Genomic DNA, 55,447 nt, shown 5'->3' with positions numbered 1-55,447 from the left:
TTGACCGCGGCCCTTGTCGGGCTGGCCTCGACGGCCACCTGGTACATCGAGCGGCGGTCCGATTCGCTGGAGCAGCAGCAGCGCCAGGAGGAGCGGGCCCGGTTCGAACGGGCGTGCAACGACCCGATCTCCGCCGCGGCCATGGTGATCAACATGCCGTCCTTCGCGAGCCGTTGCCCGGTGGGGCTGCGGCACCTGCTGTCGATACCGGCCGACGAGGTCCGCCCGGGCCCGGCGTTGGTCGACGCCTACCTGGACCGGCTGTTCGTCCTGCTCGGCGCCCAGGTCCCCGGCGGAGATGTCGGGCCGTACCTCAGCGCGCTGCACCGCGACGACGACCACGCCGCCGCCCTGCGTGTGGCGAACCGGGCCGTCCGGTCCTGCCGGGCGGTGCTGCCGACCGACCCGCCCACCCCCACGCCCACGCCGGAGGCTTCCGGGCCACCGGCGGGCCTCTGGGACGACTCGCAGCACATCGAGGTGCGCCCGCAGCGCTCGACGGTACGGGTGAGCGGCGCGCCGGGCGGCGTCACGGTGATCGACGTCCGGGTGGTCGAGACGACCCCGTCCTGCCTGACCCGGCCACCGGAGGAGGTGCCGGTGCCGCGGTACATCGGCACCACCGCCCTGAGCCTGGCCTTCAGCACCGGCACCGGTCCGAGCGGGCAGCGGGTGTGGCTGCTCGACCGTATCGACGCCTGCCCGGTGCACCCGGACCCGCTGGCCTCGGCCCCGATCGTCGACACCGACTCGATGCTTCGCCACAGATCGATCCGGGCGAGCGCGACCGACTCCCTCTTCGCCTACGCCGGGAGCACCTGCCCATCGCCGCCCAGCCCGGGGTGAGCCGCCTCCGGGTTTGTGAAGGCGCCGGACGCCGCCACGAGTGCGGGTTTCGGACCCGCGCGCTACTGCCAGGTGGCGGGGTCGGGGTCGGCGTCCCCTGCCCCGTGCGCCCGTTCGGCCGGGTGCCGAGGGTCGACGGCGGGCACCTCCTGGACGCGGCGGCCGGCATGGCGGCGCTGATCACTCCGGATCGAAGCTCGACGGCCTCCGCCCGTGTGCACACTTCCTGCCTGTGGCGGGCACGTCGGGCGATGACCGAAGCAGGGCGACGACTGCTGCCTCGACGGGTTCGATGACTGGATTGCCATGATCTGAGGTGTCCACCTCGACGACGGCGTCGACTCCATCTGGCGGCTCGAAGATCGACCGCTTCAGCGCGCCTCGTTGGAACTGAAATTCGAGCTGTCTGTCGACAGCCGCGCCTTCGGCCGCTCTGGCACGGAGTCGTCTCCGGATGACTGCGTCGTCGGCGACGACGTGAACAGCGAGCACTCGGGCACCGCACGCGAGGAGCGCATCCAGCAGCTCGGGGGACAGCACCGAGGACTCCACGACGAAGCTCACGCCTAGGGTCGCGAGCAGCCGGGCTGCGTCGGCCATCACGGCCTCAGCGCGCAGACTCAAGGGACCACCGGCGATGTGGAAATCGGGATCGAGCTGAACGACGTCGTCCTCGGTGGCGGAGGCGGACGACAGCCCGAGACCGGTCTTGATCTCGTCCCGGGACAGGAGCGGCAGTCCGAGGCGGCGCGCCGCCGCAGCGGCAACCGTGGTCTTCCCGGCTCCAGGGGACCCACATACGGCGACCGCCAGCGGCCTTTCCCTCCCGAACATCCGCGGATGGTCTCATAGGCCGCCCTTCAGGGTGTCGAGGATGTGGCGCTGGCCCCGTCCCAGGGACACCAGCGCCCAGGACGGGCCGCGCGACGAAGAACCAGTCCGAGTGCATCGTCCTCGAGCGGTACCGGGACTCCGAGGCGCACATCGAGCACACGGCGCATGTCGCTGACCTGATGCAGGCGATCCTGGCGACGGGCTCCGTCTCCGGCGAACTCCTCGGTGAGCCGAGCGCGCAGCTCAGAGCGAAGCTGGACGGCAGCGGCGTCCGTCTCTTCACGTCCTTCCAGTCCGTGTAGCTCGCCGGCTCGGGCCGTTGACGACCTCCCTCAGGCCGCGCTCGGGACGGACGCGGGGGAGGGTGGCGCGGTCGCGGCGGAGCCACGACGGACGCCGAGGGCGGTGACGAGCACGGCGACGACCGTGAACACCACCGGGACGACGAGCCCGTGACGGATCGCCGTCAGATCGAGCCCGTCGCCCGGTGCGCCGTCGGCCGCCGCGGCGCTGACCGCGGTCACCGCCGAGATGCCGAGCGCCGTGCCGAACTGCATCGACGTGTACAGCAGGCCGCCGGCCAGCCCGTGCTCGCGCTCGTCGACGCCGTCGGTGGCGGCCATGGTCAGGGGCCCGTAGGCGAGCGAGAACGCCAGGCCGATCAGGAGCATGCCGGGCAGCATGGCCGCGTACGTCCAGTCGGCCGAAATCGGCAGGAACAGCGCGTACGCGAGGACGGCCGACAGCACGCCGCCGAGCAGGACCCGCACGTTGCCGAACCGGTTGACCAGCCGGGGGGTCAGCGTGGGTGACAGGATCATGTCCATCGCGACGACGAGCATCGCCAGACCGGTCTGGAGCGGACTCCATCCCCGCAGCTCCTGCAGGTAGATCGTGATCATGAACTGGAAGCCGGCGAAGGCGCCCAGGAACAGCAGCGCGCCGACGTTGGTGCGCACGAGTGGCCCGGAGCGGAGGATGCCCAGCCGCACCAGCGGGTTGGCGGACCGCCGCTCGATCACGACGAAGGCCGCCACGAGGACCAGGCCGGCGGCGAACACCCCGGCGGTGGTGCCCAGACCCTCGCCGGCGTGCTCCAGGCGCACCACGCCGTAGGCGAGCAGCAGCATCGCGCCCGTGATGCTCAGCGCGCCGGCGATGTCGAACCCGCCAGCCGGACCGGCATCCTCCGCCGTGCCCCTGAGCAGGACGAGCGCGGCCAGGAGGATGACCGTGGCGAGGAGGACCGGCGCGAAGAACACCCAGCGCCAACCGATGGAGGCCAGCAGGCCGCCGGCGACCAAGCCCAGCGAGAAGCCGCCCGAGCCGATGCCGGCGTACACGCCCAGGGCCCTGGTGCGTTGCGGCCCCTCGGGAAAGGCCCCGGTGGCCAGGGCCAGCCCGGCGGGCGTCATGAACGCGGCGGCGACGCCGGTGACGAAGCGCGCCACCAGCAGCATCCAGCCCTCGGTGGCGAGACCGCCGAGGCCCGAGAAGGCGAGGAGGACGACGAGCCCCAGCAGGAACATCCGGCGGCGGCCGAGCAGGTCCGCCGCCCGCCCGCCCAGCAGCATGAAGCCGCCGTAGCCGAGGACGTAGGCGCTCACCACGCCGCTGAGCGTCCCGGTCGACAGCCCGAGGTCCGCCCGGATCGCCGGCAGCGCCACGTTCAGCATCGCGACGTCGATTCCCTCCAGGAAGATCGCCCCGCAGAGCACGAGCAACACACGCCACGCCCGGGTGTCCGTGCGGCCGCTTGACGTAGCCATGATCCATCGACCCTTCTCGCCGACCGGCTGCCCTTGGTTCTCCTTGTGCACGCCGGTTCCTTCTTGTAACCAGGTGCAGCGTCGGGCACCATCGGTGGCCATGGAAGACGGAACTTTGCGGTCCTCTGGTAACTGCGGGGATACCGACGCCAACTACGACGTGTTCCAGTGGGACACCAGGGAGGACTGCGAGGTCCGCCAGATCCTGGACCGCGTGGCGGACAAGTGGTCCCTGCTGGTGATCGCGCTCCTCGACCGGCAGAGCCTCCGCTTCACCGAGCTGCGCCGGCAGATCGACGGGATCAGTCAGCGGATGCTCGCGCGTACGCTGCGGCACCTCGAACGCGACGGCCTGGTGAGCCGCACGGTGTTCCCGACGGTGCCGCCCCGGGTCGACTACGCGCTCACCCCCCTCGGGGCGACCCTGCACGAGACGATCCGGACCCTGGTGACCTGGACGGAGACGCACCAGAACGAGATCGCCGCCGCCCGCGCCGCCTACGACGTACGGGCGGCCGCGGAGCGGGACGAGGCGCACCGGGAGGCGGCGGAACGGGAGAGGATCGCCCGGCAGGCGACGGCGGGATCACGAGGGCGGACGGCCTGACCGTCGGCGTGCCGGACCCAGCCGCCACCGCACCGGCCCCTTGACGGGGACTTGGGAACGAGAGTTCCGCAGCGCTCTGGACGAACGCGGGATCGGCCACATCATGCAGGTCAAAGGCGATGCCCTCGCCCACAAGCCAGACGTGCGGCCAGCCGAGCGGGTGTGGTCCCCTCGCGGATGCGGGCGTTGACGCTCTCTATCGCGTCGGCGAGCAGATGACCTTGCGGGTCTACGGGCATCGCGACATCCTCGGCATCTGGGCCCGTGACGGCGGCGAAGGCGCGAAGCACCGGCTGCACGTGCTCACCGAACTGAAGAACCGTGGCGTCGTTGTTGCTTTCATGCTCGTCTTCGACGGATCCTAAAGGCTTGCCGGAGGCGGTCGAGGCGGTCTGGCCGCGTACCATCGTGCAGACGCATGTGGTGCATCTGCTGCGGATCGCGATCATCCGCTCATCTAGGCGACCGCCCCCGCCGGCCCCACGACCGGCAGCTGCGCAGAAATGTTCTCGGTCGTCACCTGGCGTCTCTCCCTTGACTGGTCGATCAGCCCATACTTGTGCAGTGTCGGTCCAGGCGCATCGGCTTTCGCCACCTTCGCGCACACCACTGGCGAGGGAAGTCAAGCCGCTACCCGTTGTGCCGCGTATCGTTAATTGTGCATTGACCCGGAAGACGCACTGATCATCGCCGCCGGTAACCGGCTGGCGACAATCGCCCGTGAACTAATCACCGGCGCGATCATCGGACAGCGCAGTGACATGTGGTCGATGGTCTATGGCCATCCCAGAGCAGTGGCCACCAAAGCACTGCTTCGATCATGTTCGTCAAGGTCCGCGACTGTGATCAGCTGGTCGCCGCGTTCACCGAGCAGTAAAACGCCCTCAACCTGGGTGCCGCAGCCGTCATAACCTCGCTGGCGCAGTTGTATGCCGACGCCGCTGGCATCAGCGAAGTCGAGGCTCTCGATCGGGCGCAGGCGCTGATGCACGTCGGGTTCGGCGAAGTCTGACCGTCCCGGCGCCGACAGGCGGTCAGGTAGCCGTCGCAGCAGCGTGCGCCGCCTCCTCCGGGCTGGCGAAGCTGCGCGCCGGGTCGAACTGGCCGCCTTCCGCGACGGCCTGTACGTCGCCGCTGGTCGCGTCGATGAAGCTGACCCAGGCTCCGCTGTTGACGACGAGGATGAGGGTGTCACTGCCTGGCATGGTTCCGGCAGCGATCGTGGCCCCACGCGAGGCCGGATCGACTATGGGCGGTGCCACAGCGGCGCGCCGCCGTCGGTGGCGGGCGGCGGAGGTGTGAGTGGGACCGAGGCGAGTGCCGCCCCGGTCGCTGCGGCCAGCGCACTATGTACGGCGGTGACGGAGGGTTGGATGCCGTTCTGCTTGGTCGCCTCGAGCAGGTCGATGGCCGCCGCGATGACCGGCAGGCAGCGCCAAGGGTGCTCGGCGCTATGCGCTCGCGCCATCGAGGGTCAGCGGGACGTCGCCGACACGGACGCACTTGGTTGTTGCGCTTTCGGCAGGGCGGCGAAACGTCGGGTCGACGTGGCGACGAGAAGTCCGAGTGCGGCGTAGGCCGCGCCGAGCAGGCTGGCGGCCGACCATCCCCTGGCGCTGTAGGCCCAGGTGGTGGTGATCGCACCGAGCGCGGAGCCGAGGGAGTAGAAGGCCATGTAGGCGCCGATGACGCTGCTGCCCTGGTCGGGACGGGCGGTGGTGAGCAGGTGCTGGCTACTGACGTGAACGGCTTGCACTGCGAAGTCCAGGACGATGACGCCGACGATCAACAGCCACAGCGATGACCCCGCTTGAGCGATCAGCAGCCACGAGGCTGTGAGCAGGGCCAACGACCAGCTGGTGACCGAGGGCGTCAGGCCTTGGTCGGCCCATCGGCCGGCCCGGGCCGCGCCCAGCGCCCCGGTGAGACCGGCCAGTCCGAACAATCCGATCTCGGTAGTGCCGAAATGCCACGGCGCGTCACCGAGCGGGAGGGCCAGTCCGCTCCACAGCGTGCCGAAGGAGGCGAACAGGAAGAATGCGACCAGTCCGCGACTGAGGAGGAGCCGGTCGTCGACGACGAGACGACCCAGCGATGACAGCAACTGCCCGTACCGGGCTCGGGGGCGGTGGATGTCGACCTCGAGTGTGAGTCGGGTGGCGAGGGCCAGCATCGCGCACAGCCCGGCGAGTACGAGGTAGACCATGCGCCAGTCAGTCAGCTCGCCCAGCGTGCCCGCGACCACCCGCACCCCGAGGATCCCGATGACCACGCCCGAGGTGACCGCTCCGATGTTGCGGCCGCGTTCGCCGGGCGGTGAGACGACAGCGACGTAGGCCACCGTGATCTGGACAACCACGGCGAACAGTCCAGCCAGAGCCAGGCCCGCGATCGCGATGCCTCCGCTGGGTGCAGCGGCGGCCACCCCCGCACCTACCGCTGTGAGCAGCAGGAGCACCGTGATGAGTTTGCGGCGATCGAGCAGGTCACCCAGCGGGACCAGCATCACCAGCCCCGCGAGATAGCCGATCTGACCGGCGGCGACCAGCCACCCCAGGACTCCTTCCCCCAGGCCGAGATCCTCGCCCGCGGCCCCGAGGACCGGCTGGATGCCGTAGATGGTCGACACCGTCACCGCGCACACCAGCGCGAGCACGGCCCGCTGCCTCTCGGTCAATCCTGACGACATGTCGCCTCCATCAGTTGCAGAATGCAACTCATGAGGCTAGGGCATACTGGTTTCAGATCGCAACTCATCACGAGGGGGGCCAGTGGGCGTGAAACTCGCTGCGGGAACGGCTTGGACTGACCCGGCCTGCCCCGTCGCACGGACCGTCGACCTGATAGGTGACCGGTGGAGCCTGCTGATCATCCGCGACGCGATAGACGGGGTGACGACCTTCACTGAGTTCCATCAGCGGCTGGGGATCGCCCGCAACATCCTCACCGACCGGCTCCGCAAACTCGTCGAGCACGGCATCCTTGACAAGAGCGCCACCGACGGCAGACGGCACACGTACCGGCTCACCGAAGCCGGGCAGGACCTCTTCACGGCCGTCGTCGCCCTCCGCCAGTGGGGCGAGCGCCACGCCTTCGTTTCAGGCGAGCCGCACTCCCATCTCGTCGACGGCCAAGGGCGGGAGCTTCCCGAACTCCACCCGCTCGACCGGGACGGCGCGCCACTCTCCGCCGAGGCGTCGCACGTTCGGAAAATCGGCTGAGCTCAGCCGCGCAAGAACCCGTCCCATCGGGCCCCGCAATCGATGCCCCTCCACCAACCTCGAGTCTGCGGCCGACTCGCCCCCGGAAACTGCAATCTGCACCGTCTCGCCCCCGGAGGCTGTCCTCAGCGTGCGCACGGACGGACGAGCCTGAAGGATGTCTCGTAATGCGGTGCAGGTGTTGCTGGTGAAGGGTTGCCGGTCAGTCGGCCAGGGCGATGTTGTGCAGGTGGGCGATGCCGGCTGCGGTGGTGGCTAGGGAATCAACTCCGGGCGGGAAGCCAAGAACACCTGCATCCATCGAGGATCACCCACAGCCGGAATCGGACTGTCACCGGTTACGAGAGATCGCTCAGCCTCGGCTCGTGGATGACGGGCTTCTTCGCGGCTCCGGGCCGAACAGGCCCGAGCGCTGCTCTACGACGCCGATCCGCACCACGCGGTGATGCTGGCCTGCGACCTGCTGGTGGCCGGCGTCAACCGCGACGCCGTGGTGGCGCTCGCGGCGGAGTCGGCGCCGACACTGCCGGCGCATGACGCGAATCGGCGCCTGGCGGCGGTCACTGCCGAACTCGGGCTTCCGGTGCCGGACCTGCCAACCGCAGTGGCGCTGATCGCGGCCGACACCTGCGAGCGGATCCTCGACGGGAGCATCCCCGCCGAGGTGGGAACCCACCGTCTCTATGTGGTGGGACACGAGGGCAGCCGCTGGACGACCTGCTCCCGGCGGTCGCCGCCTTGGCCGAGCGTCTCGAAGACGACCTGGGCGGGCGGGCCGACGACGACCTGCGAATTCGGCTTGCCGCGCTGGCTCGGACCATCCTGAACCGCCAGGTGGCCGGAGATCCGGCTTGAGGCCGCGCTGCCTGGAGGCTTGGGCGACCGCCGACACGCGTGCGCCTGGTTGCCCGCTGCGCGACCAACACCTGCACCCATTGATGATCATCGCGGTCCGCGCTGGACTGTTACCGCGTTACGAGACGTCGCTCAGACCGGGACGATGGTGGCGGCCAACACCCGCCAGTTGCCGTCCTCACGCACCCAAAGTCGGGTGTAGCGCAACCGCGCGGACATAGCGGCACCGCCCTGAACGGCATCCACCGCAGCGACCATGCGAGTCACCCCGGTCTGACCGTCTTCCTGGACGTCGAGCGACTCCTCCACCAGGCTGGTGATTCGCAGTGCACCGGAGCGGTAGTTCTCCAAGTCGTCTTCCTTCGTAAAGACCGTGCCGTCCGGTCCGGCACCCACCACCTGCGGGTGCAGTAGCGCGTCGAGGGACTCGACGTCGGCGGCGCGCTGGGCGGCTTGGAGTTGCCGTTCCGCGGTGAGGAGATCCATCCACCGATCCTCCGCAGCGCACCGCAACAGGACAAGCGGGTTCGCTCGCGGCAGAACGGCGACGTCAGCCCGGCAGGGCGTTCACGGCACAACCGAACCTCGGCCCGACCCTGGTCGGCCCAACTGAGAGGGTCTTCTGCCTTGCTCCGCGGCGCGGAATCATCGGTCCTGTCGAACCTGGACATATGTCGGTGCCACGGGCGGCGGCTCCAGCGCGAGCCTGCGCGTTGTCCGCGGCAGTTGAAACCGCCAAGGTCCTACCGGAGCCACCCCTCATGTCGACCCCCTGTCCTGCCTCGCTCGTATGTCTCTCCTGACCGGCACCACCAGGATGGAAAGGGCTCACTGATGTGCCGCTGAGGGGCGTCTCTGAACCCCAGCGTCCGTCTGGTGAGGATGACCGCCGAGGATCCTCCAGTGCAGGTGATTACCCACGGGCGGGTTTGTCCGCGCACCGCCGGCCCATGCCCGTCTGCCCTTTGCGCCGCAGCGGCCCGTGAGGCGTAAGCCGGTCGCTCCGGAGAGCGGGCAGTTCGTCGCGCCAACCCCGTCCCACGTCCGTTACCGGCACCCTGGGAACCGCCCCTGCTGCGGTGTGATCAACGGCGCCCGCCGTGGCGGACCGTCACTCCGCGAGCCTCCAGGCGGGTCGGGACGTCGGGGTCGTCGAGGTGGGCCAGGGTGACGTCCAGGTTGCGCAGCGCCAGCAGCGACTCCAGTGCCTCCGCCCCTGTGCAATCGCCGGTCAGGAAAAGCTCCGACAGTGTCGGGTGGCCGGTCAGCGGGGTCAGGTCCAACGGCGCCGGGTGATAGCCGTGGCCGTCCAGGTCCAACGACTGCAGGCCCGACAGCGCGTGGATGCCCTCCAGCGACGTCACGTTGTAGTCGTCGGACTCGCCGCCCGTATCGATGTTCAGGGTCTGCTCGATGAGCATGTAGATCTCGTTACCGCCGTCGAAGTGCAAGTGTTCGATCGCCGCAGCCTCGGCGGACGGCACCGCGACGGCGTGCAGGAGGTCCAGCGACGCCGCGAGGCGCGGGCCCGGGCCTGGATAGCCGTCGTCCGGGCCGTCCGGGCCGGTCGACTCGATGATCGCCGTAAGGTCGGCAGCGGCGATCACACCGTTGGTCAGTAGGGCATTCAGGACGCCAAGGTGCAGGCCGCGGTCAGCGAAGACGATGGTCACGATCTCAACCGTATCGCGTTACGAAAGTGGCTCACGACGTGGAGCGGGCCATCGGCCAGGGACGCATTGGGCCGCACCCGCACCCGCGCACGTGTCGGTAAAAGGTCCGGTTGTGCTCCGCTTCCGGATCTTCGATGCCATCCACGTGCACGTCGAACAGGTGCAGAGTGTCTTCGTCCTCGATAGGCACCTCGGTGGCCATTTCCCAGTCGTAGTCGTCGGCGTGGTTCGGCAGCCGCGCCAGCAGGTCGCCCGACGGTCCCCACTCGTCGACGAGCGCCGCCTGAGCGGTCTGCACAATCAGGTGGGAGGCCATCTCCTCGCCCGCGCAGGTAGGCCGAGGCTCCCTGCCGGCCTCGAGGTCCTCGGTCAGGTCATCGAATGCGCCTGCCTGTGCCATACCGCGTCCTGCCGCCACGTGATCCGCGGGTGCTCCCCGAAGCGGAGCAGGTAGTAGGCGGCGGTAGCTGTCCGCGCGGCGGCGCCTGGCGCCGTGTGCTGTTACGCCGAATCGAGGAAGGTGCGCGTTGGAGCACGTGCGGCGAACACGCCGGATCGTCGTCGGACTCGGCAGCCGGAAGTGACCCGCCGGCGTCCGTATCGATCGGCGAGTGGGAAGGGATGAAGTCGGCGGGGTCCAACGCCAGTAATCCGGGCACGGCCGGACGGGGGAAGAACTGCCAGCTCGGGGTGTCCCTGGCCTACGCCAGCCCACACGGACGCACGCTGATCAACCGGGAGTTGTATTTGCCGCGCGGCCGACGCGACAACCCCACCCGCCGCGAGGAAACCGGCATCGCGGCGAGCGTCGGGTTCTGCACGAAGCCCGCGCTGGGCCTGCGGATGCTCGAACGCGCCATCACCACCGGCCTGCCGGCGAGGTGGGTCACCGCGGACGAGGATGCGGGCAGGACTCGAAGTTCCGGACCTGGTTGCAGCAGCACAAGATGGCTACGTCCTCGCCGCGTCCCGTAACGCGGAGCGCCGGTAACCGGGTGCCAGTCGCGGCTGAACCCGCCGGGGACCGTCGCCGGATGGGCATCGGGTGCGCGGTGACCTGGTGATCATGGCCATGCGATGCCTTCCTCGAACGGCACGTCGCAAAGAAACACGGGCCGCAGGCCACGGACATCGCAAAAACGAACCTGAACAAATGATGATGGATAGAAACGCCGAACGGCGGCCCGCTGAACCAGTCGGGCCGCCGTGGCGAAGCGTGGATCAGAGTGAGCGGATATCCGACGCCTGCGGGCCCTTCGGGCCCTGGGTGATGTCGAACTCCACCCGCTGGTTTTCCTCGAGGCTGCGGAAGCCGCTCGCCGAGATCGCCGAGAAATGGGCGAAAACGTCGGCGCCGCCGCCGTCCTGGCTGATGAAGCCGAAGCCCTTGTCGCCGTTGAACCACTTCACGGTACCAGTAGCCATGTCTGCTCCTTCGCAGGCTGTTGGAGACCGCACTGTGCGGACTCGCGCGCCACCGCGTTGATCACCCGCGTCGGGAACGACACGAAAACGAAAAAGCGCCTGGATGGGTTTTAGATAACCCATCAGGCGCCGAAACGTCCACGGAAATCAAAACTGCAACAGGGCAACGTTAGCACAGAATCCGTCGGCCGTCGCCAGCCCCGTGCCTGCGGCCCTCCGTCACAGCACTGCACCGCGAGGCGCAACTTCGATCGCTGCGACGCCTCGGCCGTAGAGTACGACGAGCCGATCACCGTGTTTGGTGCGCAGCACTCCTGAATCCTGCGCCAGTGTCGAGATCACGTGGTCCACAAGATCGTCCTCGTCGGCGACGTCCGGTTTGTCGTACGTGATGTCCATGCGGTCGCCGCCGATGAGCCGGACGCGTAGCACCGTAGTTGCCATGTCGTAGAGGTTAGTCGAGTGGGGACGCCAGGTGCAGTGGTGCTGTCGCGGGCTCCTCGGTCGACTCGCGCAGCCACATGTGCCGGCGTGCAACCGCTGGCGCCGGCCGCAGGTCGTCGACACAGGCGAAGCTCGGACGATGGACCACACGGGCGAGCGTGACAACGGACGCCGAGACGAGGTGGTGTCGATCCTCGCCGAGAGGGGGCCACATTCATCGCTGGAGTCAGCTCCCTGAGCTGGCAGCGACACCGCTGCGTGTAGTGGGCGTAGAGTAGTTGGTGGATCAGTTCGTCAACATCGTTGGCGGGCCAGCACTTACCGGGCGCGCTACCCAGCTCTCGGCAGTGTCCAGAAGACAACCTCCAGATGTAAGGGCCGAGCGCTGGCAGACCATCCGATCGCCATTGACATTTCAGTGTGCTGACGGACAACGCCGCGTCCGATGCAGGAGACGACCAACGACGCCGTGAGGCGAACCGTCATGATCGGAGGCGTGGTTGGCGTCCAGTGGCTGTTCATCCCCTTCAGGCGGCCCTTCAGGAAACGTCTGCCGCAGGCACAACGACTCGCATCCCGACAGAGATCTTGCCGGGTCACGAGCCGCTACCTCGCTGGCAGCAACCAGCGAAGCGCCTCCAGCGCGGTGGTACGACGAGGCCGGTGCGGCACGGCTGCGGCAGGTGGGCGTCAATCAGACTGGTCGAGCGAGCAACACCGACACCACAGGAGAAGGACATGACTTTCGTGTTAGCCCCGCCCACGGTCTCTCCGTCACCGTTGCGCGAGCCCGCCAAGACCCTCCGGGAAAGAGGGGCAAACAGTTTTCACGCCGCGCTCGCCGCGGTCTTGGCCGCCGGGTTGGAGGATGCTCTCGAAGCGGGTGATCACCCGAGAGCGATCAGCTTCGTCAACCGCGGCTTCGCAGAAGGAAGCCCACAGTTGGGCTGCGACCTCCTCTGCCGGGCGATTGCGGTCGTCGGGACAGCCCGGACCTGGACCGTGCAGCTCGCGCCCCTGCGATCACCGTAACTCCTTGGATTGACGCAGCCGGCCGCGCTGCGATTCGCTGCTGCACGGGTACCACCCGTCATTCCGTGACGCCTTCACCGGTCGTACAGACTTCCTGACCAGCGCGGATGCCCGCACGGCGCGGGCGATTGGCGTACCAACAACCAGTGCAGCGGTTCGACAGCGTCGACGTGACCTGCTAGTGGACATTGCCGTCCGCTCGGCAGTCGTCAGCCATGAGTGTTGGGGGTCATGGCCCAGGTTATCGGGCATGAAACGGTGGGCGCGTCGGTCCACGCCGCGTCATCGACAGTCCGTCAGGCCCACCTCGGGCACTGCCTGCGAAGTACCCGCCAGTCGGCGGGCAGGTCGACGCGGTCGTCCAGGAGATCTGGCCGGCCGCCTCGACCCGGCCTTCGACGGCGACCGGGCATGCGTCAAAACCGTGGGAACCACTAACCACCAACTCCAGCGATCCGACATCAACCGCCGTGATAGCAGCACCAACCGCCGGATGAACCTTTCAAGACGCGCGGGATCGATTACACGCCCATGCCGCGATCAGGGTGAGGGAGCGTGGAGTCAGTGTGCCGTCGGTGCCGGCCTGCGGCGAACCCGCCACCACACCTCGACGAGGATCGGTGGCAGCGCGATCGCGGCGCCGGCGAACGCAAGTGCCCGGGTGCGCCGTTGCTGGATTTCATCCCGTAGCTCTTCGTAGGTGGCCTGGTGTTCGATGCCGTCGCCGCGGGACCGGACGCATTCGTCGCCGGGCCCGATCAGGACATCGTGGTTGGCCGGGTTGGCCTCGAAGCAGGCGATCGTGGTCGGCTTCAGTTCCCAGTTGACGCGGTCCCAGTCGACATCGACCCATGACTGCGACGTGCACATGTCGCCTGAGCAGGAGGTTTGCACCGGCAGGTCCCAGCCGGAGCGCAATATGAGAGCGCCGACGAACAGGCCAAGCAGAACAGAGCTGAGGGAGACAACGGCGCGCATGTCAGGTTGGACCGCCGGCAGTCGTGCCTGGTTCCACCAGAGGCCCTCCGAATGATCCTTACCGCGCTCGCCTCGGTGGAGCACGCCGAGACGAGCGCGGGATTGCGTTGTCTACGTCGAGTCGCATGTGGCTTTCAAGCGAAGTGACCCCTGTCAGCCGGACACCTCGATGTCTGTCAGGGCCTCCCGGTGGATCTTCTCGTAGGTGTCGGGGCTGACGTTACCCAGGCGGCTGTGCCGGCGGCGTGGGTTGTAGAAGCCTTCGATGTAGGAGAACACCTCCATCGCCAACTCGTGGCGACTGGGCCAGGCGCGGGTGTAGACCAGTTCGGCGATGAGAGGCAGCAGGGACCGGCGCCGGTGAGCCCCGATGCCGCCATCCGTCTTGCTGCCGGTATGACCGGCTCGTCAAGGATCTCGGCCGCCCGCCCTACGGGTCTGAGCTCGCTCAGGCCAGCGGGCGAAGCCGGGCTACGGCGAACCGGAAGAGCTGGCGCGCCGCCGCGGCGTAGACACAGCGAAGCGTCCCCGCTGCCTTGCGGCAGCGGGGACGCTGGGTTGGCGGATCGCAGAATGAAATGCCACCCCACCGTCCGCATAAGGACGCCCACGAGCCCGCCGCTGGACGTAACGGTTGGTCCAGTCCGCAGGTAGCGGGTGGCGTTGGTTGTCACCCGATCTAGCTACAACAGGGACAGCACGAAACGTCTACCAGGAGCCGGGCGAGGGCTACCCGGAGGCCTCTGAGTCGGGTTAGTCAGCGGGTGCAGATGATCTGCGCCGTCACCGAGTAGAGGCCCGGCCACGGCTGCGTCGTGTAGCTTCCGCCAGGGCTGCACTGCGTGCTCGGCTCGAACCCGTCCGCGCTGGCGAGGGATCGCGCGTTGTCCTGGGCCTTGAACAACGCCGTGAAGTAGTTGTTGTTCATTCCGTTGCCGTAAAAGGTCTTGGTTTCGGCGGCGACTGCCGGCCCGGAGAGCAGGACGGACGCGGACACCGCCCCGGCCAACGCTGTGGCGACGATCCGACGAAGTGCAGGCATGCGAGCTCCAGTCTGTTTGATCCCTGGCCCGATCTTGACAGGTTGATCGACGAACATCAACTACTGCACGAAGCGGCCCCCACCCGCCGGGAGGGCCGCCGTGCAGCGGCCCCCGCCCTGCCCGGGATCGACAGATGATATTGGTGTGCCTCTGACCGATCGCTCACCGAACCCTCTCGTCCCGCAGTCGGCAACGGTAGCTGCGTAGCCCCTCGCCGTCTCGGGTGTGCTGGCGGGGGCCGACCCTCCCAGCCCAGTCGCTCGCAAAATCCGACCGCCCCGGCAGGCCCGATCGGGGTGACCAGTTCGGCTGTCGTCGCCCCGGCAGTCCGGGCGTGCGCGACGAATCGGTGCACAATCCGCTCTCTAATCAAGGGTGTCGCCATGTGTGCCGGTGGACCGGGAGTTGGTCGGCCAACAGGCCGGCCAGGGGTTGCCGGTCACGCAGGTCCGCGAAGGCGCCCTCGGCGACGACGCGACCCGCGTCGAGCATCACGACGCGGTCGGCGCGCATGATGGTGGACAGGCGGTGGGCGATCACCAGGGTCGTCCGCCCGGCGCGGGCGGCGTCGAGGGCCTCAGCCAGGTCACGCTCGGTGCGAGCGTCAAGGTTCGCCACGGCCTCGTCGAGGACGAGGATCGGCGCCTCGGTGAGCAGTGCACGGGCGACGGCGACCCGGGCCCGCTGGCCACCGGAGAGGGCGCCTCCCCGTTCCCCGACGGGGGTCTCCAGCCCGCGCGGCAGTTCGTCGGCGAACGCGCTGACCTGTGCGGTGCCGGCGGCCCGCCGCAGGTCGGTGTCGGGGGCGTCGGGCCGGCCCAGGCGGATGTTGTCGGCGATCGACCCGGGGAAGAGATGCACGTCCTGGGGCACGACGGTGACTGTGCGCCGGAGATCGGTGTCGGCGAGGTCCCGCAGGTCGACGCCGCCGACGGTGATCCGGCCAGCGGTGGGGTCGGCGTAGCGCAACAGCAGGTGGACGCAGGTGGACTTGCCGACGCCGGAGGCGCCGACCAGGGCGACGGTCTCGCCGGGACGGATCGTGAACGAGACGCCCGACAGCACCGGGCGGCCGGGCAGGTAGCCGAAGTGCACGTCGTCGAAGGCCACCTCACCACCGGCAGGCGCCGGCAGTGGGGCGGTCGGGGCGGTGACCGGTGCCGGGGCGCGCAGCAACGTGTCGATGCGGTCAGCTGCGGCGCGGAGGACGCCGGCCTGCTTGAGTAGCAGCGCGACCTGGGCTGCCGGGCCGAGCACGGTTCCGGCGAGGACCACCGCGATCGGTGCGAATGCGGGGTCCAGACGGCCCGTACCGACACCGTCGGCCACGACCAGCAGCCCGCCGACGCCGGCCACGGCCAGCAGCGCGTCGATGAGCGCCGTCTCCAGGCCCGCCCGGGCGGCGTTGGCCCGCTGCGCCCGGCCGAGCTGCCGGGTCCGCGCGGCCAGGTGGGCGCGCTGCCGGTCCATCGCCCCGAAGACGGTCAACTCCCGCAGGCCCTGCACGGTGTCGACGATGTCGGCCGTCATGCTGGCGGTCGCCGCCCGGACGCGCGTGCCGTGCCGGTCGGCGTGGCGACGCAGCAGCCACGGCACCACCGTGATCAGGCCGGCCAGCGGCAGCACCACGGCGGGCAACCACGGGTCGATCGACGCGGCGAGCAGCGTGCCGGCGGTCAGGACGACGGTGGCGGTCAGCAGCTGCGCGATCGTGTGCGCGAAGAGCCATTCCAGGGTCTCCACATCGGACAGCGCGACGGTGGTGAGGTCACCGGAGCGCCTGCCGGCCAGTCCGCCGGGCGCGATCCGGGTGATCGCGTCGTAGACCCGCAGTCGCAGGTCGGCCAGGACCCGGTAGGCCAGGTCGTGCGAGACGAGCATCTCCCACCAGGTGGCCGCGGCGATGACCGCCACCAGCCCGCCGAGCACCGCGGCGACCACGTCGACCGGTGTGGGATCCCCGGTCACCGCCCGTCCGAGCAGCCATGCGCCGAGGACCGCCGCGCCGGCGGTGGCGAGCTGGCCGACGAGGTTCGCCGCCAGGGTCGCCCAGAAGGCCCCGGAGTGCCCCGCGATCGCGGGCAGCAGCCGCCGCAGCGCGCCGGGCTGCCGGCCGTCGGGTCCGGGCTGCGCGGCACGGCCGGTCGACAGGGCGGCCGGGTCGGGTGCCAGGTCCGTCGTGACCATCAGGGCACCTCCTGCGCGGTGACGAGCTCTGCGTAGGCGCGGGTGGTGCGCAGCAGGTCGTCGTGGCTGCCGGTAGCGGTGATCCGGCCGTCGCGCATCAGCGCGATCCGGTCGGCGTGCCGGACGCTGGCGAGCCGATGGGCGATGACCAGGCAGGTGCGCCCGCGCGTGGCGTCGGCAAGCGCCGTCACGATCTCGGCTTCCTGTCGTCTGTCCAGGTGGGAGGTGGCCTCGTCGAGGACGAGCACCGGGGTGTCGGCGAGCAGCGCGCGGGCGATGGCCAGTCGCTGCCGCTGCCCGCCGGAGAGGGTCGTGCCGCGCTCACCCACGGCTGTCGCGTACCCGTCCGGCAGGGCCGTGATGAAGTCGTGTGCGCCGGCGGCGCGGGCCGCGGCCCGCAGGTCGGCGTCGGTGGCGTCCGGGCGGGCCAGGCGCAGGTTCTCCGCCACCGTGCCATGGAACAGGTACGTCTCCTGCGCGACCACGGTCACCGTCCGGCGCAGCGTGTCCCGTGTGAGGTCGCGCAGGTCGACGCCGTCCACGGTGATCCGGCCGGTGTCCGGGTCGAGGTGTCGTAGCAGCAGGCTGGCCAGGGTCGACTTGCCCGCGCCGGACCGGCCGACCACCGCGACGGTCTCGCCGGAGGTCAGCCGCAGCGTCACGTCCCGCACCGCCGGCGACTCCCGGTCGGGGTAGCGGTAGCTGACCGCCTCGACGGCGACCGCCGGGCCCTCGGTGAAACGGGGGGCGAGGCGGCCGGTGTGTGTCACCGGGGCCGGCGCGGTGAGCAGGTCGGTGAGGCCGTCGACGGCGGTGATGCCGAGGTAGCCGGCGTGCCAGTGCGCGCCCAGGTCGCGTACCGGCCGGAAGCACTCCACCGAGACCAGCAGCACCAGGAACGCGGTGCTCGCGTCGGCCCGGCCGCCGCTCGCGGCCACGGCCGCGGCGACGGTCGCCGCGGCGATTCCGGCCTGGATGAGCAGGGCGCTGATCCCGCTCTCGATCAACGACAGCCGCAGCTGCGTCATGGTGGTGGCGTGCAGGTCGTGGTTGCGCGCCTCGATGCGGTCGCGCATTCGGCCGACCGCGCCGAATGCCCGCAGGGTCGCGGCGCCCTGGAGGGTGTCGAGGAAGTCGGCGGCGAGCGCGGTGAAGGCCGCCCAACGTCCCCGGCCCCGGCGCAGGAGGGTGGCGTCCCACACCCGTGGGACGGTCAGCACCAGCAGCACGGCGGTGCCGAGCAGCGTCACGGCGACGGGCGCGACGGTGGCCAGCCACCCCACCAGCGCCGTCGGGACGGCCACCGTGACGAGCACCTGAGGGACGTAGCGGCTGTAGTAGGCGTCGAGCCCTTCCACGCCGTCGACCAGCGTGGCCTGGGTGCGCCCGGTGCGCGCCCCGGTCAGCCAGGCCGGGCCCAGCTCGGCCAGCCGTGCCACCAACCGGTCGCGCAGCCGGGCCCGGATCCGGGCGCCCGCCGTGGCGGTCGCGACCTCCCGCCAGTACAGCAGCAGGGCCCGGGTCACGATCACGGCGAGCACTCCGGCCAGCAGCGGGGGAGTGGCGTCGAGGTCGCGGCGCGACACCGCCGCCAGCGCCGCGGCGAGCAGCAGGGCCTGACCGACGTACGCGGCCGAGACCGCCACGCCGAGCGCCGCGCACCCGGCCACCGGTCCGGCGACGGCGCCGCCGAGCCGCACCAACTCCCGATGGACGATCACGCCGCCTCCAGCGGGGTGTCCGCCAGCGCCCGGACGGTGCCGGTGTGCGCGTCGGTGACCACCCGGCCGCGTACGCCGAACACCGTGGCGAGCAGCTCCGGGGTGACCACCTCGGTGGGCGGCCCGTCGGCGGCGACCCTGCCCTCGGCCAGCGCCACGACCCGGTCGGTGAACCGGGCAGCGTGATCCAGTTCGTGCAGCACCGCCACCACGGTCAGGCCCCGCTCGACATGCAGGCGGCGCACCAGCGACAGCACCTCCAACTGGTGCCGTACGTCGAGGAAGGTGGTCGGCTCGTCCAGCAGCAGCACCGGGGTCTGCTGCGCGAGCGCGAGCGCGAGGCGGACCCGCTGGCGTTCCCCGCCGCTGAGCGTGTCCACCTCCCGCGCGGCGAGCCCCGCCACGTCCGCCGCGTCGAGTGCGGCGACCGCTTCGGCGTCCTCCGGGCGCCACAGCATCCCCAACGGCCCCCGGTGCGGGTAGCGGCCCTGCGCGACGAGTTGCCGCACGGTCATCCCCGGCATCGGCGGTAGCTGTTGGTGCAGCACGGCCACCTGCCGCGCCACGTCCCGCCGACGCATCGCGTGTGCCGGGCGGCCGCGCAGCAGGACCCGGCCGCTCTGCGGCGAGTCGATGCCGGCGAGCAGCCGCAGCAGGGTCGACTTGCCGCAGCCGTTGCGGCCCACGAGCGCCACGCACTCACCGGGACGGACGACCAGGGACACCCCGTCGAGCACCGGCCGGTCCCGGTACCGGTACCGGACCTCCTCCGCCGCGAACACCGGTTGCGTCATGACACCTCCACGTGAGACGACCTGCGCGCCACGACGACCAGGGCCACCGCCCCGAGCAGCGCGGTCACCGCGCCCGCCGGCACGCCCAGCCGCTGCGCGGCCGATCCGGACTGCACCATCACCGTCAACACCTGCGCGAGCGCGTCCGCACCCGCGACCGCACTCGCCCCGACCAGCGCGCCGGCCGGCAACGCCCGGCGCAGGTCCGCCCCGCACATCGCCCGGGCCACGTGGGGCACGACCAGCCCGACGAAGGCCAGCGCGCCGGCCAGCGCGACCGCCCCGGCAGCCAACGCCACGGCCAACGCGAGGCCGACCGCGCGGGCCGTGCGGGGCGGCACACCGAGCGCGACGGCGTGCCCGTCACCGGCGGCCAGCACGCCCAGCGGGGCCGAGCACAGCCAGGCCAGCACCAGCGACGCGACCAGCCACGGCCACGCGGTCTGCACGTGCGCCCAGACCCGCCCGTCGGTCGAGCCGACGAGCCAGCGCATCGCGTTGCCGAACCGACCCGGCTGGTACGCCAGCAACAGCGTGGTGACGCCGGCCAGCGCCGCCGACCCGAGCAACCCGTACGCCGCCACCTCCGTCGTCGAGCCGTGCCGCGCCAGCAGCCACATCAGCGCGCCACCGAGGGCGCCGCCGGCCAGCGCCGCGAAGAGCGCGCCGGCGGCCGAGTCCGCGGGCACCAGCCCGATCTGGATGCCGGTGAGCACGCCGAGCACCGCGCCCGGACTCACCCCCGTCAGCTCCGGCGCGGCCAGCGGGTTGCGCAGCACGGCCTGCAACAGCAGCCCGGCCGCACCCAGCCCGGCACCGGCGAGCAGTGCGGTGACCAGCCGAGGCAGCCGCAGCTCGACGAGTATCCGCTGCTCCAGGGGGTCCAGCTGCGGCCAGTCCACGCCGTTGCCCACGGCCAGTTCCGCGACGGCCGCCGCGAGCAGCGCCCCGACCGCCCACCACCACCTCACGACGCCCTCCGTCGCGCCAGCATGAGCAACCCGGCGAGGATGCCGACGGCCGCCGTCCACGCGCCGAGCGGAGTCTCCGCCGGAGCGAAGACGTGTCGAGCGGCGAGGTCGGCGACCGTGGTGAACAGCGCGCCGATCGTCGCCGCCCAGGGCAGCAGGAGGCGCGCGTCAGCGGCCGGGCGCAGCCGGCGGGCAGCATGGGGCGCGACGAATCCGATCCACGCGATCGGTCCGCACGGTCCCACCACCACGGCGACCAGGACGGCGGCGAGCCCCAGCACGGCGATCCGAGCCCGGCCCACGTGCAGCCCGACGGCCGCCGCCGCCTCGTCACCGAGGCGCAGCACCCCGAGCGCGGGCAACGCCAGCACGGCCAGCGGCACGCACGCCAGCAACCACGGCAGCGTCAGCCGGGCGTGGTCCCAGGTGATGCCCGTGAGGCTGCCGACCAGGTACCGGAACAGCGTGTCGTACTGCAGCCGGTCGGCAGCCGCCAGCACGGCCAGCAGTACCGCCTGCAACGCGGTGGAGACCGCCGCGCCGATCAGCAGCACCGCGCCCGGGCCGCGACCCGTGCCGGCAGCAGCCAGACACAGCGCACCCCCACACACCGCCCCGACCAGCGCCACCACCGGCTGCAGCGCCACCGGGACCGGCAACGCCCAGACCACCGTCACCGCCGCCGCCAGGGCACCGCCGGTGGACACCCCCAACAGTTCCGGCACGGCCAGCGGATTGCGCAGTGCCGCCTGCATCAGCAGTCCCGCCGCCCCGACCGCCGCGCCACCCAGGAGGGCGAGCAGCAGCCGCGGCATCCGCAGCTCCCACAGCACCACCCGCGCGACGTCCGCCTCTGCGGGCAGGCTCACGCCCAGGGTCGACCCGACCGCGACGGCGAGGGCGGCCATCAGCGCCAACGCCGCCGACCAGCCCGGCACCGGCCGGGGCACGGCGACGCCGAGCGCCGTCATGCGGTCGCCTTGGCGACCGCCTCGTCGAGAATCAACCCCAACGCGCGGGTGCCCCGGCCCGAGGCCCACAGCTCCGCCGGCACCTCGTGCGCCCGGCCCTCCCGCACTGCCGTGATCCGCTTCCACACGGGGTTGGCGGCGTACTGGGCCGACACCGTCCTGGCGTCCGGGCCGAAGGTGAACGACTGGATGAACACGATGTCCGGGTCGCGCGTGAGGATCTCCTCCACGTTGTACGCCTGCGCGGTGTCGAAGCCGCCGCCCTTGCTCGGCCACGGGTAGTCGAACACCTGCGACAGCAGGTGGCCGAGCAGGTCGTCGGAGGTGTTGACCCCGATCGACGTGCCGCCGTACATCGCCAGCGCGGTCGTCTTGTTCAGTCCACGCTCGATCGAGGTGGCTCGGGCGGCGGCGAGCCGGTCGCGGAACGCGCGCTCGGCCAGCACCTGCTGGGCGCCGCGGTCGGTGAGCGTCGCCACGTCGCGCAGGTAGCGCACCGAGTCCTCGTACGTCTTCACCTCGACCAGCCACAGCGGCGCGAACTTCTCGATCGCCGGGCGAAGCTGGTCGTGCGCTCCAGCGAGACCCATGACGAGGTCCGGCTTCGTGGCGGCGATCGCCGCCACGTCCTCGTTGCCGAACATGCCCGGCACGGTGGGGACGGCCCGGCCGGCCTCCCCGAGGTAGTCGGGACGGGCGACGAGCTTCGGCGTCGTGGTCGCCGCCGGCGTCAGACCCAGTTCCACCAGCGCGTCGTCGCACAACCCGGTCAGGCAGACGATCCGGTCCGGCTTCGACTTCAGGCTGACCGTCTGCCCTCGCGCGTCGGTCAGGCTCAGCTTGTGGGTCACCGCCTCCACCGGCGGCGCGGAGGGCGCGACGGCGGCAGCGGGCTGTGACGGTGCGGAGGGACCGGCGCAACCGGTCAGGGTGACACCGGCGGCGAGCAGGGAGGCCAGAGCAAGACGTAGTCGTGTCACAACCGGGAACTTTCGTCGGGGGGCAGGGCAACGCGGTAACGATAACGGTTGTCATTAGCGATCACATTCCGGGGTCGGGGCGGCCTGCGGGCCGGGCGGCGGCGACCACTTTCGGCAGCCGGTGGTCGCCGGGGCGGCGCGCTCCTGCCGGGGCAGCGGCGTGACCGTGGCGTGACAGCGCGACGGAAACCGGACGTCAGCGCACGCGCCAACCCTGGCGACGACCACCGAGGAGGGATCGTCGCCCCATGACAACCGCGTCGAGGACGCTCGCGCTGTCCGCCCAACAGGAACTCGTCTGGCTGCGCCAGAGGCTGTCGCCGGACAGCACCGCGTACCACTTCACGGCGGTCTCCGACCACGACGGCGTGCTGGACCGGGACACGCTGCGCCGCGGCCTCGAACGGGTCGTCGGAGGGCACGACGCGTTCCGGCTGGCCGTCCCGGCCGACGAACCACCCAGCGGATCGCCGACGGCGACATCCCCGAACCGTCCGGCCCTCGCCCGACGTGGTTCCAGCGCGTCTACGCCGACGACTACCGGCTCGACGGCGAGGAACCGGCCGGAGTGCGCGGGACCACGCGCTGGGCTACGACCGGATGTTCCCCGACCGGGTCCGCCTGACGACCAGCCAGCCGAGGCCGGGGCGCTGGCAGGGCAGGAGAGCGCGCCTGGGACGGCAACACGGGGTGGTTAACATCTGCCCATGACGTTCTGGGTTCACTACGTGGTCCCACCCGGGGCGGCCGGCGAGGGCATGCCCTCGCCCCCGGGCGACGACGCCCTCGTCTTCGCGCAGACGGTCGAGGTGGGACCAGGAGACCGGACCGTCGAGTTCTGCGTCCTCGCCGTCGGCGGCGGGATCCAGATCGCCACGGACATCGACTGCACCGCGTTGCTCCGGGGACGGGCCGAGGAGGTGGCTGTCGTCCGGGCCGTGGACGCCTGGGTGCTCGAGTACGCCACACAGGCTGTCCGGATACACGAGCTGCTGCTCCACAGGTGGTACGAGGTCAGCTCGGCCTCGCACCGGTCGTCGATCGAGGCGCTCCGGCGGTGGCTCACGGCTCACGACCGCCCGGGCGACTACTGGCAACTGCTCGTACGGCGACCGGGTGACCGAGCGGCGGGTGATCGCGCCCGAGGGGGACGCTGAGGCGGGCGGCGACCGCCCGACCGACGACGGCGATCAGCGGGAGCCGCGCCCGGCCTGGTCATGCCCCTGCTGCACCTGGCGGCGGGACCGGATCCGTGGCCGGCGACGCGCTCGGCTCGTCGCCGGGCGGGGCCGGCCGGCAGTCGAGGTAGGCGTCCAGTGCGGCGGCGCCGGTCAGCATGGCGCGGCTCCTGGCGGAGAGGCGGGCGCGCCAGTCGCGCAGCATCGACTCCAGCGGCGCGACGCCCCCGGCGGATCGGACCTGGGCGATCAGCGGGGCGATCTGCGCCAGCAGGTAGCCGCCCCGTCTGAGCTGGTGGACCAGCCGGGCGTCGCGTACGTCGGCGGCGGCATAGACCCGGTAGCCCGTCTGCGGGTCGCGGCGCGGTTGGACCAGGCCGGCGCGTTCCCACTTGCGGAGGGTGGCCGGGCGGATGCCGAGCCTTCTCGACAGGGGGCCGACGAACGTGGTGCTCCGTTCCTGCGGCACCGGATCGAGGTCACCGACAGCGGCTTCGGCGGCCTGGAGGGTGCGACGGTCGTCAAGAAGCTGGGCGTGGCTCTCGTCGATGAGCCGGAGCGCGTCCTCGGTCGCGTCCCGGTTGACCGCCTGCATGATCGACGTGGCCTTCGCATGCCCGTGCCCGGGTACGAGGGCGAGGAACGCGTGCAGTGCCTGTGCGTGCAGCGGCGTGTAGGTGCGGTAGCCGTGCGGGGTGCGTTCGGCGGCCGGAAGGATGCCGGCCGCCTCGTAGTTCCTGACCGCCTGTGTCGACAGGCCGTGCGCGCGCGCCAGGTCGACCGGCCTGAGTCTGCCGCTGCTTTGAAGGTTTGACTCCATCATCCTGCTGAGTTCGACGAGAAGTTTGCACCGTTGGTTCAACGATACCGTTTAGGGTATGACTGCTGGTATCGCAGAGGCCGCCCATGTCGTCGACGCCGCTGCCGTCATGGGGTTGCTCCCGAACAGGCCGCGGCTGCTCGCCCTGGGCGAGCCCACCCACGGCGAGGACGTCCTGCTGGACCTGCGCAACGATCTCTTCCGGCAACTCGTCGAGCAGGAGCGTTACCGGACGATCGCCATCGAGAGCGACTGCCTGATGGGCCTGGTCGTGGACGACCACGTCACCTCGGGCGCCGGCCTCCTCGACGACGTCATGGAGCGCGGGTTCAGCCACGGGTGGGGCGCCTTCTCGGCCAACCGTGAGCTGGTGCGGTGGATGCGCGCGTACAACGACGGCCGGCCCCCGTCGGAGCAACTCCGGTTCGCCGGATTCGACGGCCCACTGGAGATCACCGGCGCCGCGAGCCCCCGGCAGGCCCTCACCGCGCTCCACGCCTACCTCGCCGCCCGGGTCGACGCCGACCTGCTTCCCTGCGCCGCGGAGACGCTCGACCGCCTGCTCGGCGCCGACGACCGGTGGACCGATCCCGCCGCGATGACGGACCCGTCCCGCTCCGTGGGGCGGACGCCCGACGCCGGACGACTGCGGCTGCTCGCCGACGAGCTGGTGGCCCTGCTCGACGCGCAGACGCCACACCTGCTCGCCGTGGCGACACGGGAGGACTGGCACCGGGCACGCCTGTACGGGCGTACCGCCATCGGCCTGCTGCGCTACCACCACGCGATGGCCGACGCGTCACCGAGCCGCATGGCGCGGCTGCTCGGCGTGCGGGACTCGATGATGGCCGCCAACCTGCTCGCGATCGCCGGACGGGGACCGGCACTGGTGAACGCCCACAACGGCCACCTCCAGCGGAACAGGAGCAGGATGCGGATGGGCGGCGTGCCGGTGGAGTGGTGGAGCGCCGGCGCGATCGTCGACGCGCACCTGGGCGAGGAGTACGCCTTCCTCGCCACCGCCGTCGGCACGATCCGCCACCAGGGGGTCGACACCCCGCCGCCGGACACCCTCGAAGGGCTGCTGTACGCGCTGCCCGGGGAGCGTCACCTCGTCGACGCCCGCCGCCTGGCCGCCGCCCTCGCCGACCGGACGCCCGCCGCCCGGGTGTCGCCCTGGTTCGGATACTCGCCGCTCGACCCGGCCCACGTGGCCGGCGCCGACGGGATCCTGTTCGTCAGGGACGCCCGGCGGGGCCAGGCTCCTCGCAACGGTGCCCCGGACGGGTGACGACGGCTGTCGGCCTCACCCGGACATCGCGAGCATGTCGAGAGCGGCGAAGAAGGCCATCGGCCGGCCGGGGCGGATGACCTGTTCGAGGAGCGCGACCCCGATGCGGTCCGCGACGTCGCACTCCGCTTCGAGCGTGGTGCGAACGGGGCCGTACCGGCGGGAGGAGGAACGCGCCGAGGCGAGGACGACCCCGTCGCGGCGGAGCTGTGCCCGACGTGAACTCGTGTGAACCACCTCGTACCTGCGTCCCCGCAGCGTCCATGTGGTGCCGGCGTTGCGTCGGCGGCAGGGCGCGCTCCTGCCGTTCACGAACTCGAACCGTTCACCGGTGGTCAGCGTGACCGCGACGGTGTCGGCCTGGAAGGCCAGCGGCCGTGACCGGGGCGGCCACGTCACTTTCTCCCCGCCCCGGCGGGGCTCCACGATCGTCAGCTCGGCACCGCGCTCATCGAGCAACCGCAGCCGGCGCGCGTCCGTCACGTCGAACGAGTATCCAAAGCTCAGGGGCTGCACCATGTGCGAGTCGGTCACGCACTCATTCAAGCAGCCGGGTGGGAGGTCACGTCCGCGCTGGTGCGCGCACGGCCGAGCCCTTTCGCGCTGGGGCCGCCCGGAGCCGGCACTTGTCAGCGGTACAGGAGGCCGCAGGCCAGCAGCGCGCAGCCGAGCGTGCCGGTGAACGCCGCCAGGGTGCCCGTGGCCGTCGCCGACCTGATCCGGCCGGCGAGGAACCGGTGCGCCAGCAGCGAGATCGCCAGGCTGCCGATGAGGGGCAGCGCGCCGAGCCGCAGCAGGTCCCACACGCCGGGACCGGGACCGTAGCAGGCCAGCGTCTTCTCCGCGCACAGCTTCACCGGGCCGGGCCTCTCCGGACCCAGACCCACGAACTCCGGGCCGAGAACCCAGGTCGCCGCCGCCACCGGCGCGAGCACGGCGAACGCGTACCAGCCGGCCAGCACGGCAAGGCTTCGTCGGGCCATGGTCCACCGCTTCGCGGGAGGATAACAACGAGGACCCCACATTCGCCGTACGTCACGCGCCGGCTCCTGCGGTCCGGGGCGGCGCCGGCGCCGCCCCGGCCGGTTCAGGCGATCGTGCAGGTGGCGCCGTTGAGGGTGAACGAGGAGGGCCGCCCCGCGTCGCCGGTGTGGGTGGCCTGGAAGCCGACGCTGACCGACGCTCCGGGCGCGATGGTGGCGTTGTAGGAGACGTTGCGGGCGGTCACCGCGCCGCTGGTCGGGGCGTACGTCGCGTTCCATCCGCCGGTGATGCTCTGGCCGGCGGGCAGCGTGAAGGCCAGCGACCAGCCGTTCACCGTCGCGGTGCCGGTGTTGGTGACGGTGACCGAGGCGGTCAGGCCGGCGTTCCAGGCGTTGACGGTGTAGCCCACGCGGCAGGCGCCCGGCGAGGGCGGGGGAGTGGACGGCGGCGGAGTCGTCGGCGGCGCCGTCGTGGGAGGCGGGGTGGTCGGAGGCGCGGTGGTGGGAGGCGCGGTGGTGGGAGGCGCGGTGGTGTCGAGCCCGAAGAAGCGGATCGCCTGCGCGGCGTCGACCGGCAGGTTGTGCGACACCCCCTGCATGCTGATCGCCTCGACCGGCGCCCGGTCGCCGCTGCCGCCGTAGCGGGTGCGGGTGTAGCCAGCCTGCGGGCTGTCGGTGTACGTCGGCGTCTGGCTCAGCCCGTGCACGTTCGTCCACTGCTTGATCTGCTCGCCGAAGTTCGGGTAGCGCAGCACCTCGTCGTTGGTTCCGTGCCACGTCTGCATCCGGGGCCGGCGCCCGGTGTAGCCCGGATAGGCGTTGCGGACCAGATCCCCCCACTCCTGCGCGGTCCTGGTGACCTCGCCGTTGGCGCACTCGCTGTTCCACTCGGAGCCGTTCGTGGTGGCGAAGCAGCCGAAGGGGACCCCGGAGAACGCCGCCCCGGCGCTGAACACGTCGGGGTAGAGCCCGAGCAGGACGTTGGTCATCATCGCGCCGGACGAGATGCCGGTGGCGAAGATCCGGTCGGGGTCGACGGCGTACCGCTGCCGGACGTGGTCGACCATCGACTTGATGCCCACCGGGTCGCTGCCGCCGTCGCGGCGCAGCGCCTGCGGCGAGGAGACGTCGAAGCACTGGCTGCTGCGGGTCACCGACGGGTAGACGACGATGTAGCCGTACCGGTCGGCGAGCGCCGCGTACTGGGTGTTGGAGTACATCGCGGGGCCGGTGCCGGTGCAGTAGTGCACCGCGACCAGCAACCCCGGCCGGGGCGCGACGGAGTCCGGCACGTACAGGTACATGCGCAGGTTGCTCGGGTTGGGGCCGAAGTTCGTCACCTCGGTCAGGGTCGCGGCGGACGCCGGCGGGGCGACCGCCACCGCCGCCAGCGTGGTCAGCGCGGCGGCGGCCAGGGCGGCGCCCAGCAGTCGGAGTCTGGCTCTCATGGATGGTTCCTCTCCTCGGACGGTGGACAGGGCGGGGTTCCGATCGAGGGCTGCCCGGCTGCCCGATCACGTCCGGCTCAGGAACATCGACAAGTATCTATAAATATGGGGGGTCCCGCAAGGGTCGGCCGCACGACCTGCCGCCCGCCGCTCGCGCCGTCACGGCGTCAGGCGCTTCTCGAACCAGTGGTGGGCGTACGGCTCGGAGTTGTACGCCTCGACCTCGCGGTAGCCGGCCGCGTGGTACATCGCGATCGCCTCGGTGAGGTTGCGGTTGGTGTCCAGCCGGACGGCGGTCCAGCCCCGCCCGGCGGCGTGGCGTTCCAGCTCGCTCAGCATCCGCCGCCCGATCCCGAGCCCGCGTACGGAGTCCGCCACCCAGACCCGCTTGATCTCGGCGGGCGCGTCGCGGTGGAGTTTCACCGCGCCGCAGCCGACCGGCTCGGCGTTGAGGGTGGCGAGCAGGAACACGCCGGCCGGGGGGACGAGTTCCTCGTCGTGGACCGGGTTGCTCCGGGCCGGGTCGAACCCGCCGTCGAAGCGCCGCGCCACCTCCCGGGCGTAGCCCCGGACGCAGGCACGCGCCCGCGGGTCGCCCGGCGGGCAGGGCTCGATCAGCACCATCGACGCGACGAGCAGCCGCTCCACCTCGGCCATCGCCGCGACGAGCCGCTCGCGGCGTCGCCCGGTCAGCGGCGCGAGGATCGACCGGGCGAACTCGTCGGAGCGCTCGTCGAGCTCGGTCCACTCGGCGCGGCCGGCGTCGGTGAGCGTGGCGACCCGGACCCGCCCGTCCCCGCCCACCTGGTCGGACGGCCCGACGGTGACGAGCCCGTCGGCCTCCAGGGCGCGCAGGAGGCGGCTGAGGTGCCCCGAGTCCAGCCCGAGCCGGGACCGCAGCGCCGCGACCTCGGCGCCGCCGGGGCCGATCTCCCACAGCAGGCGGGCCTGGGCGAGGGGGCGGGCGCGCGCCATGTACTCGTCGTCGAGCGCCCCCACCCGTTGGGTCACCGTCCGGTTGAACCGCCGCACGGCGGCGACGAACTCCGCTTCCATGAAGCCTGACTTTAGTCAGAGATCCATGGTCCGCGCCAGCGCCGCCCGGCGGCGGGTGCGGTGGTGTCCGCGTACCGGCGGCGTCTCTGCCCGGGCCGGCGACCCGGCGGCCCCGGGGCGGCGCGGTGGGCGCCGCCCCGGGGCCGTCCGTCACCCGACGCTCAGGAGGCGGTGCAGGAGCGCACCAGCGGGCGCGTCCAGGTGCCGTTGGCCATCGTGGTGAACCCGAAGACGTTGCCGCTGCCGTTGGACCGCATGGTCATGACGTTTCCGCTGCCGTCCCAGCTCGGGGTGCCGTTCCAGGTGGCGGAGACCTTCTGCGGGGGTGTCACCTCGACGACCACGGTCCAGTTGGTGGCGCCGCTGACCGTGACGTCGCTGTTGAACCGGTCGCCCCACCGGGTGCCGTCGCGAAGGGTGGCGGTGCAGCTTCCGCCCGGCGGCGGGGTGGTCGGGCCGGTCGTCGGAGGCGGCGTGGTCGGCGGGGGAGTGCCGTTGTTGAGGGCGGCGAGGACCGCGTCGTACGCGGGCTTGCGGTTGCCGCTGTTGTCGAACAGCAGCGGTGTGTCCGAGGCCCGCCAGGAGTCGCTGTCCCGGATGCCCCAGACGGTGATGCCGGTGCACCGGGAGACTGCGAGGCAGTCGTTGACCACGTTGCGGTACGTGGTGGGCGAGGCCCCGGCGATGTCCAGCTCGGTGATCTGCACGTCGACGCCGAGCGCCGCGAAGCTGGACAGCGTGGTGCGGTAGTTGCCCGGGTAGGGCGAGCCGCTGTTGAAGTGCGACTGGAGGCCAACGCAGTCGATCGGCACGCCGCGCTGCTTGAAGTCGCGGACCATCGCGTAGACGGCCTGGGTCTTGGCGTGGCTCCAGTCGTCGGTGTTGTAGTCGTTGTAGCAGAGCTTCGCGCCGGGATCGGCGGCCCGGGCGGCCCGGAACGCCGCCTCGATCCAGTCGTTGCCGGTGCGCTGGAGGTTCGAGTCACGCCGGGCGCCGCTGCCGCCGTCGGCGAACGCCTCGTTCACCACGTCCCAGGCCACCACCTGACCACGGAAGTGGGTGGCCACCTGCGTGACGTGGTTGAGCATCGCCTGGCGCAGGGCGCTGCCGCTCATGTTCTGCATCCAGCCGGGCTGCTGCGAGTGCCAGGCCAGGGTGTGGCCCCGCACGCTCATGCCCCGGCTGCGGGCGTGGCTGACGATCCGGTCGGCGTTGGCGAAGGTGAACTGCCCCTGCTGCGGCTCGGTGGCGTCGATCTTCATCTCGTTCTCGGGCGTCACCGAGTTGAACTCGCGGTTGAGGATCGTGACGTAGGTGTTGTCGCTGAGCTTGTTGGCGGCGACGGCGGCGCCGAAGTAGCGGCCGCGCTCCGCCGCCGACGCGCCCAGGGTGGTCCCGGCGTTCGCCGCGCCGGGCAGGACCGTGGCGCCGGTCGCCGCGAGCAGTCCCACGGCGGCGACGGCGAGGGCCGCGCGTGTGCGCGAGCGCGATCTCGGCCGGGTGTCCCGGTGGCACCTCTCGATCATTCCTGCTCCTTCCGGGGGCCGTTCCGCACCGCCAGGGGGCGGACCGGTGTGGTGGGGGTGTGTCGGACCGGGGCCGCTCGGCGGGCTGCGCGGCAGGGGCCGCGAACCCACTGTCATCGACCCTGGTGGATGTGGAGTATGGCAGCGCGACGCATCGGCGAGCAAGAATTTCCGGAAAACTAACGATAGCTAAGGGCGGCCTTCCTTCGACTCTTCTGCACCCTGGCCCAGGTCAGCGGAACAGGTGGAAGCGCGACAGACGATTTCACTGATCTCTTTTTGATCAGCGCGGGCATCCGTCGACCGGATTTTTCGGCGAGGTTCCGTAACGGGTCAGAAGGCTGTCGGGCGTCGCAGGTCAGGCGTCGCGCCTGGCCAGGCCGCTCACCTTCGCCGCGGTGAGCACCGCCGCGGCCTGCGCGACGTCGAAGAGCAGCATCCGACCCATGGCGTACGACCCGCGCACGCCGCACACCCGGCCTGTCAGGCGTCGACGAGCCGGAAGGTGGAGTTGGCGATCGCGGTGCCGCCCATGCCCCATGCCGGACACGCCGGTCGCGAAGCCGCGCCGCCCGGAGCGGGCACCCGCTCCGGGCACCCGGCGACGGCGTGGTCGATCGGCCGGGTGCCCGGCTATGGTGTCGGCATGCAGGATCGGCACGGCCTCCGTCGCGCCGGCAAGCGGGTGTCGCTGCCGGCGCTGCTGATGCTGACCGTGCTGCTCATGGTGCTCGCCGCAGCCCGGTCCGTCGGGCTGTGCATCGTGTTCCGGTGCGCGCGGCGGGCCGTCCCCGGCTGCGTGCCCGCCTGGTCGGCCGACCGCGCTCCGCCCGGGCTGACGTTCGCCGTCTGAAGCCCGTCCGCCTCCCGCGTCGTACCACGCGGGCCCGTGGCTTGGAGCACCATGCCGACCCTGCATCATGATCGATCAATCCTGCCCCGGTCCGTCGGCGACGGACCGCGACCCGTGGCGTACGCCGCGCCGTGGGGGCGGTGACCATGCTGAGCCCCGGCGCGTACGCCCGCCTCGGCCTGCGTCATCCCGTCGCCCTGGACCTGGGCACCTCCACGGTGCGGCTGTGGACGCCGGGCTCCGGCGCGGTCGTCGCCGAGCCCACCGTCGTCGCGTGCACGTCGGCCGGCGCCCGGGCCGTCGGGCGTGCCGCCATCGCCCTGCGCGACACCGGTGACGCGAAGCTGCTCTGGCCGGTGCGGCACGGCGTGGTGGCCGACTTCTTCGCCTGCGTACACCTGCTGCGGGTGGTGGCCGCGGCGAGCGGGCGGCCGGGCGACGACGTCTCCCCGGTCGTGGTCGGTGTGCCGGCCACGGCCACGCTGCGGCAGAAGGACCTCCTCGTCACGGCGGTACGCCACGCGTTCGGCGGGCGGGTCGCCACGGTGGAGGAGCCGCTGGCCGCCGCCCTGGCCTGCCGGGCCGATTTCGACGGCGACGACGTGGTCGCCGTCGACATCGGACAGGGCCGCACCGAGATCGCCCACATCGCCGACCGCGCGGTCGAGGCGGCCGAGCGTGTCGACGTGCCCAACGTCCTCGACCAGGTGCCGCTGATCGCCGCCGCGGTCCGACGCCTGGGCGCCCGGCCGGTGTGGCCGGGGCGACGTCGGCTGCTGATCACCGGCGGCGGGGCGACGCACCCCGAACTCGGGGCCCGGCTGGCCGCCCTGACCGGCCGGGTCGTCACGATGCCCGCCGATCCGCACCTGGCCACGCTCGCCGGCCTGCGCCTGCTGCTGACCGGCTGACACCGGGGTGCCGCACGGCGTCGTGACGACGGTGCCGTGCGGCCGTCCGCCGCCGCCCACCGGCCGCCCGCCGGGCCGGGACCGACCACCTGGAGTTTTCGATGGACGTCGAGCTGACCCCCCTGCCCGGTATCGGGCTGCGCCGCATGTTCACCACCGACGCGGGACTGCGCATCGGGGTGGTGACCCACCACGTCGGCGGCCGGCGTGAGCTGATCTACCCCGACGGCGACGACCCCGACGCCACCCGCAGCATCACCCTCACCCACGACGAGGCCGTCGTGCTCGCCGGACTGCTGGGCCTGCTCGACGTCCTCGACGTCACCGGGCCCGGCGTCCTCGCGACCACCCCACCCACGGGCGGGTAAGCCGCCGTCCGGCGGGAGAAGGAGGGGACGGTGGGACGAGAGTTCGTGAACTGGTCCGGCAGCCTGTCGTTCACCCCTGCCGAGTACGCCGAGCGAAGCGTGCCGGAGGGGGCGCCGGGCCGCCGCCGGACACCGGTGACGGCCGCGGGATCACGCCGAGCCGACGAACTGGCTGACGTGGTAGGCGGTGCTGCGGTTGTCGGGCGTCCTGGTCCACTTCGACACCATCAGGTGCAGGTCGTTGGCACGCCGGCTGGACCACGGGTGGATGAAGCCGCCGTAGAGGCCCGGCTCCTGCCAGGAGGTGACCTGGATCCGCTCGGCCGTCCAGACCCGGTCCGGCCCGTCCGCCGTGCGCGTGACGATGCACCCGGTGGCGCAGTTGAGGTACGACATCACCCACGTGCCGTCGGCCAGCCGTCGCACCGAGGGCTCACCGAAGCGGCCGGTCAGGATCGGCGTGCACGGGCGGCCCCAGCCCCAGTCGCTGCCGTTCCAACCCCAGCCCTCGTACGACTCCGGGAAGAACAGCCGGTCCCAGCGGACCCGCCGCAGCATCATCGGCCCGTGCTGGCGGCCGGCGCGCACCGAGAAGACGTACACCCAGTCCCCGTCGCGCTGCATCGTCCACATCTGGAACGGGTCGGTGTTGGTGCCGTCGTTCCACCACTTCAGCGGCGTACGGACGAAGTCGTTGCCGTTGTCGCTGTAGGCGAGCCCGGCGTAGCGCGACCGCCAGTGCGGCCCGGCCGGGCCGGCGGAGTTCCAGTTCTCGATGCTCATGTACGACACGAGCTGGCGGCCGGTCTCGGGAAAGGCGATGCCGTCGTTGGGGATGACGGTCACCTCCCAGAGGCCGTCGATGCCGACGCCGTGGTGGCCGTTGTGCATCAGCTCCGGGGCCCGGCCGTTGCCCGCGACGCGGGCGGCGCTGTCGAAGACGATCCCGCCGGCGGCGCCGGGGTGCACGGCGGAGCGCAGCATCACCGGTGAGCGCCAGTCGTTGGGCACCGGCGGGCCCTCGGGCCACGGGGTGTCGAACGTGTCGCCGAACAGGTAGCCGATCGAGCCGTTCTCCAGCACGTACGGGATGCCGAGGTCGGTGCCCGCGACCCGCCACCGGTGGTTGGTGTCCAGGTCGGCGCCGGTCAGGCGCTTCTTCCAGGAGGCGGCCCGGGCCGTGCCGGGGGCGAGGACCGGCGCGACGGCCGCGGCCACGCCGGCGGCGGCGACCGTGCCGAGCAGGGAACGGCGTGTGATCATGATGACCGTCCTTGTCGCGAGGGGTCCCGGAAGGCCCCGGACGTGGGGACCGGACCGCAGGCCGGCCGCATCGAGTTACCGATGTCGATGTAGGGCTGGAACCTACGGCCAACCGGCCGGCGAGGTCAAGGAGCCCGGACGCGTCGACCACGAAGCCGCACGTGGCGGATTGGACGGGCGGGCGCGGGCATGACAGGGTGCTGCTGGTGCGCACGGGTGAGAGGTAAGCGTCTGTGGCCGATCCGCATACCGCGTGGTCTTCCGGTGATCCGCAGGCGGTGCTCGACGGTTTCGAGCAGCTGCCCGGATTCGTGTGGATCTTCGAGGGACCCGAGCTGCGGGTGGTGGCCGCGAACCCGGCCGTGCGCGCCGCCGTCGGCAACCGCAGCGGCCTGATCGGTGAGCCCTTCCGTCGGGCGGTGCCGGAACTCGCGGGCCAGCACATCTTCGAACTGCTCGACCAGGCCCTGCACGGTGTCCGCTCGCACGGCTACGAGCAGCGCGTCCTGACCGACCGCAACGGCGACGGCAGCCTGACGGAGGCCTTCTACACCTTCGACATGGCGCCGTGGCACAACCCCGACGGCTCGGTGCGCGGGGTGATCGTGCAGGCCGTCGACGCCACCCCCGTGGTGGCCGCGCGGCAGGCCGCCGAGGCCGCCGCGGCCACCGCCGAGCGCCGCTACCGCCAGGCCGCCGGCCTGGTCCTGGAACTGCAACGCAGCCTCCTGCCCGACATGCTGCCCGTCCTGCCGCGCGTCCAGGTCGCCGCCCACTACCTCGTCGCGAGCAGCGACCTCGTCGCCGGCGGGGACTGGTTCGACGCGGTCCCCCTGCCGGACGGCCGGCTCGCGCTGACCGTCGGCGACGTCGTCGGGCACGGCGCCGCGGCCGCGGCGGCCATGGGGCAACTCCGTACGGTCGCCCGGCAGGCGTTGCAGTCGGGCGGTGGCCTGCCGCAGGTGCTGGCCGTGCTGGACGACTTCGCGGCCCGCGCCGACGTGACCCGGGCGGCCACCACCTGCCTCGCGGTGCTCGACCCGGACACGGGGACGCTCGAAGCGGCCAGCCACGGACACCCCGCGCCGCTGGTGATCGGCGCCACCGGCGAGACCCGGTACCTGCCGCTGGCGCCTGCGGGACCACTGGGCACCGGAGCCGGCCCCGCCCCGGTGCGGGCCCACCAGCTACGGGCCGACGACGTTCTGCTGCTCTACACCGACGGCCTGATCGAACGCCCCCGGCAGAGCCTGCACGACGGCGCCCGCATCCTTGCCGACGCCGCGGCGGCCGCCCGGCGGGCGATACTCGACGCGGCCACGACCGTCCCGCAGCGGCTGCCCGACCGGATCTGCACCCTGGTCACGGAACGTCTCGCCCTCGCCGGCGGCGGCTTCGGCGACGACACCACCCTCCTCGCCGCCCACCTCCTGCCGCAGCCCCTCGCACCGCTGCACGTGACCCTGCCCGCCGACACGACGGCGCTGCGCCCGATGCGCCGGCACCTGAGCGACTGGCTCGTCCGGATCGGGGCCGGCGAACTCGACGCGAGCGACATCGTCCACGCCGCGGGGGAGGCCGTCACCAACGCCGTCGACCACGCCTATCCGAGCGGTACGCCGGGGACGTTCACGCTGCACGGCACGCTGGACCACCAGGGCGTCGTGCACGTCACCTGCGCCGACCAGGGGCGGTGGCGCCCGCCGGTCGCCGACCCGGGCGGCCGCGGCCGTGGGCTGACGATGATCCGCGGGCTCGTCGACCGCGCGGAGGTCCGGCACACAGAGTCCGGCACCACCGTCAGCATGCACCACCACATCGGCCAGGCCACCAACGTCACCACCGTGGCCGCCGCCCAGGCGGCCGGCCCCCACAAGCAGGCCGCCGTCGTCGAGGAGTTCACGGCCGCCGTCATCGAGACACCGACGGGCCGGGTGCTGCGGGTGCAGGGGCCGGTGGACCTGGTCACCGGCCCCCGGCTGCGCGCCGCGATCATGCAGTCCAGCCGCGGCGGCAGCCTGCCGCTGACCATCGACCTCACCCCGGTCACCCACCTGAGCAGCACCGGCGTGCGGATCCTGCACGAGGTCGCCCGGATCGTCGCGCACCTGCGCGTCACCGCCACCCCGCAGAGCCCCGCGCACGCCGTGCTGGAACTGACCGGGCTGCGTCACCTCCTGCCGGAGGCCGCCGTGAACGGAAGCGACGACGGGTTGCACCGGTAGCCCGGACCCCGGCGCGGAAGAATCTTCGAGCGGGGTGTCCAATCGGCGGTCTCCCGTCCGTAGTGATGTCGTACGGCGTCGCCCGGCACGGGAGAGGCGACGCGACACGGAGGGGAGTCGGATCGTGAAGTACATGTTGCTCATCAACGCGGGTGCGGTCGGCGAGGACGGCGGGGCCGCCGGCTGCGACGTCGGCGACTGGATGGCGTACGACAAGCAGGTGCGCGAGGCGGGGATCCTGGTCTCCGGCGAGTCGCTGGCGGACCTGGTCACCGCGACCACCGTGCGGGTCGGCCAGGACGGCAGGCGGACCGTCACGGACGGGCCGTTCGCCGAGACCCGCGAGATCCTCGGCGGCTTCTACGTGATCGACGTGCCGGACCTCGACGTCGCGCTCGACTGGGCGGCGCGCTGCCCCGGCGCGCGCGCGGGCGGCTCCGTCGTGGTCCGGCCGGTCGCCGAGTTCGAGGGCTGAGCGCGGTGGGCGGAGCGCCCGCCGACACCGGGGGGACGGGCGAGGCGCCGGCGGCGGTCGTGGAGGCGGTGTTCCGTGAGGAACGCAGCCGGCTGCTGGCGGCCCTCGTCCGCCGTTTCGGCGACCTCGACCTGGCCGAGGAGGTCACCTCCGAGGCCGTCGAGGCGGCGCTGACGCGGTGGCCGGTCGACGGCGTTCCGCCCAAACCCGGCGCCTGGCTGATGACCACGGCGCGCCGCCGGGCGGTCGACCGACTGCGCCGAAACCAGGCCCTCGCCGCGCGGCTTGCCATCCTCCAGGCGGAGGCGGACCGGGCGGAGCCCGCCCCCGCCCCGGTGCCGGGCGGTGAGCTGCCCGACGAGCGGCTCCAGCTCTTCTTCACCTGCGCGCACCCGGCGCTCGCGGCCGAGGACCACGGGGCGCTGACCCTGCGCTACCTGGCGGGCCTGACCACGCCCGAGGTGGCCCGCGCCTTCCTGGTGCCGACAGCGACGATGGCCAAGCGGATCACCCGGGCGAAGAAGAAGATCCACGAGGCCCGGATCCCGTTCCGCGTGCCCGGCGCGCAGGAGCTGCCGCAGCGGCTGCCCGGAGTCCTCCAGGCGGTGTATTCGATCTTCACGGAGGGCTACGCGGCCAGCGAGGGCCCGCGCCTGCAACGGCTCGACCTCGCCGAGGAGGCCATCCGGCTGGCCCGGATCCTGCGCCGGCTGCTGCCCGCCGGACGGGAGGTCGCCGGGCTGCTCGCGCTCATGCTGCTGATCCACGCCCGCCGCGACACCCGCACCGGCCCGGACGACGAGCTGCTGCTGCTCGACGAGCAGGACCGTGGCCGCTGGGACCACCGCATGATCGCCGAGGGCCTCGACCTGGTGCCCGTCGCGCTGACCGGCGGCCCGCCCGGCCCGTACGGCGTGCAGGCCGCGATCGCCGCCCTGCACGTCGAGGCGGCGGACCTCGCCACCACCGACTGGCCGCAGATCGTCGCGCTCTACGACGTGCTGCTCGCCCTCGCGCCGTCCCCGGTCGTCGCGCTGAACCGGGCCGCGGCGGTGGCGATGCGCGACGGCCCGGAGGCGGGCCTGGCGCTGCTGGACGAGCTGGCCGACGAGCCGCTGCTGCGGGGCCACCATCCCTACCCGGCCGCCCGGGCCGACCTGCTGCACCGCCTCGGCCGGCACGCCGACGCCGCCGAGGCGTACCGGGAGGCGCTCGGCCTGGCCGGCACCGAACCCGAGCGGGCCCTGCTGCGCCGCAGGCTGGACGCGATCGAGCGGCCCTCCGCGTCGGAGACGTGACGGCACCCCGCCGCGACGTCGTCGGCCCGCCGGGTGCCGAGCCACCGCCGACAAGGTGATCGCGCGGGCTCCGGCGCCTCGCGTGCCGTCGGGTCGGCACGCCAGGGGCGCTCACCGGGCGGCGACCGCCAGCACGCCCCGGTCCAGGACAACCCGTCCGGTCCCGTCGGTGGCACGGAAGACCACGCCGTACGGGCGCCGCCAGGCGTGCACCGTCAGGGTGTCGCCGGCGTGCAGCGGGGCGTTGAAGCGGGCGCGGACGTGCCGCACGCGCGTCGGGTCGTCACCGACGAGGGGCAGCAGGAGTCGGCCGGCGAAGCCGAAGGTGCACAGGCCGTGCAGGATCGGGCGGGGCAGCCCGGCCCGACCGGCGACGGCCGGGTCGGAGTGCAGCGGGTTGCGGTCCCCGCTGAGTCGGTAGAGCAGCGCCTGGTCCGGGCGGATGGTGGTGACGATCCGGTGCTCGGGCGGGTCGGCCGGCGGGTGCCAGAGGGCGGGCCGGGCGCGACGTCCGCCGAATCCGCCGGCGCCGATGACGAACATCGCCCGGCGTACGGTGCCCAGGGCCGTGCCCGCCGGGTCGTGGAGCCGGGAGACCTGTTCGACCAGGGCGCCGCTGCCCTGGTCGTGCAGCGCGGTCACGGTGGCGGTGGTGTGCACCTGCCCGGCCGGTGGCAGGGGGCGGAACAGGGTCAACGCCTCCTCGGCGTGCCGGATCGCGGTGAGTTCGCCCAGGGGTGGCGGGTCGGCGGCGAGCACGCTGGCGAAGGTCGGCAGCACCCGCTGCGGATGGCCGGTGGAGTTCTCGGTGGTGAGGTGGAGCTCCGCCGCCGGGTCGCGTTGTCCCGCGCCGACCCCGAGGGCGTAGAGGATCGTCTCGGTCGGGGTCCACTCCCGGCGTAGCGAGGTGCGCAGTCCGACGAGACTACTGAACGTAGTCGGCGCGGTTCGCCGCCGGGTCGACGGCCGGCCTGGTCGGTCGGCATGCGCCCCTTTGTCCAGCGTGTTCATCGGGCTCCCGGTTTGTTCGACTCGTCGGCTGGCGATGATCGACGGCTACTGTCTGTTGCAGGAAGGTGAGGCCCAATCTCTTGACTGCGTACGCCGTCCGGCAGTAGCGTCCCATATTAAGCAACGGTAACCATAATATGAGCCGCTAGGTATCTGGGGTAGCCATGAGAATGCGAGCATTGCGCGCTGCGGTAGCAGCCCTGCTGGTGACCGCCGCCGTTGCGGCATGCGCGGAGAACCAGAGCCCGACCGAGTCCGGCGGCGGCGAGGCGGCCCCTTCGGTGGCGGTCAACTTCGGCGTCGGCGTCGACCCGGCGTACTCCCCGATCTACCTCGCCGACCAGGACAAGCTTTTCCAGGCCAACGGCCTGAACGTCACCGTCACCCAGTTCCAGGAGGGCACCGGCGGCCTCGACGCGATCCTGGCCAAGCAGGGCCAGTTCACGGCCAGCACCGAGTCGAGCCTGCTGAACCGGGCCACCCGGGGCGACATCAAGGGCCTGGCCGTCTTCTCGCAGTCGCCCAGCTTCATCAAGCTCGTGGCGCGCTCCGGCATCGCCGACGTGACCGGCATCAAGAAGTACGGCGTCGTCCCCGGCACGGTCAACGAGTACGCCACCAACAAGGTCCTCGCGGCGCGCGGGATCAGCCGGGAGTCCGTCGAGTTCGTCAACGCCTCTCCCGCCGAGATGCCGGCCCTGCTGCAACGCGGCGACGTGGACGGCTACATCATGTGGGAACCGTGGCCGTCGCGCGGCGTCGCCAACGGCGGCAAGGTCCTGCTGACCAGCGGCGACATCGGCTACGTCTACAACCTGGTGATCGGCGTCGACGGCGCCTGGTACGAGGCCAACAAGGAGACCGCCAAGAAGGTCGTCCAGACCATCGGCCAGGCGTGCGAGCAGCTCACCCAGGACCCGGCCAAGGCGGGCACGGTCACCGAGAAGGCCATCAAGGTGCCGGCGAAGGAGGCCCAGACGCTGCTGGAGGGCGTCCAGTGCCAGGTCCGCGACTTCACCGACGACGACCTCAAGCGCTACGGCGAGATCGCCCAGTTCCAGCAGGACAGCAAGATCGTCACCCAGAAGGCGGACCCGGCGACCGTCATGGTCAAGGGGGTGGCGTGACAGTCAACGGCACCGCCCCCGCCACGACCCCCGCCGGCCGACCCGCCAGCCGCGCCGGCTCCCCGATCCGCATCAGCGACGTCGACATCCGCTTCGGCGAGTTCGTCGCCGTCCGCGGCGCGAGCCTCGACATCGCCGCCGGTGAGCTCGTCTGCCTGCTCGGCCCCAGCGGCTGCGGCAAGTCCACACTGCTCAACGCGGTCGCCGGGTTCGTCCGCCCGGCGGCCGGCGAGGTAACCTGCGGCGGCGAGCCGGTGACCGGGCCCGACGTGTCGCGGGGCGTGGTCTTCCAGAGCGCCGAGGCCCTGTTCCCCTGGCTGACCGTACGCCAGAACGTCGCCTTCGGGCCGCAGATGCGCGGCGTGCCGAAGGCCCAGCGCGACGCGGTCGTCGAGCGGTACCTGGCGATGGTCGGCCTCGCGCACAGCGCCGAGCGGTTCCCCGAGCAGCTCTCCGGCGGCATGCGCCAGCGGGCCCAGCTGGCCCGGGTCCTGGCCAACGACCCCTCGGTCGTGCTGATGGACGAGCCGTTCGGTGCGCTGGACGCCCAGACCCGACTGGTGATGCAGGTCGAACTCGACCGGATCTGGCGCGAGACCGGCGCCACGATCGTCTTCGTCACCCACGACATCGGCGAGGCGATCCTGCTCGGCGACCGGATCGTCACGATGACCGCGGGACCGTCGGCGGCCATCAAGAAGGACTACCGCTGCGACCTGCCCCGGCCCCGCGACCTGACCGACCCGGCCTGCGCGGCGCTCTTCCGGGAGCTGCGCGAGGACATCGGCGCCGAGGTGGCCCGGACGCTGCGCGCCCAGGGACTCGACGACGGCCACGACGGCCGGCCCGGCGCTGACCACGCGGGCGACGACCGGACGGAGGGGCGATGACCGTCGAGGCACCCACCGTTCCCGACCGCACCAGGGCGTCGGCGACGACCGCCCCCCGCCGCAACCGCTGGCCCCGGCTGACCCGGATCGGGCTGTCGGTCCTGTCGGTGCTGCTCGGCGTGCTGATCTGGGACCTGGTCAGCCGCAACTACACGGCCTTCTTCCTGCCCTCGCCGCGGCTCACCCTCGACGGCGCGGTCGAACTCGTCCGCGACGGCACCCTGTGGGACTCGGTCAGCGCGTCCTCGACCCGCATCCTCACCGGCTGGCTGCTCGGCGTGCTCGTCGGCGTACCGATGGGTCTGCTGATGGGCTGCATCCCCTGGCTGCGGCTGATGCTCGACCCCTACATCCAGTTCTTCCGCTTCGTGCCACCGATCGCCTTCGTCACCCTGGCCATCATCTGGCTCGGGCCGGGGGAGGCGTCGAAGGTGGCGCTGATCTTCTACACCACCGTCTTCATCGTCGCCCTGAACACCCTGGCCGGGGTGCTGTCGGTCAACGAGATCCGGATGCGGGCGGCCCGCGCGCTCGGCGCCGGTCCCGTACGCAGCCTCGTCTCGGTCGTGCTGCCGTCGACGGTGCCGCACGTGGTCACCGGGGCCCGGCTGGCGATGGGCAACTCGTTCCTGACGATCGTCTCCGCCGAGATCGTCGCCGCCCAGAGCGGCCTGGGATCGCTGATCTGGACGGCGCGCAACTACGCCAAGACGGAGTGGGTCTTCGTGGGCATCATCGCCCTGGGCCTGCTCGGCTACCTCTTCGACTGGATCCTGCGTCTGGTCACGGGACGGACCCTGCGCCGCTACGGCGTCACGTTCTAGCGGCCCGACCCGTCGCCGACGCCATCCACCCCCTATCCGAAAGGCTCGCCATGCTCTGCATCGGCGTCGACATCGGTGGCACCTTCACCGACGTCATCGTCTACGAGCCGGCCACCGCCCGGCTCGCCGAGGCCAAGACCCTCTCCACCCCGCACGATCCTGCGGCGGCGATCTTCGAGGGTCTCGCCAAGCTCGGTGTCAGCCTGGACACGGTCGACCGGTTCGTGCACGGCACCACCCGGGTGACCAACGCGCTCCTGGAAGGCTCCGGCGAGCCGGTGTCCGTCCTGGCCACCGAGGGCTTCCGGGACGTGCTGGAGATGGGCCTCGGACACCGGCCCCGCCTCTACAGCGTCAAGGAGAGCGCCCGGCCGCCGCTCGTCGCGCGCCGGCACCGGCACGTGCTGCGCGAACGCATCGGCGCCGACGGGCGCGTCGTCCGGCCGCTGGACACCGACGAGCTGGACGAGGCCCTCGACCGGGTGGCCGCCGCCGGCCCCCGGGCGGTGGCGGTCTGCCTGCTGCACTCGTACCGCAACCCCGCCCACGAGCGGGCCGCGGCGCGGCGGCTGGCGGAGCGGTACCCCGACCTGGTCTGCACGGTCTCCTCCGACGTGGTGCCGGAGCAGGGCGAGTACGAGCGGTTCGCCACCACCGTGCTCAACGCCAGCGTGCGGGCGACCGTCGCCGACTACCTGCGCGGCCTCGGCGACGCGCTCGCCGACGGCGGTTACGCCCACCCACTGTCGATCATGACGAGCAGCGGCGGTGTCGTCTCCACCGAGGAGGCCGGGCGGCTGCCGATCAACCTGGCCCTCTCGGGGCCCGCCGGCGGGGTCGCGGCCACCGTGCACCTCGCCTCGCTCGCCGGCTACCCGAACGTCATCACCTGCGACATCGGCGGCACCAGCACGGACGTCTGCCTGATCAAGAACGGCGCCCCGTTGATGACCAACGACGGGAAGATCGCCGGCTACCCGAACCGCACCTTCCAGGTCGAGATCAACACGATCGGCGCCGGCGGCGGCTCGATCGCCTGGCGCGACCGGGGCGGGGAACTGCGCGTCGGACCGCGCAGCGCCGGATCGACCCCCGGCCCGGCGGCGTACGGCCGGGGCGGCACCGAGCCGACCACGACCGACGCGCACCTGCTCGTCGGTCACCTCGACCCGCAGGAGAGCCTGGGTGGGGAGGTGCCGCTCGACCTCGACGCGGCCCGCGCCGCCCTGGCCGGGCTGGCCGGCACGTTCGGTCTGGACGAGCTGGACCTGGCGCATGGCATCCTCACCCTCGCCACGGTCAAGATGACCAGCGCGATCAAGGAGATCTCCGTCGCCTGCGGCCACGACCCGCGCGACTTCGTGCTGATGCCCTTCGGCGGCGCCGGCCCGATGCACGCCACCGACCTCGCCGACGAACTCGGCATCCGTCGGGTCCTGGTCCCGCCGGTGCCGGGCAACTTCTCCGCGCTCGGCTTCGTCACCGCCCAGGCCCGCCACGACTACGTGCGTACCGTGCTGGTGCCGGCCGACGACGACGGCCTGGCTGCCGTCCGGGCGGCCCTGGCCGACCTGCGCGACGCCGCCCTGGCCCAGCTCAAGGCCGAGGACGGCGTGGAGCCCGACCAGGTCAGCTTCGGCCTGTCGGTCGGCATGCGGTTCCGGGGCCAGAGCTTCGACCTCCCCGTCGCCCTGCCCGAGCTGCCGACCGACGCCGACGACCTGGTGGCGGCCTTCCACGCCGCCTACGCCGAGCGGTACGCCTACACCCGCTCCGACCACCCCGCCGAGATCGTCAACTGCCGGCTCACCGCGTTCGGGCCACGCCCGGCGGTGCGCTTCGCCGCCCCGACCGGCGGCCCGGCGGAGCCCGGCCGGACCCGTCTCTACCGCCCGGGCGGCTGGGTCGAGGCGACCGTGTGGCGGCGCGCCGACCTGGGACCGGGCTGTGCCGTCGTCGGACCCGCCGTCGTGCGGGAGAACGGCAGCACCACCGTCGTCGGCGGTGGATGGACCGCCACGGTCGACGACCACGGAAACCTGCTGCTCACCAAGGAGTGATCCGTGATCCCGCCAGCCCTCGACCTCACCGTGCTGGAGCGCGCCGCGCGGCAGCCGGACCGCGCCCTGTACGTCTTCGACGATCCGGCCCGGCCGGTGACCACGGGGGAGTTCGCCGACCTCGCCGGCCGGGCCGCTGCCGTCCTGGCGGCCCAGGGCGTCGGCCGTGGCGACCGGATCGCGGTCTGGGCCGAGAACGGGCTGACCTGGCTGGTGCTGCTGGCCGCCGCGGCCTGGCGGGGTGCCGCCCTGACCACCCTGCACCCCGGCCTCACCGGTCCCGAGCTGACCTCGGCGCTGGCCCGCAGCCGGCCCCGGCGTCTCTACGCCGCCGAGCGGGTACGTGACCGGCACGGCCCGTCCACCGTCACGCGGGCCCTGGCGGCGCTGCCGCCCGGCGAGCGCCCGGACGGCTGGCACGTCCTCGGCGCGGACCTGGGACCGGGGGCCCTGGCGGGGCTTCCCGGCTGGGACGACCGGGTCCCGCCGCCCGTCGGCGACCCGGACGCCGCCTGCAACATCCAGTTCACCTCGGGCTCCACCGGCCCGGCCAAGATGGTGTCGCTGAGCGCCGGCAACCTGCTGGCCAACGCGGCCTGGACGGCCGAGGCGGCCCGGCTGCGCGCCGACGACCGGATCGCCTCGCCGCTGCCCCTGGCCCACGCGGCGGGGCTCGGCAGCGGGGCGATGCTGGCGCTGGTGACGGGCGCGCTGTGGGTCTCCACCCGCCGGTTCCGCACCGAGCCGGTCCTCGACCAGATCGAGCGGCACGCGTGCACGGTGGTGCAGGCCGTACCCACCATGGCGTCGATGCTCACCGACCGCGTCGAGCGGGATCCCGGCCGCTGGGACCTGTCGTCGTTGCGGGTCGGCTTCCTCGGCGGCGCCACGTGCACCCCGGCGCTGCTCGCCCGCACCCGACGGGTGCTCGGCCTGGACCGGGTGGCGGTCGTCTACGGCCAGACCGAGGCCGGCCCGACGATCAGCCTGGACCCCGGCGACGGGAGCTGCGGCGCGCCCGGTGACACCGTCGGGCGCGTCCTGCCGGCCCTGGAGGCCACCGTGGTCGACCCCGCCACCCGCGCCCCGGTGCCCACCGGTCAGGTCGGGGAGCTGCTGGTACGCGGCAGCTCCGTCACCCGCGGCTACGCCGACGACCCGTTCACCACCGCCGCCACGATCACCAGCGACGGCTGGCTGCGCACCGGCGACCTGGGCGCGCTGACCGACGGACGGGTCCTCACCCTGGCCGGTCGGATCAAGGAACTGATCATCCGCGGCGGCGAGAACGTCCACCCCGCCGAGGTCGAGGCCGTGCTCGCCGACGATCCGGCCGTGGCCCGGGTGTGCGTCGTCGGCGTGCCGTCACCCCGCTGGGGGGAGGAGGTCGCGGCCCTGGTCGTGACCGTCCCGGGTGGGCACTGCGACGTCGACCGGCTCGCCCGGGGCGCCACCGAACGGCTGGCCCGGCACAAGGTGCCGACCCTGATCCGTACCGTCGCCGACCTGCCGCTGCTGCCGTCCGGGAAGGTCGACCGGCGGGCCGCCCGGGAACTGCTCGTCGCGGAGGGGGAACGCTGATGCAGCTCGGATCGTGCTTCCTGGACTCGCTGACCGTCACCAGCTTCTTCGGCAACGCCGAGATGCGCGGGGTCTTCAACGACCGGCAGCTCATGCAGTCCTGGCTCGACGTCGAGGCCGCCCTCGCCCGGGGCCAGGCGCGCCTGGGCATCATCCCGTCCGCCGCCGCGCAGGCGATCACCGAGGCCGCCCGCGTCGAGCGGCTCGACACGGCGGTGCTCGCCGCCGACGCCGCCGACACCGTGCACCCCCTGGTGCCGCTGGTGCGCGCGCTCACCGCCGCCTGCCCCGGCGACGCCGGTCGCTACGTCCACCTCGGGGCCACCACCCAGGACGTGATGGACACCGGTTTCGTCCTGCGGGCCCGCGACGGACTGGACATCGTGCAACGGCAGGTCGACGAACTGGTCCGTACGCTGCGGCGGCTCGCGCTGCGCCACCGCGCCACCCCGATGGCCGCCCGCACCCACGGGCAGCAGGCGCTGCCGACGACGTTCGGCCTGCGCTGCGCGGTGTGGCAGGACGAACTGCAACGGCACCGCGTCCGGCTGCGGCAACTGCGGCAGCGGCTGCTGGTGACGAGCATGGGCGGCGCGGCCGGCACGATGGCCGGCTACGGCGCCCAGGCGTTCGCGCTGGAGCACGCGGTCGCCGCCGACCTGGGGCTCGGCGTCGCCGACACCCCCTGGCACGCCACCCAGGACCGCTTCGCCGAGTGCCTGATGGTCTTCGGCCTCGTCGCGGCCAGCGCCGAGAAGCTGGCCAGGGAGATCTACTTCCTCGGCCGCACCGAGGTCGGCGAGGCGTACGAGTCGCAGCGCTCCACCCAGGTCGGCAGCAGCACCATGCCCCACAAGCGCAACCCGATCCGTTGCGAGGCGGTGATCGCCGCCGCCGGCACCCTGCGGGCCCAGGTGCCCCTGGCGTTGCAGACGATGGTCGCCCAGGACGACCGGGACATGGGCGTCGGGATGACGCTGTGGAAGCTGCTGCCGGAGTGCTTCATCCTGCTGGGCGGCGCGTTGCAGCGACTGGTGGACGTCTTCGGCGACCTCGGCGTCAACCCCGACCGGATGCGCGCCAACCTCGACCTCACCGGCGGGCTCGTGCTCTCCGAGGCGGTGATGCTGCGCCTGGCCGGTCCGCTCGGCCGGGAGCAGGCCCACCATCTGGTCATGCGGATCGTGCGCGACAGCCTGGAGCAGGGCCGCCCGTTCGCCGAGGCGCTGCGCGCCGACCCCGAGGTGGCCGCCGCCCTGCCCGCGGCGGAACTCGCCGGCCTGCTGGACCCGCTGTCGTACGTCGGCCACGCCGCCGCGCTGGTCGACCGCGCCCTACTGAACTCGGAGTCCCCATGACCGACGCACACCGCGCCGAGGAATCCGTGCTGCTGCACCGCGACGGGCGACTGGCCCGGGTGACGCTGAACCGGCCTGCCCGGCGCAACAGCTTCGACCTGGCGATGCTCGCCCGCTTCGAGGACGTGCTGCACGAGCTGGCCCGCGACGACGGGACCGAGGTCGTCGTGCTCACCGGCGCGGGCACCGCGTTCTGCGCCGGCACCGACCTGCACGAGCTGGCTACCCTCGACGCCCGGGCCACGATGTCCGTGCAGCGCCGCACCGCCGAACTGGTCGAACGCTGGTACCGGCTGGAGCAGACCACCGTCGCGGCGTTCAACGGCCCGGCCATCGGCTCCGGCGCGGTGCTCGGGCTGGCCAGCGACCTGCGGGTGGCCGCCGACACCTGCTTCGCGACCTTCCCGGAGGTGGGCTTCGGCATCCCGCTGACCTGGAGCGGCATGGCGATCCTCGCCGACCTCGTCGGCGCCGACCTGGCCAAGCGCTGGCTGCTGCTCGGCGACCGGATCCCCGCCGACGAGCTGCGCGACCTGCGTCTGGTGACCGAGGTGGTGCCGCCGGGGCGGCTCGCCGACGCCGCGACCGGGCTCGCCGAGCGGCTGCTCGCCACCTCCGCGGTCGGGCGGTCGATGACCAAGCGGGCGGCCCGCCTGGCCGGGCCCCGGTTCGAGGCCGCCGCCAACGACTCCTACCTCGGCGCGCTGAGCGTGGCGCTGCGCCCCGCCGGCGACTACCTGACCCGGGACCCCCGGTGAGGGCCGGCGAGGCGATCGCCGACGCCGTCGTGGCGCACGGGGTCGACACGATCTTCGGGCTGCTCGGCGACGCCAACATGTTCCTGGTCGCGGACCTGGTGCAGCGCCACGGCGTCCGCTTCGTGGCGGCCCGTAACGAGAACGCCGCGGTGATGATGGCCGACGGCTGGGCCCGCGCCACCGGCCGGTGCGGGGTCGTCACCGTGACCCAGGGCCCCGGCCTGGCGGTCGCCGGCGCCGCGCTGACCATCGCCCGGCAGGCCGGCACGCCGCTGGTCCTGATCGCCGGCGACACCCCGCCCGGCGACCCGCTGCACGTACAGAGCTTCCCGCAACAGCCGTTCGCGCTGGCCACGGCGGGGGCGTTCGTGCCCGTGGTGGCGCCGGCCACCGCCGCCCGCGACGTCGGCCTGGCGTTCCGCGCCGCCACCGAACGGCCGGGCCCGGTCGTCCTCGACGTCCCCATCGACCTGCAGGACGAGCCGGTGCCCGCTGGGGCCGTGCCCGCGCCGGCGGTCGTCGCGTACCGGCCCGCGTCGCCGGCGCCGACCGACGCGGCGGTCGCCGAGCTGGTCGGCCGGCTGGTCGCCGCCCGCCGCCCGGTGCTGCTGGCCGGGCGGGGCGCCGAGGCGGCGGCCGACGACGTACGCCGGCTCGCCGACTGGTCCGGCGCGGTGCTCGCCACCACCGTGCTGGCCGCCGGGCTCTTCGCCGGCCACCCGTACCACCTGGGGGTGGCCGGGGGACTGGCCCGCCCGCTGACCCGGCGGGTGCTGGCCGAGGCGGACCTGGTGGTGACCTTCGGCGCCGGACTCAACCGGTGGACGGCCGACCACGGCGCGCTCTTTTCCCGTGCGCGGGTGATCGCGGTCGACGTCGACGCGCGGGCACTGGGGGCGCGGTGGCCCGTCGACACCGGGATCGTCGGGGACGCGGCGGTCACCGCGCGCGCCGTGACGGCCCGGCTCGCCCCGATCGAGCGTCCGGACTGGCGCAGTCCCGCCCTGGCCGCGGAGATCGCCGCGGCCGACCCGTTCGACGGCATCGAGTTCGTCGAGGGGGCGGCGGGGATCGACCCCCGGGCGTTCATCCGGATCTGCGCCCGGCGGCTTCCGGCCCGGCGCACCACGGTGGTCGGGGTGGGGCAGTTCGGCGGCTGGCCCAACCTGCTGCTCGACTCCTCGGCCGTGGACCGCGCGTTCATCGCGCCCTGGGAGTTCGGCAGCATCGGGGTCGGCCTGCCGTACGCCGTCGGGGCCGGGGTGGGCCGCCCGGACCGGCCGGTGGTCGCCTTCGAGGGCGACGGCAGCCTGCTCACCGGCCTCGGGGAGCTGGACACCCTGGCCCGGGTCGGGGCGCCCGTGCTGCTGGTGGTCCTCGACGACGGCGGCTACGGCGCGGAGGTGCGCAAGTTCGCCCCGCGCGGGGTCGACCCGGCGTTGGCCCGGTTCCCGGTCCGGGACCTGGCCGCCGTGGCACGGTCCCTGGGCGTACCGGCCTGGACGGTCACCGACCAGGCCGGCGCGGAGGTGGCGTTCGACGAGGCGCTGCCGGTGACCGGGCCGAGGATGCTGCACGTCCGGGTCCTGCCCGAGGTCACCCAGGAGCGGTTCTGACGGCGTACGCCCCACCGCGCCGTCGCCGGTCGCCGCGCCGGCACCGGGCGCGGTGCCGGCGTGGCGGCGGAGAGTCGCGGTGACCGGCCCGTGGGCGACGCGGTCAGTCGCCCCAGCGGTCGCCGAAGCCGTGGCCGAGCTGCCGGGACAGCTCGGCGGCGGTACGGCAGGCGGCGTCGGCGAGTTCGTGGGTGCGGGTGTCGTCCAGGCGGAAGATCGGCCCGGAGATGCTGATCGCGGCGGTCACCCGGTCGTGCCGGTCGCGTACGGGGGCGGCCACCACCCGCAGTCCGTGCTCGCTCTCCTGGTCGTTGAGGGCCCAGCCCTGCCGCCGCACGGTGGCCATGTGCGCCACGAAGGTGTCCAGGTCGGTGATGGTGTTGCTGGTCATCGCCGTGAACGGCACGGTGGCGAGCAGGGCGCGCAGGGCGTCGTCGTCGTGGTCGACGAGCAGCGCCTTGCCGGCCGCGCTGCACCACAGCGGGATGCGCCGGCCGAGGCGGGAGACGAGCTGCACGTTGCGGGTGCCCTGCACGACGTAGAGCGAGATGGCGTCGGAGCCCTCCAGGACGGCGAGGTTGACGCTCTCGCCCTCGCGCTCGGCGAGCTGGTGCAGCAGCGGACGGGCCAGCGCGTGCAGGTCGATGCCGGCGAGGAAGCGGGCGCCCAGCTCGAAGACGGCGACGCCGAGGCGGTAGGTGCCGTTCTCCTCGTTGCGTTGCAGGAAGCCGGCGTCGGCCAGCGCGCGGAACAGCCGGCTGGCCGTGGACTTGTGCAGGCCCAGTTCCCGGCTCACGTCGCTGACCTTGCGCTCGACGGCGTCACCCCGGAAGGCCAGCAGGACGCCCAGGGCGCGGTCCAGCGCCTGGGTGCCCGACTCGCGGGGGGCGACGCCCTCGTCGGGCGTCGGGTCAGTGGCGTACGACATCTTGCTTCCCTGCCTTTCCGGCTGCTAGGTTTCATAATATAACTCTAGGACCACATGATGGTCCAATGCACGGTGGTCCACTCGCCCCGACCAGTCCAGGTCCCCTCCGGCGGAAGACACGGACCGACACCGGAATCAGTGAGGCATCCGCATGACCGTGAATCCGATCGACCTGGAAGTCGTCACCGAAAGTCTCATCTCGATCGTCCGGGAGATGCGACAGACGATCTTCCGTACCGCGCACTCGCCGGTGATCGCCGACGCCCAGGACTTCTCCTGCGCACTCTTCGACCCCTCCGGGCAGATGGTCGCCCAGGGCCGGGACATGCCGGGACACGTCATCGCCATGCCGGCCTCGGTGGCCGAGATCTTCGCCGACTTCGCCGCCGAGATGCGCCCCGGCGACCTCTACATCGTCAACGACCCGTACCGGGGCGGCAGCCACCTCAACGACGTCACCCTGATCAGCCCGGTCTTCGTCGACGGGCAGATGTTCCTCTTTCCCTGCGTCCGGATGCACTGGGCCGACATCGGCGGCATGACCCCGGGCAGCGTGTCCGGCCAGGCCACCGAGATCCTCCAGGAGGGGCTGCGGATCCCGCCGATCAGGCTGATCGAGGAGGGCCGTCCCAACCGGGCCGCCTTCGACATCCTCTTCGCCAACGTCCGGATGGCCGAGGAACGCCGGGGCGACCTCGAATCCAGCATCGCCGCCTGCCACACCGCGCAACGACGGCTGCGGGAACTCGTCGACCGCTGGGGCACCGACCTGATCCTCGACTTCGTCGCGGCCAACATGGACCGCACCGAGCAGCGGCTGCGCGACATGATCCGGTCGCTGCCCGACGGCACCTACCGCTACGAGGACTACCTCGACCTCTACACCGACGGCGACTACGACGCTGCGATCGTCCGCTGCCGGCTGACCGTCGACGGCGACGAGATCGAAGCCGACTTCCGGGGCTCCTCCACCCAGGTCGCCGCCGTGGTCAACTCGTCGCGGGCGATGACCGTCGCCGGGGTGTTCATCGCGGTCAAGTCCGCCCTCGACCCCGGCGGTCTGGTCAACCACGGCGCGTTCCGGCCCCTGCGGGTGCTCACCGAGCCCGGCACCGTGGTGCACGTCAGCTACCCCGCCCCGGCCAACGCCCACAGCGAGGTCCGCAAGCGGGTCATCTCCGCGGTGATGGCCGCGTTGAGCCAGGTGGCACCCGACCTCATCGCCGCCGACCAGTTCGGCACCACCTTCCAGAACCTCATCGGCGGCGTGGACGAGCACACCGGTCAGCCCTACCTCTACTACGACTACCCGGCCGGCGGCAACGGCGGATTTCTCGAATCCGACGGCCCCAGCGCGATGAACCCGGTCGACCTTGGCGACATCTCCACCATCCAGTCCGTCGAGCGGCTGGAGACCGAGATCCCGATCCTGGTCGAGGCGTGCGAGCTGCGCGCCGGCTCCTGCGGAGACGGTACCCACCGCGGCGGCCTGGGCAGCCGGCGGGAGACCCGGCTGCTGGCCAGCGGCGGGTCGTACTCGGTGCAGACCGACCGCACCACCGTCCCCCCGTACGGGCTGCGCCACGGCGGCCCGGGCGCCCCGACGGTCACCCACCTGCGCCGCGCCGACGGCCGACGGGTCGACTTCGACACCCCCGGCAAGATCGCCGGCTTCCCCATGCGCGCCGGGGACGTGCTGGTCATGGAGTCCGCCGGTGGCGGCGGCTGGGGCGACCCGCTGGACCGCGCGCCCGAGGCCGTCGCCGAGGACGTCCGCCAGGACTACCTGACCGGCGACGAGGCCCGCCGGCGCTACGGCGTGGTCCTCGACGGCGACGGCGAGGCCGACCGCACCGCCACCGCCGAGGAGCGCCAGCGGCTGCGGGACGAGCGGAGCTGGCTGCGCCTCACCACCACCGACCAGCCCGCCTACACCGGGCGGCGCGGCCAACGCCGGCTGGCCTACGTCGCGCCCGGCAGCGGCCTGGCCGAGGAGAGCCTCGTCGAACTGCACGGCGTGCACCCGGCACCGCTGCGGGCCTGGCTACGCCACGACACCGCGCTCGCCGCCGACGAGATAGCCCTCGACGACGACGGGATGCAGATCCTCGGCGCCACCGCCGAGCACCGCGCGTACGTGCGCGTCCTCGCCGGGGAGGGGCGGTCATGAGCAGGGTCTTCCGGGTGCCGGTGGCGACCACCAGGCCCCGCACCGGTGGCGGCGCCGGCAGCGCCCCGGCCCCGCAGCCCGCGCCGGCCCGCGCCGGCATCGTCGCCGGCTGCCTCAGCCCGCACCCGCCCCACCTGATCTACGCGGAGAACCCGCCGCAGAACGAGCCCCGCTCCACCGGCGGCTGGGAGACGCTGCGCTGGGCCTACGAGCGGCTGCGCCGGCGCATCCAGGAGGTGCACCGCCCCGACGTGCTGATCGTGCACGCCCCGCACTGGATCACGATGGTCGGCCACCACGTCAACTGCGTGCCGAACCCGCGCGGCATCTCCGTGGAGCCGATCTTCCCGCACCTCTTCCGGTACCGGTACGACTTCCGTACCGACGTCGAACTCGGCGAGGCCATCGTCGAGGAGGCCAGCGGCCTCGGCCTGGTCACCCGCGCGATGCGCGACCCCCGGGTACGCGTCGACTACGCCACCATCGGCGCCCTGCACCTGGTCAACCCCGCCTGGGACATCCCCGTGGTGTCCCTGTCGGCGAACAACAACCCGTACTTCTACTCCGACGCGTCGCTGGAGGAGATGGAGGTGCTCGGCGAGGCCACCCGCCGCGCCGTCGAGGCCACCGGCCGCCGCGCCGTGCTGCTCGCCTCGAACTCCCTGTCGCACCTGCACTGGCACGAGGAGCCGGAGCTGCCGGAGGACATGGAACGCGAACACCCGTACAACAACCACCAGTACCGGTGGGACATGAAGCTGCTCGAAGCGATCCGCCGGGGACCGACCGCCCCGCTGCGGGAACTCATCACCGAACACATCGAGGCCACCGCGTCGGAGACGAAGGCCGGCAGCCTCACCTGGCTGCTCGCGGCGATGGGCTGGCCCCGCGTCGCCGGTGACGTGCTCGGCTACGGCACGATCATCGGCACCGGAAACGCCGTCGTCGAGTGGCTGCCCGAGGGGAGCCCTCATGGCTGACCGGACCGGAATCGTCGCCGGCGCACTCCTGCCCGGCATGCCCCACCTGCTGGCGAAGGAACCCGCACCGAGCTGGGCCGCGCTGGCCTCGGCCGCGCGCGACGTGGGCGAACGGCTGCGCCGGCTGGAGCCGGACGTCGTCCTGCTGCTGTCCACGCAGTGGTTCACCGTCCTCGGCCACCAGTTCCAGTGCGACCCGAACCCGCGCGGCGAGCACGTCGACGAGAACTGGTACGCCTACGACTACGGCCTGCTCCGCTACGACCTGCGCTTCGACGTGGAGTTCAGCGAGCGCTGGGCCGACCGGGTGCAGGCCGACGGGAAGCAGGCGCGCCGCACCCGCTACGAGGGATTCCCGATCGACGCCGGGACCATCGTCACCTCGGCGCTGCTCGACCCGGAGCGCAAGCTGCGCTGGGCGCAGGTCTCCTGCAACCTGTACGCCGACGCCGACACCCTCGCCGACGTCGGCCGGGCCGGTGCCGCCGCCGCCCGCGACGCCGGAGTGCGCGCCGCCGTCGTCGTGGTGAGCGGCCTGTCCTCCGGACTCATCCAACAGTGGATCGAGCCAGGGCAGGACCACATCGGCGCACCCGCGCACGACCAGTGGAACACCCGCGTACTCGACCTGCTCACCGCCGGCAAGGTCGACGAGGCGCTCGCGATCCGCGAGGACTACGCCCGGCAGGCCCAGGCGGACAGCCAGTTCCGGGCCCTCGCGTTCGCCGCCGGGACCGGCGCCGCGAGCGGCCCGGCGCAGCTGCACTCGTACGGCCCGATCTGGGGCACCGGCGCCGCCGTCCTGTCCTGGAACCTGCCCGAGCGTCCCTGACCGAAGCCGACCCGCAACCAGAGCAAGGAGCAGACATGCGAAACGTGGCCGTGGGCTTCGTCGAAGCCGAGGGTTTCACCCCCATCTTCGACGCCGTCGACGCGATGGTGAAGGCCACCGAGGTCGAGGTGACGAAGGTCGTACGCCTCGGCGGCGGCATCGTCGCGGTCGCCGTGCGCGGCGACCTCGCCACCGTCGAGGAAGCGGTGGACATCGGCGAGGAGACCGCCCGGACGCGCAGCCGCTCGGTGCGCTCGATCGTCTTCGCCAGCCCCTGCGACGCGGTGAGCGCGCTGGCCGCCGAACCTGACCTCGTCGGCAACTGACAACCGGGTAAGGAGAATCAGACATGTCCTCCGACATCGCGATCGGAATCGTCGAGACACGCGGCCTGGTGGCGCTCTCGGCGGGAATCGAAGCCATGATCAAGACCGCCGACGTCCGGTGCGTGGCCGTGGAACGGGTCACCAGCGGCTACCTCGCGGTCGCCGTCCGGGGCACCCTCGCCGCCGTACGCCAGGCCGTCTCCGCCGGAGAGGCCGCCATCCGCGCCCACGGCGAGCTGCGCAGCTCCCAGGTCTACCCCAAGCCCCACCCGACCACGGCGGCCCTGCTGGACGCGCCCGAACCGGCCCGCATCCGCGAGGTCATCGCCGGCCTGCGGGGAGAACCCGATGGTGCTCGGTGAGGTCGTCGGCAAGGTGTGGGCCGACCGCATCCTGCCGGCGTTGCAGGGCAGGCGGCTCGTCCTGGTCCGGCCGCGCGGCGACGGGCCCGACCTGGTCGCCGTCGACCCCCTGAACGTCGGCGTCGGCACCACCGTCCTGGTCGTCACCGACGAGGCCGCCGCGGCCGTGACCGGCCAACCCACCGTGGACGCCGCCGTGGTCGCGCTCGTCGCCGACCCCGGCAGCGAGCGGACCGACCCCACCACCTGAACCGGAAGGGACACCCGACCATGCCCGAGTCATCCTGGCCGGTGAGCCTGCGCGACGGCCACCCCGGCGCCGACCCGCCGATCCTGCGCAACTTCGTCGGTGGTGAGTTCGTCGAGGGCGGGCGGCGGTTCGTCAAGCGCAGTCCGGTGACGGGTGAGCCGGTGTTCGAGGTGGCCGAGGCGGATCGGGCGTGCGTGGACGATGCGGTCGCGGCGGCGCGGGCGGCGTTGCGGGGGCCGTGGGGTCGGATGGGGGAGCGGGAGCGCGCGGAGGTGCTGCGTCGGGTCGCCGACGAGCTGGAGCGTCGCTTCGACGACCTGGTGACCGC

Annotated in this window: 58 protein-coding genes and 1 pseudogene (1 of these 59 cut by a window edge); 30 read left to right on the top strand and 29 right to left on the bottom strand. The window is 72.4% G+C overall.

The genetic code is table 11. The annotated features are described in order from the left end of the window. Positions 1-846 carry the 3' portion of a hypothetical protein gene (locus tag AB0883_RS18180; RefSeq protein ID WP_366642316.1) on the top strand. Its footprint begins 99 nt before the window's first position, so 846 of the gene's 945 nt are visible here — the last part of the coding sequence; its start codon lies beyond the left edge, outside the window; it ends in the stop codon at positions 844-846. Positions 847-1,026: 180 nt separating this feature from the next. Here AB0883_RS18180 and AB0883_RS18175 read toward each other — a convergent pair whose 3' ends face one another. Next, complete coding sequence (locus tag AB0883_RS18175; protein ID WP_366642315.1) at positions 1,027-1,680, bottom strand: AAA family ATPase; 654 nt, start codon at positions 1,678-1,680, stop codon at positions 1,027-1,029. Positions 1,681-1,859: 179 nt separating this feature from the next. On the opposite strand from AB0883_RS18175, the gene AB0883_RS18170 reads away from it, so the two are divergent. Continuing rightward, positions 1,860-1,982: a hypothetical protein gene (locus tag AB0883_RS18170; protein WP_366642314.1), complete on the top strand. Its 123-nt coding sequence runs from the start codon at positions 1,860-1,862 to the stop codon at positions 1,980-1,982. Positions 1,983-2,012: 30 nt separating this feature from the next. Here AB0883_RS18170 and AB0883_RS18165 read toward each other — a convergent pair whose 3' ends face one another. Further along, the gene (locus tag AB0883_RS18165) at positions 2,013-3,449 is read right to left on the bottom strand and encodes an MFS transporter (RefSeq protein WP_366642313.1); all 1,437 of its coding nucleotides are present in this window, start codon (positions 3,447-3,449) and stop codon (positions 2,013-2,015) included. Between the two features lie 100 nt (positions 3,450-3,549). Here AB0883_RS18165 and AB0883_RS18160 point away from each other — a divergent pair, with 100 nt between their 5' ends. Further along, positions 3,550-4,056: a helix-turn-helix domain-containing protein gene (locus AB0883_RS18160; RefSeq protein WP_366642312.1), complete on the top strand. Its 507-nt coding sequence runs from the start codon at positions 3,550-3,552 to the stop codon at positions 4,054-4,056. A 233-nt stretch (positions 4,057-4,289) separates the two neighbouring features. Continuing rightward, positions 4,290-4,494: pseudogene (locus tag AB0883_RS18155) on the top strand (transposase); the annotation flags it as partial. Between the two features lie 337 nt (positions 4,495-4,831). Here the strand turns inward: AB0883_RS18155 and AB0883_RS18150 are convergent. The 4 genes from AB0883_RS18150 to AB0883_RS18135 are packed head-to-tail and all read right to left on the bottom strand — an operon-like array spanning position 4,832 to position 6,712. Next, positions 4,832-5,047: a hypothetical protein gene (locus AB0883_RS18150; RefSeq protein WP_366642310.1), complete on the bottom strand. Its 216-nt coding sequence runs from the start codon at positions 5,045-5,047 to the stop codon at positions 4,832-4,834. A 43-nt stretch (positions 5,048-5,090) separates the two neighbouring features. After that, positions 5,091-5,261, bottom strand: a complete 171-nt coding sequence (locus AB0883_RS18145) for a hypothetical protein (protein WP_366642309.1) — start codon at positions 5,259-5,261, stop codon at positions 5,091-5,093. Between the two features lie 41 nt (positions 5,262-5,302). Beyond that, positions 5,303-5,524, bottom strand: coding sequence for a hypothetical protein (locus tag AB0883_RS18140; RefSeq protein WP_366642308.1), 222 nt, complete (start codon positions 5,522-5,524; stop codon positions 5,303-5,305). A 6-nt stretch (positions 5,525-5,530) separates the two neighbouring features. Further along, the gene (locus tag AB0883_RS18135) at positions 5,531-6,712 is read right to left on the bottom strand and encodes an MFS transporter (RefSeq protein ID WP_366642307.1); all 1,182 of its coding nucleotides are present in this window, start codon (positions 6,710-6,712) and stop codon (positions 5,531-5,533) included. A gap of 115 nt (positions 6,713-6,827) precedes the next feature. Here AB0883_RS18135 and AB0883_RS18130 point away from each other — a divergent pair, with 115 nt between their 5' ends. Together AB0883_RS18130 and AB0883_RS18125 are read left to right on the top strand one after the other, a co-directional pair. After that, positions 6,828-7,277 carry a helix-turn-helix domain-containing protein gene (locus AB0883_RS18130; protein WP_366642305.1) on the top strand — a complete coding sequence of 150 codons (450 nt, stop codon included), beginning with the start codon at positions 6,828-6,830 and terminating at the stop codon, positions 7,275-7,277. A gap of 445 nt (positions 7,278-7,722) precedes the next feature. Then, positions 7,723-8,103: a hypothetical protein gene (locus AB0883_RS18125; protein ID WP_366642304.1), complete on the top strand. Its 381-nt coding sequence runs from the start codon at positions 7,723-7,725 to the stop codon at positions 8,101-8,103. Between the two features lie 161 nt (positions 8,104-8,264). On the opposite strand, the gene AB0883_RS18120 is transcribed toward AB0883_RS18125, so the two are convergent. The 3 genes from AB0883_RS18120 to AB0883_RS18110 form a co-directional block, all read right to left on the bottom strand. Further along, positions 8,265-8,618 (bottom strand): nuclear transport factor 2 family protein, encoded by a 354-nt coding sequence (locus AB0883_RS18120; protein ID WP_366642303.1) that lies wholly within the window; start codon positions 8,616-8,618, stop codon positions 8,265-8,267. Between the two features lie 599 nt (positions 8,619-9,217). Beyond that, the gene (locus AB0883_RS18115) at positions 9,218-9,805 is read right to left on the bottom strand and encodes a hypothetical protein (RefSeq protein WP_366642302.1); all 588 of its coding nucleotides are present in this window, start codon (positions 9,803-9,805) and stop codon (positions 9,218-9,220) included. 31 nt (positions 9,806-9,836) lie between these two features. Further along, on the bottom strand, positions 9,837-10,205 hold the full coding sequence (locus AB0883_RS18110; RefSeq protein WP_366642301.1) for a hypothetical protein: 369 nt from the start codon (positions 10,203-10,205) through the stop codon (positions 9,837-9,839). Here AB0883_RS18110 and AB0883_RS18105 point away from each other — a divergent pair. After that, positions 10,187-10,780, top strand: a complete 594-nt coding sequence (locus tag AB0883_RS18105) for a transposase (protein ID WP_366642300.1) — start codon at positions 10,187-10,189, stop codon at positions 10,778-10,780. The two genes, AB0883_RS18110 and AB0883_RS18105, sit on opposite strands and share 19 nt — an antisense overlap. Positions 10,781-11,026: 246 nt before the next feature. On the opposite strand, the gene AB0883_RS18100 is transcribed toward AB0883_RS18105, so the two are convergent. From AB0883_RS18100 to AB0883_RS18050, 11 genes are all read right to left on the bottom strand, one after another. Then, complete coding sequence (locus tag AB0883_RS18100; RefSeq protein ID WP_121398059.1) at positions 11,027-11,230, bottom strand: cold-shock protein; 204 nt, start codon at positions 11,228-11,230, stop codon at positions 11,027-11,029. A 219-nt stretch (positions 11,231-11,449) separates the two neighbouring features. Continuing rightward, on the bottom strand, positions 11,450-11,674 hold the full coding sequence (locus AB0883_RS18095; RefSeq protein ID WP_366642298.1) for a hypothetical protein: 225 nt from the start codon (positions 11,672-11,674) through the stop codon (positions 11,450-11,452). Positions 11,675-13,267: 1,593 nt separating this feature from the next. Beyond that, positions 13,268-13,684, bottom strand: a complete 417-nt coding sequence (locus tag AB0883_RS18090) for a hypothetical protein (RefSeq protein WP_366642297.1) — start codon at positions 13,682-13,684, stop codon at positions 13,268-13,270. A gap of 153 nt (positions 13,685-13,837) precedes the next feature. Next, a complete protein-coding gene (locus tag AB0883_RS18085) occupies positions 13,838-14,032 on the bottom strand; it encodes an IS3 family transposase (RefSeq protein ID WP_366642648.1) in 195 nt (64 codons plus the stop codon). Between the two features lie 409 nt (positions 14,033-14,441). Then, positions 14,442-14,726, bottom strand: a complete 285-nt coding sequence (locus tag AB0883_RS18080; RefSeq protein ID WP_366642296.1) for a hypothetical protein — start codon at positions 14,724-14,726, stop codon at positions 14,442-14,444. A 370-nt stretch (positions 14,727-15,096) separates the two neighbouring features. Next, complete coding sequence (gene cydC / locus AB0883_RS18075) at positions 15,097-16,914, bottom strand: thiol reductant ABC exporter subunit CydC (protein WP_366642295.1); 1,818 nt, start codon at positions 16,912-16,914, stop codon at positions 15,097-15,099. Then, positions 16,914-18,635 (bottom strand): ATP-binding cassette domain-containing protein, encoded by a 1,722-nt coding sequence (locus tag AB0883_RS18070; protein WP_366642294.1) that lies wholly within the window; start codon positions 18,633-18,635, stop codon positions 16,914-16,916. Before AB0883_RS18070 ends, cydC begins: the two co-directional genes overlap by 1 nt. Further along, complete coding sequence (locus tag AB0883_RS18065) at positions 18,632-19,429, bottom strand: ABC transporter ATP-binding protein (protein ID WP_366642293.1); 798 nt, start codon at positions 19,427-19,429, stop codon at positions 18,632-18,634. The genes AB0883_RS18070 and AB0883_RS18065 overlap by 4 nt, the downstream gene beginning before the upstream one ends. After that, entirely contained in the window at positions 19,426-20,400 is a 975-nt protein-coding gene (locus AB0883_RS18060; RefSeq protein ID WP_366642292.1) for an iron chelate uptake ABC transporter family permease subunit, read from the bottom strand. Before AB0883_RS18060 ends, AB0883_RS18065 begins: the two co-directional genes overlap by 4 nt. Then, a complete protein-coding gene (locus tag AB0883_RS18055; RefSeq protein ID WP_366642291.1) occupies positions 20,397-21,371 on the bottom strand; it encodes an iron ABC transporter permease in 975 nt (324 codons plus the stop codon). The genes AB0883_RS18060 and AB0883_RS18055 overlap by 4 nt, the downstream gene beginning before the upstream one ends. Then, the gene (locus tag AB0883_RS18050) at positions 21,368-22,222 is read right to left on the bottom strand and encodes an ABC transporter substrate-binding protein (protein WP_366642290.1); all 855 of its coding nucleotides are present in this window, start codon (positions 22,220-22,222) and stop codon (positions 21,368-21,370) included. Before AB0883_RS18050 ends, AB0883_RS18055 begins: the two co-directional genes overlap by 4 nt. A gap of 836 nt (positions 22,223-23,058) precedes the next feature. Between AB0883_RS18050 and AB0883_RS18045 the strand changes: the two genes are divergently transcribed. Beyond that, positions 23,059-23,508, top strand: coding sequence for a hypothetical protein (locus tag AB0883_RS18045; protein WP_366642289.1), 450 nt, complete (start codon positions 23,059-23,061; stop codon positions 23,506-23,508). Between the two features lie 58 nt (positions 23,509-23,566). Here AB0883_RS18045 and AB0883_RS18040 read toward each other — a convergent pair whose 3' ends face one another. Continuing rightward, on the bottom strand, positions 23,567-24,352 hold the full coding sequence (locus AB0883_RS18040; RefSeq protein WP_366642288.1) for a TioE family transcriptional regulator: 786 nt from the start codon (positions 24,350-24,352) through the stop codon (positions 23,567-23,569). A 55-nt stretch (positions 24,353-24,407) separates the two neighbouring features. Here AB0883_RS18040 and AB0883_RS18035 point away from each other — a divergent pair, with 55 nt between their 5' ends. Then, positions 24,408-25,640 (top strand): erythromycin esterase family protein, encoded by a 1,233-nt coding sequence (locus tag AB0883_RS18035; RefSeq protein ID WP_366642287.1) that lies wholly within the window; start codon positions 24,408-24,410, stop codon positions 25,638-25,640. A gap of 15 nt (positions 25,641-25,655) precedes the next feature. On the opposite strand, the gene AB0883_RS18030 is transcribed toward AB0883_RS18035, so the two are convergent. From AB0883_RS18030 to AB0883_RS18010, 5 genes are all read right to left on the bottom strand, one after another. Further along, positions 25,656-26,174: a hypothetical protein gene (locus tag AB0883_RS18030; RefSeq protein ID WP_366642286.1), complete on the bottom strand. Its 519-nt coding sequence runs from the start codon at positions 26,172-26,174 to the stop codon at positions 25,656-25,658. Between the two features lie 95 nt (positions 26,175-26,269). Continuing rightward, positions 26,270-26,623, bottom strand: coding sequence for a hypothetical protein (locus AB0883_RS18025; protein ID WP_366642285.1), 354 nt, complete (start codon positions 26,621-26,623; stop codon positions 26,270-26,272). Between the two features lie 104 nt (positions 26,624-26,727). Further along, a complete protein-coding gene (locus AB0883_RS18020) occupies positions 26,728-28,071 on the bottom strand; it encodes a PHB depolymerase family esterase (RefSeq protein WP_366642284.1) in 1,344 nt (447 codons plus the stop codon). Between the two features lie 159 nt (positions 28,072-28,230). Then, a complete protein-coding gene (locus AB0883_RS18015) occupies positions 28,231-29,127 on the bottom strand; it encodes a bifunctional helix-turn-helix transcriptional regulator/GNAT family N-acetyltransferase (protein WP_366642283.1) in 897 nt (298 codons plus the stop codon). Between the two features lie 161 nt (positions 29,128-29,288). Next, positions 29,289-30,653, bottom strand: a complete 1,365-nt coding sequence (locus tag AB0883_RS18010) for an endo-1,4-beta-xylanase (RefSeq protein ID WP_366642282.1) — start codon at positions 30,651-30,653, stop codon at positions 29,289-29,291. Between the two features lie 646 nt (positions 30,654-31,299). Between AB0883_RS18010 and AB0883_RS18005 the strand changes: the two genes are divergently transcribed. From AB0883_RS18005 to AB0883_RS17995, 3 genes are all read left to right on the top strand, one after another. Next, positions 31,300-31,506, top strand: a complete 207-nt coding sequence (locus AB0883_RS18005) for a hypothetical protein (RefSeq protein WP_121398103.1) — start codon at positions 31,300-31,302, stop codon at positions 31,504-31,506. 146 nt (positions 31,507-31,652) lie between these two features. Beyond that, entirely contained in the window at positions 31,653-32,417 is a 765-nt protein-coding gene (locus AB0883_RS18000; RefSeq protein ID WP_366642647.1) for a rod shape-determining protein, read from the top strand. A gap of 101 nt (positions 32,418-32,518) precedes the next feature. Further along, positions 32,519-32,785: a potassium transporter TrkA gene (locus AB0883_RS17995; protein ID WP_366642281.1), complete on the top strand. Its 267-nt coding sequence runs from the start codon at positions 32,519-32,521 to the stop codon at positions 32,783-32,785. A gap of 150 nt (positions 32,786-32,935) precedes the next feature. On the opposite strand, the gene AB0883_RS17990 is transcribed toward AB0883_RS17995, so the two are convergent. Further along, positions 32,936-34,051 carry a DUF4185 domain-containing protein gene (locus AB0883_RS17990; RefSeq protein WP_366642646.1) on the bottom strand — a complete coding sequence of 372 codons (1,116 nt, stop codon included), beginning with the start codon at positions 34,049-34,051 and terminating at the stop codon, positions 32,936-32,938. A gap of 275 nt (positions 34,052-34,326) precedes the next feature. Between AB0883_RS17990 and AB0883_RS17985 the strand changes: the two genes are divergently transcribed. The 3 genes from AB0883_RS17985 to AB0883_RS17975 all read left to right on the top strand — a co-directional run bounded on the left by AB0883_RS17985 (position 34,327) and on the right by AB0883_RS17975 (position 38,046). Further along, positions 34,327-36,273: a SpoIIE family protein phosphatase gene (locus AB0883_RS17985; RefSeq protein WP_366642280.1), complete on the top strand. Its 1,947-nt coding sequence runs from the start codon at positions 34,327-34,329 to the stop codon at positions 36,271-36,273. Between the two features lie 133 nt (positions 36,274-36,406). Beyond that, positions 36,407-36,748 (top strand): YciI family protein, encoded by a 342-nt coding sequence (locus tag AB0883_RS17980; RefSeq protein ID WP_366642645.1) that lies wholly within the window; start codon positions 36,407-36,409, stop codon positions 36,746-36,748. Between the two features lie 5 nt (positions 36,749-36,753). Further along, a complete protein-coding gene (locus AB0883_RS17975; RefSeq protein ID WP_366642279.1) occupies positions 36,754-38,046 on the top strand; it encodes a DUF6596 domain-containing protein in 1,293 nt (430 codons plus the stop codon). A 111-nt stretch (positions 38,047-38,157) separates the two neighbouring features. On the opposite strand, the gene AB0883_RS17970 is transcribed toward AB0883_RS17975, so the two are convergent. Further along, the gene (locus AB0883_RS17970) at positions 38,158-39,057 is read right to left on the bottom strand and encodes a MaoC/PaaZ C-terminal domain-containing protein (protein ID WP_366642278.1); all 900 of its coding nucleotides are present in this window, start codon (positions 39,055-39,057) and stop codon (positions 38,158-38,160) included. Positions 39,058-39,263: 206 nt separating this feature from the next. Here AB0883_RS17970 and AB0883_RS17965 point away from each other — a divergent pair, with 206 nt between their 5' ends. Genes AB0883_RS17965 through AB0883_RS17930 form a run of 8 tightly spaced genes read left to right on the top strand, consistent with a single transcriptional unit; the run spans position 39,264 to position 49,271 of the window. Continuing rightward, positions 39,264-40,184 (top strand): ABC transporter substrate-binding protein, encoded by a 921-nt coding sequence (locus tag AB0883_RS17965; RefSeq protein ID WP_366642277.1) that lies wholly within the window; start codon positions 39,264-39,266, stop codon positions 40,182-40,184. Next, entirely contained in the window at positions 40,181-41,074 is an 894-nt protein-coding gene (locus tag AB0883_RS17960; RefSeq protein ID WP_366642275.1) for an ABC transporter ATP-binding protein, read from the top strand. The genes AB0883_RS17965 and AB0883_RS17960 overlap by 4 nt, the downstream gene beginning before the upstream one ends. After that, positions 41,071-41,898, top strand: coding sequence for an ABC transporter permease (locus AB0883_RS17955; protein WP_366642274.1), 828 nt, complete (start codon positions 41,071-41,073; stop codon positions 41,896-41,898). Before AB0883_RS17960 ends, AB0883_RS17955 begins: the two co-directional genes overlap by 4 nt. Before the next feature lie 50 nt (positions 41,899-41,948). Then, on the top strand, positions 41,949-43,958 hold the full coding sequence (locus AB0883_RS17950; RefSeq protein ID WP_366642273.1) for a hydantoinase/oxoprolinase family protein: 2,010 nt from the start codon (positions 41,949-41,951) through the stop codon (positions 43,956-43,958). A 3-nt stretch (positions 43,959-43,961) separates the two neighbouring features. After that, on the top strand, positions 43,962-45,539 hold the full coding sequence (locus tag AB0883_RS17945; protein WP_366642272.1) for a class I adenylate-forming enzyme family protein: 1,578 nt from the start codon (positions 43,962-43,964) through the stop codon (positions 45,537-45,539). Further along, on the top strand, positions 45,539-46,897 hold the full coding sequence (gene purB, locus AB0883_RS17940; protein WP_366642271.1) for an adenylosuccinate lyase: 1,359 nt from the start codon (positions 45,539-45,541) through the stop codon (positions 46,895-46,897). The genes AB0883_RS17945 and purB overlap by 1 nt, the downstream gene beginning before the upstream one ends. Continuing rightward, positions 46,894-47,655, top strand: coding sequence for an enoyl-CoA hydratase/isomerase family protein (locus AB0883_RS17935; RefSeq protein ID WP_366642270.1), 762 nt, complete (start codon positions 46,894-46,896; stop codon positions 47,653-47,655). The genes purB and AB0883_RS17935 overlap by 4 nt, the downstream gene beginning before the upstream one ends. Further along, entirely contained in the window at positions 47,652-49,271 is a 1,620-nt protein-coding gene (locus AB0883_RS17930; RefSeq protein ID WP_366642269.1) for a thiamine pyrophosphate-binding protein, read from the top strand. Before AB0883_RS17935 ends, AB0883_RS17930 begins: the two co-directional genes overlap by 4 nt. Before the next feature lie 103 nt (positions 49,272-49,374). Here AB0883_RS17930 and AB0883_RS17925 read toward each other — a convergent pair whose 3' ends face one another. After that, entirely contained in the window at positions 49,375-50,199 is an 825-nt protein-coding gene (locus tag AB0883_RS17925) for an IclR family transcriptional regulator (RefSeq protein ID WP_366642268.1), read from the bottom strand. 151 nt (positions 50,200-50,350) lie between these two features. Between AB0883_RS17925 and AB0883_RS17920 the strand changes: the two genes are divergently transcribed. The 7 genes from AB0883_RS17920 to AB0883_RS17890 all read left to right on the top strand — a co-directional run. Continuing rightward, complete coding sequence (locus AB0883_RS17920) at positions 50,351-52,369, top strand: hydantoinase B/oxoprolinase family protein (RefSeq protein WP_366642267.1); 2,019 nt, start codon at positions 50,351-50,353, stop codon at positions 52,367-52,369. Next, positions 52,366-53,349: a tRNA U-34 5-methylaminomethyl-2-thiouridine biosynthesis protein gene (locus tag AB0883_RS17915; RefSeq protein ID WP_366642266.1), complete on the top strand. Its 984-nt coding sequence runs from the start codon at positions 52,366-52,368 to the stop codon at positions 53,347-53,349. Before AB0883_RS17920 ends, AB0883_RS17915 begins: the two co-directional genes overlap by 4 nt. Continuing rightward, complete coding sequence (locus AB0883_RS17910) at positions 53,342-54,181, top strand: 2-amino-5-chlorophenol 1,6-dioxygenase subunit alpha (RefSeq protein WP_366642265.1); 840 nt, start codon at positions 53,342-53,344, stop codon at positions 54,179-54,181. Before AB0883_RS17915 ends, AB0883_RS17910 begins: the two co-directional genes overlap by 8 nt. Before the next feature lie 35 nt (positions 54,182-54,216). Next, complete coding sequence (locus AB0883_RS17905) at positions 54,217-54,507, top strand: BMC domain-containing protein (protein ID WP_089000518.1); 291 nt, start codon at positions 54,217-54,219, stop codon at positions 54,505-54,507. Between the two features lie 23 nt (positions 54,508-54,530). Then, positions 54,531-54,869, top strand: coding sequence for a BMC domain-containing protein (locus tag AB0883_RS17900; RefSeq protein WP_366642264.1), 339 nt, complete (start codon positions 54,531-54,533; stop codon positions 54,867-54,869). After that, entirely contained in the window at positions 54,856-55,119 is a 264-nt protein-coding gene (locus AB0883_RS17895; RefSeq protein WP_366642263.1) for a EutN/CcmL family microcompartment protein, read from the top strand. The genes AB0883_RS17900 and AB0883_RS17895 overlap by 14 nt, the downstream gene beginning before the upstream one ends. Before the next feature lie 20 nt (positions 55,120-55,139). Beyond that, a partial coding sequence (locus tag AB0883_RS17890) for an aldehyde dehydrogenase family protein (RefSeq protein WP_366642262.1) occupies positions 55,140-55,447 on the top strand: 308 nt, incomplete at its 3' end.

The organism is Micromonospora sp. NPDC047812, from assembly GCF_040704175.1.
In the GTDB taxonomy this organism is placed as follows: domain Bacteria; phylum Actinomycetota; class Actinomycetes; order Mycobacteriales; family Micromonosporaceae; genus Micromonospora.
This window is presented reverse-complemented; position numbering and strand designations above follow the sequence as displayed.

Coding starts and splice junctions, on each gene's coding strand:
- AB0883_RS17950 (WP_366642273.1), top strand. CDS start 41,949: ATGCTCTGCATCGGCGTCGACATCGGTGGCACCTTCACCGACGTCATC.
- AB0883_RS18020 (WP_366642284.1), bottom strand. CDS start 28,071: ATGAGAGCCAGACTCCGACTGCTGGGCGCCGCCCTGGCCGCCGCCGCG.
- AB0883_RS18105 (WP_366642300.1), top strand. CDS start 10,187: ATGCGCCTGCCTGTGCCATACCGCGTCCTGCCGCCACGTGATCCGCGG.
- AB0883_RS17920 (WP_366642267.1), top strand. CDS start 50,351: ATGACCGTGAATCCGATCGACCTGGAAGTCGTCACCGAAAGTCTCATC.
- AB0883_RS17970 (WP_366642278.1), bottom strand. CDS start 39,057: ATGAACACGCTGGACAAAGGGGCGCATGCCGACCGACCAGGCCGGCCG.
- AB0883_RS18025 (WP_366642285.1), bottom strand. CDS start 26,623: ATGGCCCGACGAAGCCTTGCCGTGCTGGCCGGCTGGTACGCGTTCGCC.
- AB0883_RS18035 (WP_366642287.1), top strand. CDS start 24,408: ATGACTGCTGGTATCGCAGAGGCCGCCCATGTCGTCGACGCCGCTGCC.
- AB0883_RS18160 (WP_366642312.1), top strand. CDS start 3,550: ATGGAAGACGGAACTTTGCGGTCCTCTGGTAACTGCGGGGATACCGAC.
- AB0883_RS18120 (WP_366642303.1), bottom strand. CDS start 8,618: ATGGATCTCCTCACCGCGGAACGGCAACTCCAAGCCGCCCAGCGCGCC.
- AB0883_RS17980 (WP_366642645.1), top strand. CDS start 36,407: ATGTTGCTCATCAACGCGGGTGCGGTCGGCGAGGACGGCGGGGCCGCC.
- cydC (WP_366642295.1), bottom strand. CDS start 16,914: ATGGTCACGACGGACCTGGCACCCGACCCGGCCGCCCTGTCGACCGGC.
- AB0883_RS18170 (WP_366642314.1), top strand. CDS start 1,860: ATGCAGGCGATCCTGGCGACGGGCTCCGTCTCCGGCGAACTCCTCGGT.
- AB0883_RS18080 (WP_366642296.1), bottom strand. CDS start 14,726: ATGCCTGCACTTCGTCGGATCGTCGCCACAGCGTTGGCCGGGGCGGTG.
- AB0883_RS17895 (WP_366642263.1), top strand. CDS start 54,856: ATGGTGCTCGGTGAGGTCGTCGGCAAGGTGTGGGCCGACCGCATCCTG.
- AB0883_RS18015 (WP_366642283.1), bottom strand. CDS start 29,127: ATGGAAGCGGAGTTCGTCGCCGCCGTGCGGCGGTTCAACCGGACGGTG.
- AB0883_RS18045 (WP_366642289.1), top strand. CDS start 23,059: ATGACGTTCTGGGTTCACTACGTGGTCCCACCCGGGGCGGCCGGCGAG.
- AB0883_RS18175 (WP_366642315.1), bottom strand. CDS start 1,680: ATGTTCGGGAGGGAAAGGCCGCTGGCGGTCGCCGTATGTGGGTCCCCT.
- AB0883_RS18125 (WP_366642304.1), top strand. CDS start 7,723: ATGCTGGCCTGCGACCTGCTGGTGGCCGGCGTCAACCGCGACGCCGTG.
- AB0883_RS18055 (WP_366642291.1), bottom strand. CDS start 21,371: ATGACGGCGCTCGGCGTCGCCGTGCCCCGGCCGGTGCCGGGCTGGTCG.
- AB0883_RS17900 (WP_366642264.1), top strand. CDS start 54,531: ATGTCCTCCGACATCGCGATCGGAATCGTCGAGACACGCGGCCTGGTG.
- AB0883_RS17955 (WP_366642274.1), top strand. CDS start 41,071: ATGACCGTCGAGGCACCCACCGTTCCCGACCGCACCAGGGCGTCGGCG.
- AB0883_RS18110 (WP_366642301.1), bottom strand. CDS start 10,205: ATGGCACAGGCAGGCGCATTCGATGACCTGACCGAGGACCTCGAGGCC.
- AB0883_RS17935 (WP_366642270.1), top strand. CDS start 46,894: ATGACCGACGCACACCGCGCCGAGGAATCCGTGCTGCTGCACCGCGAC.
- AB0883_RS18145 (WP_366642309.1), bottom strand. CDS start 5,261: ATGCCAGGCAGTGACACCCTCATCCTCGTCGTCAACAGCGGAGCCTGG.
- AB0883_RS17995 (WP_366642281.1), top strand. CDS start 32,519: ATGGACGTCGAGCTGACCCCCCTGCCCGGTATCGGGCTGCGCCGCATG.
- AB0883_RS18095 (WP_366642298.1), bottom strand. CDS start 11,674: ATGGCAACTACGGTGCTACGCGTCCGGCTCATCGGCGGCGACCGCATG.
- AB0883_RS18165 (WP_366642313.1), bottom strand. CDS start 3,449: ATGGCTACGTCAAGCGGCCGCACGGACACCCGGGCGTGGCGTGTGTTG.
- AB0883_RS18090 (WP_366642297.1), bottom strand. CDS start 13,684: ATGCGCGCCGTTGTCTCCCTCAGCTCTGTTCTGCTTGGCCTGTTCGTC.
- AB0883_RS18140 (WP_366642308.1), bottom strand. CDS start 5,524: ATGGCGCGAGCGCATAGCGCCGAGCACCCTTGGCGCTGCCTGCCGGTC.
- AB0883_RS17910 (WP_366642265.1), top strand. CDS start 53,342: ATGGCTGACCGGACCGGAATCGTCGCCGGCGCACTCCTGCCCGGCATG.
- AB0883_RS17905 (WP_089000518.1), top strand. CDS start 54,217: ATGCGAAACGTGGCCGTGGGCTTCGTCGAAGCCGAGGGTTTCACCCCC.
- AB0883_RS17915 (WP_366642266.1), top strand. CDS start 52,366: ATGAGCAGGGTCTTCCGGGTGCCGGTGGCGACCACCAGGCCCCGCACC.
- purB (WP_366642271.1), top strand. CDS start 45,539: ATGCAGCTCGGATCGTGCTTCCTGGACTCGCTGACCGTCACCAGCTTC.
- AB0883_RS18100 (WP_121398059.1), bottom strand. CDS start 11,230: ATGGCTACTGGTACCGTGAAGTGGTTCAACGGCGACAAGGGCTTCGGC.
- AB0883_RS18010 (WP_366642282.1), bottom strand. CDS start 30,653: ATGATCGAGAGGTGCCACCGGGACACCCGGCCGAGATCGCGCTCGCGC.
- AB0883_RS17925 (WP_366642268.1), bottom strand. CDS start 50,199: ATGTCGTACGCCACTGACCCGACGCCCGACGAGGGCGTCGCCCCCCGC.
- AB0883_RS18005 (WP_121398103.1), top strand. CDS start 31,300: ATGCAGGATCGGCACGGCCTCCGTCGCGCCGGCAAGCGGGTGTCGCTG.
- AB0883_RS18065 (WP_366642293.1), bottom strand. CDS start 19,429: ATGACGCAACCGGTGTTCGCGGCGGAGGAGGTCCGGTACCGGTACCGG.
- AB0883_RS18000 (WP_366642647.1), top strand. CDS start 31,653: ATGCTGAGCCCCGGCGCGTACGCCCGCCTCGGCCTGCGTCATCCCGTC.
- AB0883_RS18040 (WP_366642288.1), bottom strand. CDS start 24,352: ATGATGGAGTCAAACCTTCAAAGCAGCGGCAGACTCAGGCCGGTCGAC.